We start from the raw sequence: 56,833 nt of genomic DNA on the forward strand, positions 1-56,833 counted from the left end.
CGAGCTTAGCGAGATAGTTGATTTTCTTAAAAATCCGCAAAAATATAGAAATTTTGGTATCAAAATGCCAAAAGGCGTGCTAATGATCGGCCCTCCAGGCGTTGGTAAGACGCTTGTGGCAAAGGCAGTCGCTGGCGAAGCAAACGTGCCGTTTTTTTACCAAAATGGTGCAAGCTTTGTGCAAATTTACGTCGGCATGGGCGCAAAAAGAGTTAGAGAGCTTTTTAGTAGAGCCAAATCCTACGCACCATCAATCATCTTTATCGACGAGATAGACGCCGTTGGCAAGAGTAGGGGTGGCACTAGAAACGACGAGCGAGAAGCCACGTTAAATCAGTTGCTAACCGAGATGGACGGCTTTGAAGATAACTCAGGCGTCATCGTCATAGCTGCAACAAACAGGATCGAGATGATCGACGAGGCACTGCTTAGATCAGGGCGCTTTGATAGGCGTATATTTTTGTCAATGCCTGATTTTAACGACAGGGTGGCTATCCTAAACACATATCTAAGAGATAAAAACTGCGAAGTGTCAGCTGAGGATATCGCTAGGATGAGCGTTGGCTTTTCTGGTGCGGCACTTAGCACGCTTGTAAATGAAGCAGCGATAAATGCCCTAAGAAACGGCGAAAGCGTGCTTAGGATGAGAGACTTTGAAGCTGTTTTAAACAAGGTCTTGCTCGGCAAGAAAAAGGTGCTAAGCTACAGCGAGAGCGAGAAGAAAATTCAAGCCATCTATCAAGGCGCAAAGGCGCTAAGTGCTTACTGGTTTGATGTGAAATTTGAAAAAATTTCGCTCATTGAAGACCGCTTTATGGCGACTGAGCAAGAGATCGAGTCAAAGTCGCAGATGCTCTCGCGCATAAAGGTTTTAATCTCTGGCATGTGCAAGCTTGAGATAGATGAGAACGATATCTTTTCAAACTCTAGCAACGATCTAAATTTAGCAAAAGAGATCGCTTCAAAGATGGTTTATGAGTATGGCATGGGAAATTCTTTCGTGCCAAATCCAAACGATGTGGAAGAAATTTTAAAGCAAGCAAAAGATGATATAATGTCCTTTTTAAAGGGCACTAACGAGCAGATCGCAAGGATAAGCTCATATCTGCTTGCTTACGAGAGCGTAGATAAAGAGACGCTTGCTAAAATTTTAAATGAAAACTACTAATAAAGGAGAAAAAATGAAAGCAAAAATAGGAATTCTAACTATGTCCGATCGCGCAAGTGAGGGCACATACGAGGACAAATCAGGCCCAGCGATCAAAGAGGTACTTGATAGCTGGATAGTAAGCGAGAGAGAGTATTTTTACGAGGTGATCCCTGATGAGCTTGATCTCATAAAAAAGAGGCTCGTACATATGATAGACGTGCTAGGATGCGACCTTGTGCTAACTACTGGAGGCACAGGACCAGCAGTGAGAGATGTCACCCCAGAGGCTACTGAGGCAGTTTGCGAGAAGATGATGCCAGGCTTTGGCGAGCTAATGAGAGCTGCGAGCTTGCAATACGTCCCAACAGCGATCCTATCACGCCAAACAGCAGGCATCAGAGGTCACGCACTCATTATAAATTTACCAGGTCAGCCAAAGGCGATAAAAGAGTGCTTAGAGCCGGTATTTCCAGCGGTGCCATACTGCATCGATCTTATAGAGGGTGCATTTATCGAGACTGATGAAAATGTGATGAAAGTTTTCCGCCCAAAACAAAAGAAAATCTCGTAAATGAGTTTGACAGATAGCCTAAATTTAAAAGCCACTGCCTTTGCAAATAGGTGGCGACTTGTTATTAAAATTTGGCTTGTTTTTTCTTTTTTATCATATGCGCTGGCCTACTATCTTTGGTTAGAGGTTTTTGGCTTTATCTCTGCCATTTCTATCTTTGGCTGTGTTTGCCTGCTAGCCTTTAGCTCACTTCTTTGGTTTATCGCTAGCCTTGTATTTTTGCAACCTTTGGTATTTTTACTACTTGAAAAATTTGATGAAAGCATTACTGTTTATGCTTTAGCCTGCTCAATTTGGCTGCTTGGCTGGATCACTTTGTCGCTTGTGGGTTATGATAAATTTGCAAGACCGGGAAATGACATCTTGCTAAAGATCACTCGTATAGTTCTTGTTGGCGAGTTTGCATTGATATATTTTTTTAACTACAACAGCAGCCTTGACATAGAGACTTTAATAAAGTCAAATTTGACAAAGTCGCTGTTTTTAGTGCTAAACTCCTATATGCTGCCATCGCTTGTGACGCTACTTATATTTGATATAAAAACATATATCGCTAGCAAAAATGAGTAAAATTTTATGTATTATTTTGTGTAATTTATACTAAATTTAGCCGTTTTTGCTCTTTACTATCTTTTTTATAAGCTCTATATCACCGTTCATTGCTAGGCTCATGAAGCAAATGCCGTTTGCGCCAGCTTTTATGGCCTCTTTATAGTTCCCGCTGTCTAGTCCGCCAAGTGCGTAAATTTCTTTATCAAAGCTTTTTAGCTCACTTATAAAATTTACTCCTTTTGGCTCTAAACCCGCCTTGCAAGAGGTGGCAAATATATGAGAAGCAACGAGTACGTCAGCGATAGTGGCTGAAATTTTAGCTTGCTCTAGGTCGTGAGCTGGGGCGCAAATTTTAGCTGTTTTTCTAAATTCATCCAAAAAAACGCCGTGATTTTTAAAAAAATCAAGCTGCGATGAAGTGAGCCAAAAGTCGCTCTTTAGCTTGCAAGCTACGTCAAAAAATTGATTAATGATAAATTTCTTGCGGTAGTTTTCACAAATTTGAGCCACAACCCTAGCAAGATCGTAAAAATGAGCCTCACTTAGCCCCTTTGCACGAAGCAAAATTTCATCCACGCCAGCCTTGCAAAGTAGCTGTATCCTTTTTAAAAAGTCATCGCCCTCATAGCTTTCAAAGTCAGCCACGCAGAGAATTTTAAACATAGACATACTCGCTCATCAAGGGCTCTAAGCCGTTTGCTTTTATCATTGCTTTTATCTCATCCACGCTTCTGTCGTCACTTATCTCAAACTGCTCGTCGCCCTTTTTCTCTTCGCCGTGAGCGCCGATGCTCACTTTTACGCCAGCGCTTATCTTGTTTGCGGCGATTTTTACGGCGTTATCGCGAAATTTCGCCTTTTCTCTGGTTGAAATGGTTATGCTAGCTGTTGGCATGAAAATTCTATAAGCGCAGATCACTTGCAAAAGCTCGCGCTCGCCCACGTCACGGGGATTGATGCGGTCGTTGTTGATGATAGGGCGAAGTCTTGGGCATGAAAATGCGATCTCAGCGTGCGGATACTTTTTTTGAACTAAACTTGCGTGAAGTGCCGTCGCAAAGGCATCAAGCCTAAAGTCATCTATGCCAAGAAGTGCGGCAAAGCCAACTCCTCTCATGCCTCCAAGAAGCGCTCGCTCTTGTGCATTTAAGCGGTATGGGAAAATTCTTTTATTGCCACCAAGGTGGATTTTTTCATATTTTGTGGGATTGTAGGTCTCTTGAAAGACGGTCACGTAGTCTGCGCCACTTTTGTGAAGCAGGGCGTAGCCCTCAGAGTTTAGCGGGTAAATTTCAACCCCAACGACTTTAAAAAATTTCTTAGCCAAAGCGCAGGCATTTGCGATGTAAGCGACACTTGAGTTGGTCTCACTCTCGCCAGTTAGGATCAAAATTTCTTCTAAGCCGCTCTTTGAAATTTCTCTTAACTCCCTTGTGATCTCCTCGTCACTTAGCTTTGCTCTTTTTATATTATTTTTAGCGTTAAAACCGCAATAAACGCAGAGATTATCGCAGTAGTTTGCTATGTAAAGCGGGGTAAAAAGCGTGATGTTTGAGCCAAAATTTGCCCTTGTTTTTGCTTGAGCGAGTTTGGCTATTGGCTCTAAAAATGGCGCTGCAGCAGGCGAGAGCAGGGCTTTTAAATTTTCAAGTGAGCAGTGCTTTGCATTAAGAGCTGCTTTTACGTCCGCTTCGCTGTAAATTTCAGGCTTGTAGCTTGCTCGCTCTTTTAAAATCTCATCCATAATGTCGCTACCAACATCCTGCATGTGAGGTAGTAGCTGCATGTGGTCGGTTCTTGTAAATTTCATCAGTCTAAAAATCCAGTGAGCGGAGATGAGGCATTTGCGCTTTTGCTCTTTGCGCCAAAGCCTGCTAGATAGGCGTTGCGACCAGCGATGATCGCCTCTTTGAAGGCTTTTGCCATGAGCGGGATATTCTTAGATGAGGCGATGGCGGTGTTTGCCATGATCGCAGCTGCTCCCATCTCCATCGCTTCGCACGCTTGTGATGGCCTGCCAATGCCAGCATCAACGATGATCTGCGTATCAAGCTCGTTTATCAAAATTTCAATAATATCTTTAAAAACTAGCCCTTGGTTTGAGCCAATGGGCGCAGCTAGAGGCATTATGCAGCTTGCCCCTGCGCTTAGCATCGCTCTTGCGGCATTTAGATCTGGAAACATATATGGCATTGGCACAAAGCCGTCATTTGCCAAGGCTTCGCACGCTTTTATCGTTTCAGCGTTGTCTGGAAAGAGAAATTTAGAGTCAGTTATGATCTCTATCTTTACAAGCTCGCCACACCCAAGCTCACGTGCGAGCTGGGCGATGCGAACGGCCTCTTTGGCGTTTCTAGCGCCACTTGTGTTTGGCAAAAGCGTCACACCTTTTGGGATAAAGTCAAGTATATTTCGCTCTTTGCTCTCGTTTATGCGCCTAAGAGCAAGGGTTAGTATCTGCGCGCCAGCCTCGTTTATGGCTGAGTCGATGAGCTCGTGCGAGTACTTGCCAGAGCCAAGGATAAAGCGGCTTTGAAACTCCTTGCCGCCAAGGATCAAACTATCGCTTTGCACTTACGCCTCCAAGCCCATAAGTAGTCTAATGGCTAAATTTGCCTCGTGGTTTGCGCAGATCGCAACGCGCGGTGCCATTAGTCCTTGACCGATCTTCGCCTCGTTTGTGAGGTCGCCGCAAAGATAGACATTTTTGGCAAATTTTATAGTTTTTATGAGATTTGAGCTAAAGTATCCCGCCATGCCAGAGGCGCTGATGATTTTTTTATCTTTTAGGCTGGCACCAGCTTCGTTTAGTATCATCGCCTTGCCAGCGACGTTGTCAAAGGCTTCGCATAAAATTTCGCACTCGCCAAAGACGCTAGCCACGTTTTTTTCATCTAAAAATATATCGTGAGTTTCGACCTCGACAAAGGGATTGACGTCGTTTATCAGCTCTTTAAGCGCCTGCGTCTTTTTTGAGCCGATGTGGCGGACGAAATACTGCTGGCGGTTTAAGTTGCTTGGCTCAACGACGTCAAAGTCGGCAAGTACTAGCTTTTTTACGCCAACTCTTGCAAGGCTTAGTGCGATATTTGAGCCAAGGCCACCAAGTCCAGCCACGCCGATCACGGCTTTACTTAGGGCTAAATTTAGCTCAGGACTATTTCTTGAAGCGATCATTGAGCGTAAAATTTCACGCTCAGGCATCGCTCCACGCCTTATAAATACGACATTTGAGCCATCTTTTAGCTCGCTATCTTCTTTTATGGCAAAGCCATCAACGATAAAAATATCTGGCTTGGTTGCGTTAAATTTCTCTAAAAATTTATAAATTTCACTCTCTTTATCGCCAAGAGCGAGCTCTTTTAGCTCGCTAAGGCTTTTTACTGACACCTTAAATTTTGTGCCATTTAAAACTATCTCTATCATTTTCTCCTCATCCACCGCCAACTAAAGTGACGATCTCATAAGCTTTGCCCTCGCTCATGAAGCGCTCACGCCAAAGCTTTTTTGGCAAAATTTCTCCGTCTCGCTCAAGGGCTATAAATTTAAGCTCATAGCCATTTTGAGCTAAAAAATCATAAACATTTATATCGTTTTCAAGCTCGAAAATTTTGCCATTTACTCTAAATTTGATCATTAAATTTTGTAGCTTTTTACAAAATTTGCGATCCTCTCGATCGCTCTTTTTATGCTCTCGATGTCTGTTGCAAAGGAAATTCTAAAGTATCCATCCATACCAAAGCCAACTCCTGGCACGGTCGCTACATTTACCTCTTCAAGCATTTTTTTGCAAAATCTAAGTGAGTCGCTATCTACATCTTTGCATTTTACAAATAGATAAAACGCGCCATCAGGCTTAACTACGCTTAGCCCAGGGATAGCATTTATCATCTCAACTGCCACGTCGCGTCTTTTTTCATACTCTTTTCTCATGTTTTCGATGTCTTCGTCAGTTTCGCCTAGAAGCGATGGGATAGCGCCTATTTGCACGATTGAGCTGATGTTGCTTGTGCTTTGGCTTTGAAGCTTTTTGATGCCAGCAATTAGCCAGTCCATCGGGCTTGCTATATAGCCAAATCTCCAGCCAGGCATCGCGCCACACTTGCTTAGTCCGTTTATCGTAACTGTTCTTTTAAAAAGATCATCACTTACAGAGGCTACGGCGTGAAATTCTTTGCCATAGATCACTTTTTCATAAATTTCATCGCTTGTGATGATGATGTCAGTGCCCTTTAAAACCTCGCCAAATGCCGCGATCTCCTCTTTTGTATATACGGCCCCAGTTGGATTTATCGGGTGATTTAGCGAAAAGACTTTCGTTTTTGGCGTGATCGCTTTTTTTAGCTGCTCGGCTGTGACTTTGAAATTTGTGCTCTCGTCTGCTTCGATAAAGACAGGCACGCCGCCACAAAATTTAACGATCTCAGGGTAGCTCACCCAGTATGGAGATGGGATGATGACCTCGTCACCTGGGTTGATAAGCGCTTGAAATACATTAAAAAGTGAGTGTTTTGCACCGATGTTTGTGACGATTTGATTTGCTTTGTAGTCAAGTCCGTTATCTCTTTTTAGCTTTGCTCTAATGGCATCAATGACCTCAGGCAAACCTGGTACTGGCGTGTATTTGCCGCTTTTGCTATCGTTATCAAGTGCGTTTTTTACAGTTTCTCTTATCTTTTTTGGAGTCATAAAGTCAGGCTCACCAGCTGAAAGTGAGATCACGTCGATGCCAGCAGCCTTCATCTCTTTGGCCTTTGTGCTGATCGCGATTGTGATTGACTCGCTCAATGTTTGCATTCTGTTTGCTAGTTGCATTTTCGTCCTTTTTAGTTGATTGTCTTTAAGTAGCTATTGTCATTTAAAAATAGATAAAGTTCGCCCAAAATTTGCTTCTTTTGTGTTTCGTTTATCAGAGTTGATTTCTCTAAGCGCTCATTTAGAGTGTCTTGGATCTCGTAGATATCGTAGTCCATGTCCTCCATGATATCAAGGATCGACTGGCTCTCTAGTAAATTTGTGATCTTGTAGCCATCGCTTGTTATCTCCACGGTAGCTTCTGTTGGATGAGTAAAGAGGTTGTGCTTCATGCCGATCACCTCTTGATATGCGCCAACTAGGAAAAATCCCAAGAAATAATCCTCCTTTTCCACATCCACGTCGTGCAAAAGTAGCGGATTTTTCTCGTCATCATAGCTGATCTCGCCGTCGCTATCGCATGTGATATCCCAGATCGAAGCTGGCAGAGTAGGGCGCTCATCTAGCCTGTCAAGCGGCATGATAGGGAAATTTTGCTTTAGACCCCAAAAGTCTGGCAAGCTTTGAAAGATCGAGAAATTTAGCAGGTATCTCTCTTGAACCTCTTTTTGAATTTTAGTTAGATCGCTTGAGTTGCTCTTGTTGCCAAGCATCACGACAGCTTTTTTGCTAATGAGCCTTAAAAGCACCTCTGCGTTTGATCTATCTTGCAAATCGACATAGCCTAGGTCAAAAAGCGTGAGGATGCTCTCGGTGTGGTGGATAGCGTCGTGCAGGTACTCTAGGGCGTTTGAAGGCTTGATTGACTTGTAAAGATCAACTAGCTCGGTTATTAAATTTGGATTGTTTTTCTTTAAATTTAGCTTCTCTTCGGTGTATTCTTGAGAAAATAGCTCAAGCACAGGAGCGACTAAAAGTGCGTGAGAAGCGGCGATATAGCGACCTGACTCTATGAAAATATCTGGCTCGATCTCCTTTTTTTGCTCGCTTATAGTTTTAAGCATATAAACAACGTCGTTTGCGTATTCGTTTAGCGTGTAGTTTCTGCTGCTCTCCTCTTTAAACTGCGAGTACTCGATCGCAAGGCCGCCACCTAAATTTATCGCTTTTAAATTTGTTGCGCCCATTTTTCTAAGCTCAGCGTAGATGTTGCCAGCCTCGATGAGTGCTTTTTTGAGCGGATGGATCTCGCTTATTTGAGAGCCGATGTGAAAGTGTATCATTGTGAAGTTTTCAAGTAAATTTGCCTTTTTTAGCATCTTTACAGCTTCTATTAGCTCGGTTGATGTTAGTCCAAATTTAGAGTGTATGCCTCCACTTTTTGCCCAGAGTCCTGAGCCTGTCGAGTGCAGTCTTACTCTAAGTCCGATCTTTGGTTTTGGTTTAAAGCGCTCTTTTGCGATGGCGATTATCGCTTCAAGCTCGTTTAAGCCCTCGATCGTTAGCGTGATGTTATGCCCCATTTCAGCAGCGATAAAGCCTATGTTTATCATCTCTTTATCTTTAAAGCCATTTACCGTTATAGGCGCTTTGTCGTTGTTATAAGCCATTGTTAAAAGTAGCTCAGCCTTGCTACCAGCCTCAAGGCCGTAGTTGTAGGGCTTGCCAAGGCGTACTAGGTTTTTTACAAAGCCTGGATATTGATTGACCTTGAGCGGAAAAACGGCGTTAAAGCTGCCTTTGTAGGCAAACTCTTTCTTTGCCTTTGCAAAGCTTGCGTGGATCTGCTCGATCTGTTTTTGAATAAGGTGCGGAAAGCGAAGTAGTAGCGGCCCTCTATAGCCATCGTCTCTTATCTCTTTAACGATGTCGATGATCGCTGGCTTGCTAGCTTCGTTTATGCAGACTTTGCCATCTTCTATCACAAAATTTGAATTGCCCCAAATGCTAAGTCCAAAATCATTCATCCCAGCTCCTTTTCAAGCTCATCTAAATTTATCGTTTTTTCATCTTTGGTCTCTAAATTTTTATACCAAATTTTATTCTCTTTCATCTCGTTTTCGCCCACACAAAGGAAAATTTTTGCATTTTTATTGTCGGCATTTTGCAGATGTTTTTGGAGTTTTTTAGCTTCATAAGAAATTTCAACCTGATATTTTTTGCGAAGTTTTGAGCCAAGATTATAGATAAAATCAACATTTGCCGCATCAAGCGCGCAAAGATAAACTCCGTCTCGCTCATCACCAGCTTCACCTAAAATTTCCATTATCCTCTCAACGCCCATCGCAAAGCCAACGCCATAACTTGCTCTACCGCCAAGATACTCAACGAGCCTGTCGTATCTGCCGCCACCTGCGACTGCACTTTGTGAGCCGATCTCGTTGCTGATAAACTCAAACGCCGTCTTGCAGTAGTAGTCTAGCCCACGAACGAGCTTAGTGTCTATCTCAAATTTAACGCCATTTGCCGTTAAAATTTCTTGCAGTTTTGTAAAATCAGCCTGCGCCTCGCAGCTTAAGCTATCAGTTATGACTGGAGCATTTTTGTAAATTTCTTGGCAGCTCTCAACCTTGCAGTCAAGCACGCGGATAGGGTTTAAAAGCTTGCGTCTTTTGCAGTCTTCGCAAATTTTTTCATCGTTTTCATCTAGAAATTTAACAAGTTTTTCTTTGTAAGACTTCATCGAGCTCTCGTCGCCAAGCGAGTTTATCTTTAGGGTTGTTTTTATATTTAGTCTGTTAAAAATTTCGCTCACCATTAAGATAATGCTCGCATCCTCATAGACGCTGCCCTCGCCAAAGCACTCACAGCCAAACTGGTGAAACTCCCTTAAACGGCCTTTTTGTGGGCGCTCGTAGCGAAACATCGAGCCGTGATAAAAGCAGCGTTTTGTCACATTTGCCCTGTCGAGTTTTGCCTCGATAAAGGCTCTAACCACGCCAGCCGTGCCCTCAGGACGCAAGCAAACGTCGTTGCCGCCTTTGTCTTCAAACTGATACATCTCTTTGCCCACGATGTCACTGCTCTCGCCGACACTTCTTTTAAAAAGCGCCGTCTCCTCGAGGTGTGGGGTCAAAATTTGCTCATATCCGTAGTTTTTTGCGACTTCCTCGCAAGTTTTGATTATCTGTGCGTAAAGTTTTGCGCGAGCTGGAAGCATATCTTTCATGCCACGAAGTGCCGTTATCATCGCATTATCCTTTTTGTTTTTTGTGATTTTACTTAAAATTTATAAAATTTTCTATCTCTTTTGAAATTAGCTCTATGCTTTTAGATGCGTCTATAAAAAGCGTTTCAAAGCCATTTTTGATAAGAATTTGCTTCATCAGGCTTTGCACTTTTAAAAGATACTCTAGCCCACGAGCCTCGATCTTATCGCTTGTGCCTCTATTTTTTAGACGAGAGCTTATAAGCTCATGACTTGCTTCAAAAAAGATGATCTTATCTGCAAATTTATCATTTAGTGCAAATTTATTAAGCTCTAAAAGCACGTTTTCGTTTAAGTTTTCATCATTTGCCAAAGCATAGGCGATGCCAGAGATAAAGCCTCTGTCACTTAAAATGAGCCTGCCTAAATTTGGAGCGACCAGCTTTTCAAAATGCTCAGCCCTGTCAGCTAAAAAGAGTAAAATTTCAGCCCTTTTGCCTATTTTTATGCTTGAGCTTAGTAAAATTTCACGTAAATTTTCACCAAGCTTTGTGCCGCCTGGCTCTTTTGTGACGATGGCATCGCTAAATTTAGAAGCTAAAATTTCTATCTGCGTGCTCTTACCAACGCCGTCAATGCCCTCAAACAAAACATACATTTTACGCCTTTAAATTTTTAAGAATTTTTGCTGGCACTAGGTTGCTTACGTCGCCGTCGTGGCGCAAGACTGAGCGGACGATCGAGCTTGAGATGAAGGCGTTATTTAAGCTTGGCATAAGATAAACCGTCTCAAATTCGTCCCAAAGTGCAGCGTTTGCGTAACCGATTTGTAGCTCGTATTCAAAGTCACTAACCGCGCGAAGCCCCCTGATGACGGTGTTTATGTCATGCGACTTAGCAAAATCAACAAGTAAGTTATCAAAACCAAGCACACTTACATTGCCAAGCTCGCAAACTGCCTCTTTTGCCATCTCTATGCGTTTTTCATGTGCGAACATAGGCTGTTTGCTGTCACTTTTTGCAACTGCGACGATTACCTTGTCAAAAATTTTCGTAGCCCTTATGATAACGTCTAAATGGCCGTTTGTTATAGGGTCAAAGGTCCCTGGATAGATGCAAGATTTTTTCAAATTTGCCACCTTTTGTAAAGATTATTTTCGATTTTTAAGGCATCAAGCCACTTACCGATGATGAAATTCTCCATATCAAGAAGGCTCTTTATACCTGCGTAGTAGCCTAAAACTGGCGGAGCGATGGTAGCTCCAAGAGATGAGAGCAGCTGCATCTGAGAGAGTGCGATCGTAGAAAATGGCATCTCTCTAACTCCCAAAACTAGGGTTTGTCTCTCTTTTAGCGCGACACTTGCAGCTCTTGTGATGAGTGTGTCGCTTATGCCATTTGCAACTTTTGCTAGCGTGTTGGTAGAGCAGGGCGCTATGATCATGGCATCCGTGCCAAACGAGCCAGAAGCTGGACCTGCGCTAAGGTCTTGATCATCATAAATTTTTACGCCAAGATCATCTAAATTTAGCTTCAAATTTTCTTCAGCTTCTAAGACCTTCATAGCATTTTTACTAACTATGACATGCGCCTCACAACTATCTTTGGCGGCATTTACTAGCTTTAGAAAAAGCCCAGCCCCGCTTGCTCCAGTGGCTGCAAAAACTACCTTTTTCATCTGATAATTGCCTCATCTTTGCCTGAAACTGTGGCCTGTAAAATTTTATTTTCTCTTGTTCTTATCTTTATCATATCGCCTAAATTTCCATCTTCAAGTGCCTTTACTTCAGCGATTATCTTGACGCCACCTTCGCTTAAAACTGCATTTAGCATTTGACCTTTTTTGACTAAACTAATGGCGTTAAACTGACGTTTGGTTAAAATTTCTCCGCTTCTTATCTGCACTTTTGTGACAAGAGTTGAGGCGCTAAGTCCAAAGAGTGCGTCACGCGGCCATTTGCTAAACTCGATCATCGTTGGTTGGTAGTCAAGCAAGCTTAAAATGTGGTTTGTGTTCATTGAGTTTATAGCGATGAAAACTGGCATTTTGGCGTTAAAGCTAAATTTAAAATAAAGGCTCTTTAAGCTTAGATCAACGTCCTCAAATGAGGCTCTAAAGACGCCTTTTTGGCTATTTTGATCGTTTAAAAATATATTTTTAAAAACTAAGTCTTTGAAATTTGCTGGGAGTTTGTTTTGCGGACTGATGCTAAGATCGCTCACGCTGATGCCTGGGTACTCGTTGCTGATCTCTCTTAGAAATTGCATCTGAATTTCATCCATGATAGAGCAGTTTTTCACAAAAGCCACGCTACCACCGCTTTTGTCATTATATGTTTTAAAATTTGCTGTTAGAATTTCATAGAGCTTTTTACTGTCTATCTTGGCAGCTCTTTTGCTCTCTAAGTTTAAAATTTCATTGTCTTCGCCTTCAAAGCCAAAAGTGCTGAGTGAAATTTGATCATTTACGACGCAATACATCGGATAGATGCTGACTTCATTTGCTAAAAGTTTTGTGGAAAATAAAAAAATGAGTATAAAAAAGATGGAGCGGGAAACGAGATTCGAACTCGCGACCCCAACCTTGGCAAGGTTGTGCTCTACCCCTGAGCTATTCCCGCAATCAAAATGAAGTCCGCATTTTATCAGATTGTTTTTCATTTGTCAAGGATTATGGAAGCTTTATAAGTGAAATTTCACTATTTTGTAAAATTTCACCTTGATCAGGGCTAGTTATCAACACAAAATCACTCTTTAATATATGGTTTATCATGCCTGAGCCATATTTTCCGCCGTCAGTTGCTACAAATTTGCCATCAGCTACATTGCCAAAAACCGCATTTGCTCTGCCTGATTTTACCTTTAAATTTTCGCTATTTATAGCTTTTTGCGTCACAAAACACTCGCTTTTTAGAAGTGGCAAAACAAGCATCATCGTGCAAAGATAAGCAGCCATAGGGTTGCCAGGCAAGATAAAAACAAGCCTGCCATCTTTTTCATAAGCCTTGCAAGGTCTGCCAGGTCTTATGTCAAGGTGCGAGAAAATTTCATCGTATCCAAGCTCGCTTAGGGCTATCTTCATAAAGTCAGCCTCACCAGCGCTCGCTCCACCAGAGCAGATAACGATGTCGTAGTTTGCAGCGTTTAAAAATGCCTGTTTTACAGCACTTAGCTCATCTTTTATGATGCCAAGATATGAGCTTTTTTGACCGATTGAGCTTAAAAGTGCTGTGATTCCAAGTGCGTTTGCGTTGTAAATTTCATCCTCGCTAGCTCTTTGCCAAGGCTCGATGATCTCATTTCCGCTTGAGTAAATTCCAACACTAGGCTGCTTTTTAACTTCTATAAAGCTTATGCCCTGAGCTGCAAGCATCATCACGCTTCTTGTGTTTAAAATTTCGCCACTTTTTAGTAAAATTTCACCAACTTTTGTCTCTTCGCCTTTAAATCGGTAAGCCTCGCCTTTTTTAAGCTTAGCTGGCGCTTTTACAAACTCGCCCTCAACCACGCAGTCTTCAAATCTCATGACCGTGTCAGAGCCTTTTGGCATCTTTGCGCCAGTCATTATCTTCACGCATTCGTTTTTGCCGATAGCTAGCTGCTCTTTATCGCCTGCAAAGGCACTTGCGATGATCTTATAAGGTTCATCTTTTTCATCAAATTTAACAGCAAATCCATCAAGCGCTGAGTTATCAAAGCAGGGCAGGTCTTTGACCGCTATCACGTCATTTGCTAAGGTTTTGCCAAGAGTCTCACTAATGGGTAAAATTTCGCTCTCATTTTTTGGTTTAAATTTAGCTTTTAAAGCCTCAAGTGCGTCATTTACTAGCATTTTTACTCCTCAAGCCTAACAATTTTTGCCCCAAGGCTTTTAAATTTCTCCTCCAGCCTCTCATAACCTCTATCAAGGTGGTAAATTCTATGCACCAAGCTCTCGCCATTTGCGATAAGAGCGGCTAGTATTAGCGCTGAGCTTGCTCTAAGATCAGTCGCCATGACATCAGCTGCATTTAAATTTGCAGGAGCATAAACGCTTGCGATGTGACCATTTAGGCGGATATCAGCGCCCATTCTAGCTAGCTCACTAACGTGCATAAATCGGTTTTCAAAAAGCCTCTCATCTATCGTGCTAACGCCATTTGCCGCAAGACAAAGCGCCATAAACTGAGCCTGCATATCGGTTGGAAAGCCTGGATACTCAGTCGTTCTTATCTCGATCGGTTTTATCTCATTTGTCGGCAAAATCGTGATCTTATCGCCGTCTATTTCGATGCCAAAGCCCATCTCTTCAAATTTATTTAAAATGGCTGTCATGTGCGCAGCATTTGCTCTTGTGACTGAAATTTTGCTATTTGTGATAGCTCCAGCGCAAAGGTATGTGCCAGCCTCGATCCTATCAGGGATGACCTCGATATCGCAAATTTCAAGCAGTTTTTGACCGCTGCCAGTGATCTTTAGCTCGCTCGTGCCGATGCCTTCGATCTTAACGCCACTTCTTGCTAAAATTTCACAAATTTGCACCACTTCAGGCTCAAGCGCGACGTTAAAAAGCTCTGTCGTGCCGTGAGCTAGAGCTGCTGCCATGATGATGTTTTCGCTGCCAGTTACGGTGATCTTGTCAAAAACTATCTTTGCGCCTTTTAGTCCATTTGGCGCGGTTGCAACAACGTAGCCTTGCTTTATCTCGATATTTGCGCCCATTTTCTCAAGTGCGCTTAGGTGCAGATCTATTGGTCTTTGTCCGATCGCACAGCCTCCAGGAAGGCTCACTTCGCAGTGTCCAAAGCGCGCTAGAAGCGGACCAAGCGTCAAGATAGAAGCGCGCATCTTTCTAACGATGTCGTAGTTTGCCGTGGTTGAATTTACGCTGCTCGTGTCGATACTTAGTGAGTTTTCATCTTTAAATTCGCACTTTGCTCCAAGATTAACAAGCAACTGGCAAAGCGTCTTTATGTCAGCGACATTTGGGATATTTGTTAAATTTATCTTATTTTTAGCAAGTAAGGTTAGGGCGATGATAGGTAGGGCGGCATTTTTGGCTCCGCTGATCTTTACTTCGCCGCTTAATTTGGCATTGCCTTCTATTTTTAGATAGTGCATCATTATTTTTTGCCTTAAGAAAATATATTTTTTGCCGATTATATTGTTTTTAAACTTAGAGTAAAGAAAACAGGGCGCTATTTTCGCTTTATTTACATTTAAGAGTTAAAATTACGAAAATTAATTATTTTGGATAAAAATATGTTAAGTTTAATAAATAAAAGAATATTTTTTGCACTTTGTATCGCACTTTTTACAGGTTGTTCTTTCACTTCAAACGAGCCTAAAATCCCACAAAATGACTACAATCAAACTGCTTCTACAAACGAAGACTTTAGCAGGCAAGCTTCTGGTGAGCTTTTCGACGAAGATGACGACAGAGCTGATAAAGAATTTGGTTCATTTTTTAAAAAATACTTAAATACTAGAGCAGGGGGCGACTGCTCAGGCTTCGTCTCTATCGTTAATGCAAAATATAAAAATATGTATTTTGATGAAAAAACTATCAATAACTACTACAGCAAGGGTGGCAGAAAGTCAAAAGCCATCTACAACTTCTATGAAAGCCAAAATTTGATCACTCATAAAAATCCAAAAAAAGGCGATCTTATCTTCTTTTCAAACACCCTTGGTAAAGGCATACAAAAAAATAAAGACAAGAAAAACGTCACTCACGTCGGCATCGTAACGGCCATACTCCCAGATGAGACGGTCAAATTTATCCACAACTCTGGCGGCAGGATCATCCACAGCTATATGAATTTAAAACAAAAAAATACGCATCTAAAGGGCGACAAAGAGATAAATAGCTACGTTGTAAGGTGCTCAAACGCTAGCTGCCTAGCGGCAAACAGATTTGCTGGATATGGCAAAGCTAAGTAGCACAGCTACATTTGCACTTATCCTTTTAAATTTAGCTGCATTTTTTGGTATCACCTTTTTGCACTCGCGTGAGCTATGGCTCGCGCTTGGTTTAAACATCTATTTTTTAGAAAAACTCTATTTATTTCAGCCCCTCACATCTATCTTTATGCACGCAGGCACAGGTCACTTGCTCATGAATATGATCTTTTTATATCAAGTTGGCACGATGAGTGAGCTATATCTTGGCACGAAAAAATTTATCATTTTTTATATTGTTGGCGGCGTTTTGACGCAAATTTTAAGCTTTATTTATATATATTTTGCATTTGAAAATGAGAAATTTATAAATTTAGTCGGTGCAAGCGGCGCTTTGTGTATGCTCTTTGGCATGCTGGCGACCTCGGTGCTTTACTCAGATAAAAAGGCGTGGTTTGGCTACTTTGCTATCGTTGTTGCCATGAGCTTTTTGCCGCTACTTATAGGCATAAATGTCGCATGGTACGCGCATTTTATAGGCTGGGGCATTGGCTGTTTGTATGCTAAATTTTACTTAAAGAGAGCAGATGAGATTTTTTGATGAGATCTGGGACATTTTAAACGAGGGCGACGTGGAGCTTAAATTTTTAAAATTTGAGCTGTTTTACGAGAAATTTAGATCAAATTTAGATATTTGTTTTGATGAAATTTCTGCGCCAAATGAGCTAACTACCCCATGCTACACTAAATTTTGCGACGTCGTTAGCATGAAAGAGCTAAACAAAAAGGTAAAACCAAAAGATAAAAACCTAAATTTTATTCACTCGGTCGCTCACATCGAGTTTAGCGCCATTGACATCGCGCTTGATGCTTGTTATAGATTTAGAGGGCTGCCAAGGGAGTTTTACGAGGACTGGTTGGAGGTGGCTGAGGATGAGATCAGGCACTTTTGCATGATAGAAAATTTACTCACAAAGCAGGGCGGCAGATACGGTGAGCTAAGCGTGCATGATGGCCTATTTATCGCACTTCAAAAGACTTCAGATAGGCTTACTAGCCGCATGGCGCTACTACCAAGATATATGGAGGCAAACGGGCTTGATGCAAACGCTCACATCATCAAAAGGCTAGAAGCTGAGGGCGGGCAAGAAGAGCTCATAGAGTGCCTAAAAGTCATCTTAAAAGAGGAAGTCTCTCACGTTTATAAGGGTGATAAGTGGTTTAAATTTGCCTGCAAAAAAGAGGGCGTCGATGAGAAAAGCTACTTTGACATCATCTTAAATTTATATCCAAATTCATTTAAAAGCATTAGAGATATCAACGAAAAGGACCGCTTAAAGGCTGGATTTAGCAAGGAAGAGCTTAGTTGGATAAAGAATTTCTCAAAGGAGAGATCATGAGCAAAATTTACTTCATAAGGCACGCAAAAGCAGTTGATGAGAACAAAGACGGCGCAAAAGATGCTTCAAGAGAGCTTAGCCAGAAAGGCAAAGAGGACGCTAAATTTATGGCCAGCAGGCTAAAAATGTATGATGTGATGCCAGGAGCTATCTTTTCAAGCAGTGCTAAAAGATGCGAGCAAACAGCAAAAATCATCGCTAAAACTTTAAAATTTAAAGAAAAATCCATAGAGATAAAAGATGAGCTTTACGACATAAGCTTTGAAGATCTGTTGGAATTTGTAAGAAATTTAGACAAAAATTTAGATGAAATTTTCATCATCACGCACAATCCAAGCATAACAGAAATTTGCGAATATCTAAGCGACTCATCGATCGATAATATCCCAACGTCAGGCATTTTTTGCATTGAGTTTGAGTCTGAATTTAAAGAGCTAAAAGAGGGCAGTGCAAAAGCTTTGTTTTTTGACCACCCAAAGAAACATCAAAGATAAGCTAAATAAAATTAGTTTTGTTTGCCAAAGATATTATTATAAGAGGCGAAAATTTGCTCGCTTAATTTTTCTATCTTTTTAAATTCTTCTACAAAATAGTTCAAATTTTGTTCATTATATCCTGTAGCTGATTTTTCAAGTAAATATTTAATTTCATTGTTTAGAGATGTTGTCAGCTCTTGTGATTTGATGAAATTTTTATCAAGCTTATGCTCTTTAATACTATCATTTTCATACCAATCTGCTAGACCTTGAGCTAAATTTTGTATCTCCTCATCATATCCTTGTTCATTTATAACATCGGAATATGCCCTAGTTTTATAAGCTATTTGAGAAATTTTTGCAATTATTGCAAAGGTTTTATTTTCAACATATTTTGATGTTTGTGCTGTATTTTGTGCATTTATATTGAATTCGCTTAATACCTTTTTGAAATTCTCAACATTTTGTGTAGTTAGCTTTGATATCTCATCTATTTTTTTAGAATTTTCATCGATGCCGTTTACTTCTTGTTGAAGTGTTTTTATGTTTACTTCGATATCACTTGCAGCTTTTTGCGTATTTTCAGCCAGTTTTCTAACCTCATCAGCAACGACTGCAAAGCCACGTCCGTGCTCTCCTGCACGTGCTGCTTCAATGGCTGCATTAAGCGCTAGTAGATTTGTTTGATCGGCAATATCTTTTATTAAATTTAAGACCGAGCTTATCTCAGAAGCTCTAGTGCTTAGCATACTTGTAGCATTTGTGCAGCTTTGTACTAAATCATCAAGCTGTCCCATATTTTGGCTAAGTATCGTAATGTTTGACATATTTTCTTTAGCAACCTGTGCTGTTTGGCCAGCATCTGCTGCTGTTAGGCTCAAATTTTTAATGCTTTCATTTAGGTCATTTCTAACATCATTTATGCCATTTATGCCGTTTCCAAGTTTATCAAGTTCACTCGAAAGTATGCCTCTAATTTTGCTTTTTTGTCCCTCTTTGATACCAATAACGCCATTGCTCATAGACACAGCATTTCGCTTAAATGCGCCCCTAAAACCTTCTGTAAATATATTTCTATACGTTTTTGACTCTTGGGCAGCTTGGATGGAGGTTGCGATCTCACGTTGAAGAGCTTCTACCTGATCTAATAGATCATTTATGCCAAGAGCGATTTCATACATCTCGTCTTTTTCGCCAACATTTACTATGCGAGGCTCTAGCACACCATTTCTTGCTGATTTAACAACGTCTAAAATTTCACTTATTGCATTTGATCTTTTCTTAAACATTTTTAAAACCTTTGCAAGTTATTTATAAATTCATCATAACTAGTTGATTTCTCTTCAAAGAAATTTAATAAGTACTTTTTAGATGCTTCAATACCACCATCGCGCTCTAATTCAAGCAATTTTGTATAAAGAGGCTTTATTACCTCTATAGCTTTTGGATTTGGTTTGCGTCTAACAGAATAATAACCAACTATATTGTCTTGTTGATCAAGCGATGCTGTTATGTTTCCAAAGACCCAGTAAAATCCTCCATTAAAACTTTTATTTTTTATAAAGGCAAAAATTTCTTCTTTATTTTGTACTCTATCCCAAAGCATTTTAAAAACAACTCTTGGCATATCAGGATGCCTTATGATATTGTGTGGTTTGCCTAAAAGATCACCTTGTTTAGCTCCTACTATATTTAAAAACGGCTCGTTACAATAAGTGATCCTTCCTTTTGGGTCAGTTTTTGAAACTAAAAATGCGTTTTCATCAACACTAAATTCTTTTTCTATAGACATTTTACTCCTTTGTCGTCTAAAATTAATTTTTAACAGCTTTTGCCATATCCCACATCGGCATAAATATACCAAGGGCTAGCAAAAGCACCATTGCAGCTATAAACACTAGCAAAATTGGCTCGATATAATTTGAAATATTGTCGATTATATCATTAAATTTCATCCTGTAATAATCAGTAACTTTTCCAGTCATATCATCTAAACTACCACTTTGCTCTCCTGCGCTTATCATCTGTATTAGCATACCTTCATAAAGTCCAGTCTGTCTAAAAGCTTCTGTTAAGCTTACACCACGCCCAACTAATACTTTAACTCCAGTAAGCTTGTTTCTTATGTCTTGGTTTGACACAGTTACAACAGCAGTATCTAATGCGTCGGCGATAGGAAGGCCAGCGCGCACAAGCTCTGTAAATATTAGATTAAATCTACTCATATTTGCAAAAAATATTATTTTACCTATTAGATAAACTTTTAGTAGATATTTATCAATCCTATCTCTAAAATTTTCATCACTTACATAGTATTTTCTTAATAAGATTGCAAAAATGATAAGAACTGCGATGATATATATGCCATAATGACTCATAGCATATTCGATATTTAATAAAATTTTAGTTGGAAGTGGCAGTTCGGCATTTAGCTGCTCAAAAATTTCACGAAATTGCGGTACAACTGATGTCATTAATATAATAAAAGCTAGCACAATAGCACAAATAACAGTTATAGGATAACGAATCGCTTTTTTAAATTTTTGCTGATTGTCCCAAACTTCTTGCAAGATAGAGGCAAGCTTTGTAAGCGCGTCAGCCATATTACCAGTACTCTCACCAAGTCTTATCATAGCTACAGTGACATCACCAAGCTCTTCTTGAAAATTTTCTATACTTTGAGTTAGGCTTGCTCCTTGGTTTAGATCTTCATCTATTGTTTGAAATATCTCTTTTAGTCTTTTATCTTCGGTGGCACTTGCTGTCTCTTTGATACTATCATGTATTGAGATACCAGCATTTGTCATAACGCTAAGCTGCCTTATGGTGGCAACTAAGGCAGGAATTTTTACTTTTGCAGATGAAAAAAGCTTAGTAAATTTTTCTTGTAGATCTAAAAAACCATCATTTATAGTTGAAGTTTGAGTCTCTTTAATCTTTACGATCATACCAGCAACTTTTGCACGATCTTTTATGTCGTTTTTGCTATTTGCTTTTAAACTCATCTTCTGACGTTTGCCGTCTTTTATGTATTCTATCTCGTAAAATTTCATATCTTAGCAACCCTATAAACTTCTTCAAGCGTGGTTATGCCATTTGCTGCTCTTATGACGCCATCATGAAACATATCTATAAAGCCCTCTTCGTAAGCAACGCTTTTAAGCTCATCTTTAGAAGCACCATTTGCAACCATACTTGCTATATGGTCACTAATAGGCAAAATTTCACTTATCATCTCACGTCCTAGATACCCTGTTTGTGAGCATTGCGGACATCCGACGCTTTTGTAAAACTGGTAGTTTTCAGGGACAAATTTCTTAACCTCGTCAAACGCCTTTTGAGATAGTGTGATCTTTTGTTTGCAGTGTGGGCAGAGCTTTCTAACAAGCCTTTGAGCCTCTATGCAAACGAGTGCACCGCTTACTAGATATGGCTCGATACCCATGTCGATCATACGAGGAAGTGCGCTAATGGCGTCGTTTGTGTGAAGGGTAGAAAAGACAAGGTGGCCAGTAAGTGCCGCTTGTATCGCTATGCGAAGCGTCTCTTGATCCCTGATCTCACCTATCATTATGACGTCAGGGTCTTGCCTCAAAATAGAGCGGAGCGCTGAAACAAAGGTAAGTCCAGACTTCTCATTTACATGCACCTGCTGGATCATATTTAGCTGATACTCAACCGGGTCTTCAACGGTGATGATCTTAGTTTTTATGCTCTTTATATCATTTAGCGCACCATAAAGCGTCGTCGTCTTTCCTGATCCCGTTGGGCCAGTGACTAGGATGATGCCATAAGGCGCTTTCATACTCTTTTTAAATTTAGCAAAGTTGTCTGGGTGCATGCCTAGGTCTTCGAGGTTTATGATAACCTTTGACTTATCCAAAATTCTTAAAACTATACTTTCGCCATTTAAGATAGGTAGCGTCGAGATACGAAAATCATACTCTTTGTCTAAAATTTGAGCTGAAAATCTACCATCTTGTGGGCGACGGCGTTCTGCAATGTCCATATTTGAAAGTAGCTTCATACGGCTAACCATCGGCGGATAGATATCTTTATCAAATATAAATGTTTCGCTTAGCATACCATCGATCCTGCTTCTTACGATGCAGTTTGTCTCGGTTGGCTCGATGTGGATGTCGCTGGCTCTGCTTTGGATAGATGTTTTTAAGATGATCTCTATTAGCTTTAAAATTCCAGAGTTTTCAGTGTTTTGACCTTGACTAGCCGAGCTTGAAAGCTCTCTTCTGATCTCTGCAACGACATCTTTTATGCTCTCATTAAGAGCTACTTTATTTATATATTTTTCTATTTGTGCTGGATCGGCACATGCAACTTTTAATAGCTTCCTATTGAATAAATTTTGCACTTTGTCTTGAGCGATAACATCAAATGGATTTTTAAAAGCAACATATACACTTATCTCGTCTTCTTTTACTGGGATCGCGCTATATGTTTTTAGCTGAGCAGTACTTAGTTTTTCACTGATGCGGTAGTCGATGTCGATATCATCAAGATCAAAAAAAGTTATCTTAAATTTTTTACAAACATGCTCTATAAAGCGTTTTTGATCTACTTGAAGATCAGTAGAGATATCATCTATATCAGCATTTCCTCTTCTATAAATATCAGATAATACGTCAAAAAAAGTCTCTTCATCAACTATATGTTCATTTATCAAGATGCTTAATAGACTTTTTGAGTTAGCTTCTTTTATCTCAACGAGATTTGAAATTTGCTCGCTATTAAGTTTATTAAGTTGTTCTAATGCTTTTAATATTAAATTTTCCAAGTTGTTCATTTGCTATCTACCTATACTCAATCTGCAAAGTAAGATCGTCATTTTTGAAAATTTTTAAAATCATTTTTGGAGAATTTGCACCAAAAGATGTATTAAGCTCATATCTTGTATCTGAGTTTGGCTCTTCAAAAATAAACGTACCAAGTTCTTCAACGTACTCTTTTTTCACAAATTTATCAAATATAAATGAGAGTATATAATCGCTCTTTGGAAGTCTAATATAGCTTATATCAGTTCCGTCTAAAAGAGCATGCAGTAGTAGCTTTTTTTTAAACAAGATATCTGCAAAATACGCTGCATTTTCCCTTGATGTTTGTGTTCTAGATAGTTTGCTTGCTGGTAGTGCAAGTCTATCTATATCGTTAATTTTTAAACAAGATATGCCAAATATATTAAGAAGTTCTTCGTTTTGTGAGTCTTTTAGAAAGTCTTGCACTTTTTGATTGCAAATTTTAGTGTATTCACCTTTTTCAAAATAACCTTTTATCTCGACACTGCCAAGAGCAAAGGCGTTGGTTGCTAAAAATATTAGTATTAAAAATTTCACAGCGTGTCACTTTTTATCTTTTTTATAAGCTCATTTATGACTGGTTTGTTTATCTTTTTGTTATACTCCATTAGTGCGCGTAGCGCATCATCTTTTTGTTTTAACATATATTTTGCTTTTGCGAATATAATCCATGATTCTTCAGAGCTACTATCTATATCATTTGCCGTTAAAGCCCATTTTATAGCATCACTATATCTTTTTTCTTCGTAACATTTTTTTGCTATATCGAGTGCATTTTTGACATTTTTATTTTTGTTAAATTTATCTTTTAATATTGAAATTTCATCATTTGCATTTGAAATTTGAATGTCAATCTTAGGTTTTGTCTTTGGTTCTAGTTCTATTGTCTCTTCGCTTGGTAGAGGCTGCGCATAAGACTGCTCATTTTGAACATTTTCATCATCGCTTGGCATATTTAGTTTTAGCCAGCCACCGCCAGCTCTTTGTTTTTTGGTAGATTCTTGTTCTTTATTGTCTTCGTTTAGTTTTATTGATTGTTCTAATTTTTTGGCTATTTTTTCAGCTAGCTCATCTTGCTTTTTTTCAGCCTCAAATCTCTCTTTGGCTTGTTCGCTTTTTTGTTTTCCATTTTCTAAAGCATTTTTGCTTGTATTTATTTCTAGTATAGTTAAATTTTGCTCTTTTGTTTTTGGTGGAGCTACTGTTAAATTTTTCTCTATTACTGCTGAAGTAGGGCTTTGCTTGTTTTCTTTTTTGCTGCTTAAAAATATCAAAATTATAAGCAACACAATGATTGCAAAAATTTCAATAACCAAAAATTTGGAATTTTTACCAGTTATAAGAAATTTTAAAGGATTAGGTTTGTTCTTTTTTTCATACTCTTCGTAGAGTTTTTCTAGTCTTTGAATTTCTTGTATTTCAAGCATTTATCAGTCCTGCGTCAAGTGCCGACATGGTTAAAATTCTGATATTTGCATTTTCATCACTTAGTTTTGATGGCTGGTTTTGCTCGTAAAACTCACAAATCTCATAGAATTTATACATGATCTTATTTAGCGTACGTAAATTTCCAGAGCAAAGCTCATAGGCTTTGTCGTAGTCTTTTTTTTGAAATTTTAGATATTTTTCATATCCTTTTTGTTCTAGTTTTCTTTGCAAGTAGACGATGATCTCGTTTGTATTTGCACTTCCAAGCTCAATGCTTTCCCAAATCCTTGTTTGAAAATAGTCCTTTGCCAACACATCTTCATTTTCGGTTTTATGTATCGTAAAAAGAAACTTAAACATCCTGGTGTCAGCCATAAGTCTTATTTTTTCAATAAGTTCAGTTGGATAAAGCTGTGCCTCGTCCAATATAACTACTGTTTGATTTTGTAAGATTTCATCTTTATTGTTAAAATTTCTAGAATAGTGTGTGATGAAGTTCTCAAAATTATCTATATTATCTAATGTACTACCATAAATTTCTTTACTAATTGCTTCTATAAAAGAAGTTTCGCTAAAAAATGGATGTGGGAAAAAGATTAACCTTTTATCTTCTTTTAGATCAGATGCTATTTTGTTTAGTAAAAATGTTTTTCCGCTTCCTGGTTTGCCATAAAACAAAATAAGCTTTAGCGGTTTTTTTAAAGCTGAAACTATTTTATTATAGCAAGCTATTGAATTGTCTAAATTTACAAAGTCGCTCACTTCGTCTTCGTTTATAAAGAGATCTTTTATATGAGTATAAATGTTTTCGTTACTCATAGATAGATTTAGAAAAACCTAAGTCTTTTAGTGATTGGCCTATTGGCTTTTTATCTTCAAGATCAACTACATGTGGCGTAATAACAAAGATAAGCTCAGTTGTTTTTACGCTATCTCTTGTGCTTTTAAAAGCATTGCCTATAAGAGGAATATCTGAAAGAATAGGCACAGATGTATTATTTTTACCTTTTGTTTGGCCTATTAGACCGCCAAGTATTATTGTATCTCCACTATCGACTTGAACAACAGTTGAGAGCTTTTTCTGTACTGTATCAGGAGCTATCTCTCTTAATGCGTTTTGTCTTGTGTCGTCTTCGCTGTATTTAAAGTTGCTAAGTGATGGGTTGATGCGAAGCATGATTTTGTTATTGTCAGATACTTCTGGTAGTAGATTTAACAAGATGCCGATAAATACTGAGTATTGTTTATATGTAGTTGTTAGCCTATCGCTATTGCTGTTACCACTATCTGTTTGCTCTTGAACTCTGTAGTTGATATTATCACCAACTGAAATAAGAGCTTGTTGGTTATTTAGTGTAGTTACTTTTGGACTTGAGATGACCTTTGTTTTACCATTTGTCTCAAGAAAATTTATCATACCATCAAGACTAAAATTTAAATTTGCAGCAATATTTAACGTGCGGCCAAAGCCATCACTTAGGCTATTGCCCTTGTTTGTCCAATTTGCACCAGAGCTTCCATTACTACTTGAATTGCCTATATATGTATTAAATCCAAGCTCAAATTTGCTCCAGTCAACCCCTTGTTTATACTCATTGTTTAGCTCCACTGATATTATAGAAACGTCGATAATGACTTGTTTTTTAAGTCTTTTTTGCATTTCAGCTATGTACTTTTCTACACGTTTAAGTTGAGAAGGTGTAGCTGTTACTGTAATAAGGCCAGCGTTTTGATTTATTATAGGATCAGGCGCTGTGATATGTTCGCTGCTATTATTTAAAATAGCTTTTAATTCAGCGTCAAGTTTTTCCCAGAAATCAAATCTTTCAGTTGTTTTTATGAGGTTACTTGAGCCTTGTGACGAGCTATCGCTTTGAGCATTAGATGAACTGCTACTTGAGCTTGTAGAGACCTCAGATGGAGTAGCATCAACAGATGCTTGAGTTACAGCAGTTCCTTCCCTTATTGAAGTTATATAATCAAGTTTGAAAATTTGAGTTTTTAATGAAGATATTTTTAGGACATTGTTTGAAAATTCATAGCTTAAATTTTTTTCACTCAAAAGTAGGTCAAAAACTTCACTTAAGTTCATATTTCTAATGTTTACGCCAAAGACCTTATCATTTAGCTCTGTTTTACTATATGCATCTTTGGCTACTATACTAAAGTCACACATTTCAGAAAGTTGATTTAGTACGTCTCCAAGGGCAACATCATCTGAAATTTTCATACTAAAGTTTTTACTTAAACAACTGCTTGGTCTTGCATCTGCAAAATTTATACTTAAGCATGCCAGTGCAGCAACTATAAATAATTTATTTAATTTTGATCCCAACATTTTTACTTCCATTTTTTAAAGTTAGCTCTTGTTTCTCGTCGCCTTTTATTAAAACAACACTATTTCTTGTAACAGCGGTTAGTTTATACTCATCAACGATGTCTCCAACACTATACCACTTTGAATTAATATTTGCCTTATTAAGTAATATTGCTTTTAGACTAAGACCTCTTGAAGATTGGTACTCGTTTGATCTATTTTGATCAACTTTTGGTTTTAAAGATTCTTGTTTAAAAGGATCTTTAACGCTTGCAAGCTCAATAGCATTTAGACCACTTCTTTTTTCTTTTATCTTTTCAAAAATTTTATCATAAGAACTTGTTTCGTTTTGAAACTGATTAGCACATATTACACTAAATGATAAAAATGCTAACAAAATACCTCTTTTCATTAGTATTTCATCCCCCAAACAGATATTGATATCTTAGCTCCAAGATCTTTTTGTGTAGAGTTTACATCCATCTTGTGAAGATCTACTACGAGTTTCGACTCTTCTAGGCTATTTATATATGAAAGCATATCTTTAAAACCACCCAAAAATGTTAAGTCAATATTTAAAATTTGTTCGATCTTTTGCAAATTTGGCTCTTTAATATCACTTTTAAGCTCTAAAATTTTTATATTATTTTGCTTTGCCAAAAGAACAATATTATCTAGAAAATTTGCCCAATTTTGATCATTAAAAAGCAAAAATGATAACTCTTTTAACTTGGCATCAAAATATCCATTAAATTTTAGAACATTAGCATATCTGTTTTTTAGAACTTCTAAGTTTTTTGTTTCTTCGTTTATTTTAAAATTTCTATCACCATCTGGCGAGCTAACTGATGTCAAATAATCTCTTGTTTTAGAAAGCTCACTACTTACTCTTGTGTGGGCATCAAGCTTTTCATCATAGAAATTTTGTGATGGGTCAAAGCAAAGCATGTAAACAATATATACAATAACCAAAGCTGATCCAAAGAAGATTATGCTTACTTCGCTTTGCTTTTTTGTATCAAAATAATTATCTAATTTACTTAAAATATCTTGTCTCATTGTCTTATCTCTATACTTATATTGCTTTCGTATTCGTTATTTCGTTTATCTTCTTTGATTTTTTTAGTATTTACCGAATATTTTGGCATTTTACTGATGTCTTTTATCAACTGAGTTATCCTCTTCTCATTATCGCTTACGGTAGTTATGGTTAAATTTCTATCATTATTTGCAATATTTGTTATAAAAACGCCATTGTCATTTATCATATCGGTAATTTCAAAAAGATTTAAACCTTTCATTGCGTAATTATCTTTTTTATTTTCAATTTCTTGCAATAAACCTTTTCTAAAATTTAGTCTTTCCTCTTCTTTTACGGTTAGTGTTTTGACTTCATCTTGCTCTTTTTTTAATCTTGCAAGAGTATTTTTTATTTGAGTTGCTTGTGCATTAAGCACACTAAGCTCATCGTTTAGTCTTTGCGAATCTTTATCTAAAATCTCACCAGCAATATAATTATATAATGGATAAAGCATGCTTAAACAAAAAGCTGCAGCACATGTCAGAATAAATTTTCCACTTTTTCTTTTTGTAAATGGGTCTGGCCTAAGCATATTTGAAAAATTGAAATCAGCATTAAAGCCTTCTTTTTCATAAAATCTTGCATATAAAGCCATTATATTGTGTCGTTCGGTAATTTTTAAATTCTTAGAATTTATAGTAGTATTTGTGTTTAACTTTACAACATTAATGTCAAGTTTTGTATTTATAAATTTCTCAAGATGTTCGATCTTGTAGTCACAGTCAATAAAAATATTTTTTGTATTAACATTATAAATTCTATTGATGATATTGATTGTATCATTAACATAAAAAATACAGTCTTCAAAAATAGTATTTAAATCATAATTAAAACCTTCTTCTTCTTTGTCGACAAGTCCTTTTGTTTTTAAAATATCTGCAAACTTATCACTGCTTATTCTTTCACCACTTTGCTCTACAAATTTATCTCTTAGGTAATTTAATGTATATCTTATGCTTCTTGAAGTTAGATATTCTCCATTCACATATATGCTCACGAAAGCTTCATCGGCTCTAATTGTTAAAAAGCAGTCGGTTTGTGTACTTGGAAGCAAGCCTTTTTTGTAAATAGCACCATATAAAAGTGGTTCTACGGCGACATAATCGATAAAACTAACTCTTTTAGAAATATTTTTAAATATTTTGTTTATCGTTTCATTAGCTATAATAAATACATTAAAAATTCTCTCTTCAGTATTTACTTTGCTTTCAAAATATACTATTTTGTAGTCAATTGCTGGGTCAAGAGAAAGTTCTTCATAAATTTTAACAGATATAATATTTTCAAGGTCATCATCGTCTGTTGTTCTTGATATATTAAAGGTAGCTGTTATGATATCTTTGTATTCGATATAAGATATAAAAAAATCATGTTTAGAAACATTTTTTGAGAGGCTTAGTGCATCAACAGCACTGTTATAAAATCTAAAACCTTCGTATTCGTAAGGATTTAGGGTAACAATTGGAGTATCGTTAGTTTTTCCAAGTTTTAACATAAATTTAACCTCTATAAGACTCTAGTTGGGTTATATTTTAATATCTTTAAAATAAAAAATCAATAGCCGATTATCTGATTTAGGCTCTTTTCTTCTTTACTCCAGCCTTTTTTAACGACTACATCGAGCTTTAGAAAGACCTTTGTGTTGGTTAAATTTTGTATTAACTTTCTTGCAAAAATTCCTATTCTTTTAATAGTTTCGCCATTTTTCCCGATGATCATGCTTTTGTGGATGTCACGCTCCGTGATGATGCTAGCATAAATTTCAGTTATGCCTGTTTTTTCTTTTACACTTTTTATGATCGCATCACTAAGATATGGTATTTCATCGCTTAAATTTTCATAGATCGCTTCAAGTATAAATTCTCTAAAAATTTCTTTTTCATTTGTCGGCGTGAGAAATTCTGGATCATAAAAGTACTCATGCTCTGGCAAAAGCTTGCAAATTTCATCAAGAAGTGGCTTTTTATATGTAGGCTGTTTGGTGCTAAAAGTAAGCAAAGCTGCAAATTTATCTTGAAATTTTTGATACTGAGTGATCTTTTCTAAGACTTTAGCATTTGAGCTCTCATCGACTTTTGTTAGCACTAAGATGTGTGGTTTTTCAGGATTTAGAGCTAGAAATTTCTCGTAGTCACTTGTATCATCATGGATAGGCGCTAAAAATACGATGAGATCACAGTCCCCCATCGATTTTATAGCTTGGCTAATTAGCAGTTGATTTATCGCCTTGTTACTCTCGTGAAGCCCTGGCGTGTCGGTGAAGATGATCTGATCTTCACCGTTCATAACTATGCCATTTATCTTTCTGCGAGTTGCGTTTTGTTTGTGCGAGACAATGGCGATCTTTTCGTTTAATAAGGCATTTAAAAACGAGCTTTTGCCAGCATTTGTGCGTCCTATGATGCTAACAAAGCCTGATTTCAAAGTATATACCTCGCTAGATCTTGATCCTCAACCACATCTTTTAGGCGCTCTTTTACAAGCTCTTTTGTCACATTTATCTTCTCGCCGCTCTTTTCGCTAGCCTCATAGCTGATATCTTCTATCACGCGCTCGATCACCGTGTGAAGGCGTCTAGCACCGATATCCTCCATCTTTTCATTTGCTGCGTGAGCGATCCTTGCTATCTCTTTTATCGCTTCATCGTCAAATTCTAGCTCGACATTTTCAGTTGAAAGAAGTGCGATATATTGTTTTAAAAGCGAATTTTTTGGCTGAGTTAAAATTTGATAAAGCGCGTCCTCATCAAGGCTATCAAGCTCGACCCTTAGTGGGAAACGGCCTTGAAGCTCTGGGATGAGATCGCTTGGCTTGCTTATATGAAAGGCGCCAGCTGCGATAAATAAAATGTGATCTGTCTTTAAATTTCCAAATTTGGTATTTACATTAGAGCCCTCAACGATAGGTAGCAAGTCTCTTTGCACGCCTTCTTTGCTAGGATCTTGCCTGTTTGAGCTACCTGAGCCAACGGCTACCTTATCGATCTCATCTATAAAGATGATGCCTTCGTTTTCAGCTCTTCTTAAAGCCTCTGTTTTTACACTCTCAAGGTCTAAAATTTTATCATTTGCCTCGCTTTGAAGGGCTTTTTTGGCGTCTTTTACCTTCATCTCTTTTTTGATATTTTTGCCGCCGATGCCAATTATCTTTATAAAGCTCTCTTGCATCTGTGCCATGTCAGGTGGCACGTTTGAGCCAGCTTCAAGTGGGTTTTGCTGCACCTCTATCTCTATACTTAGCTCATCAAGCTCGCCATTTCTTAATCTATTTAGCATCTTGTCATAGCTCTTAGCGTACTCTGCTTGCTTCTCTTCGCTAGCACCTTTTGGAAGTGGCGGAAGTAGCTTTGAGACGATCTTTTCTTCGATGTAGGCATTTATCTTGTCTTGATTTTTCTCGCTTTGCTCGTTTTTTACGAGATTATATGAGGCCATTGCAAGGTCTCTCACCATGCTCTCAACGTCACGACCAACAAAGCCAACCTCAGTATATTTGCTAGCCTCGACCTTGATAAATGGCAGACCCATCATTTTTGAAAGGCGCCTTGCGATCTCGGTTTTACCAACGCCAGTTGAGCCGATCATCAAGATATTTTTTGGCATGATGTCATCTTGCAGGCTCTTTTCAAGCTTCATACGGCGGTAGCGGTTGCGAAGTGCGATCGCTATGATCTTTTTGGCGTCCTTTTGACCGATCACATAGTCATCTAAAAATTTAACAATTTCTCTTGGTGTTAAGTTCATTTTCTCTCTTATTCTAAAACATAAGTTTTGATGTTTGTATTTGTATAGATGCAAATTTCGCCAGCGATCTTGAGGCTCTCTTTGACTAGCTCCTCTTCGTCGATATCAGCAAATTTATCTAGAGCACGAGCCGCTGAAAGTGCGTAATTGCCGCCGCTTCCGATAGCTGCTATCTTGCCATCTTCTGGCTCAACAACATCTCCTGTGCCACTAAGTAAGAAAATTTTATCCCTATCAAGCACAAGCATCATCGCTTCAAGCTTTCTTAAATACTTGTCTTTGCGCCACTCTTTGCTAAATTCTATCACCGCCTTTAGCAAATCGCCCTTTGTATGCTCTAAATTTTTCTCAAACATATCAAAGAGATTAAACGCGTCAGCAGTGCTACCAGCAAAGCCAGCTAGGACTTTGCCGTTGTGAATTTTGCGAATTTTTACGGCGTTGCCTTTTAAGACAGTGTTGCCAAAACTCACCTGTCCATCGCCGCCGATGACCGCCTTATTTTTGCCTTTGTAGGCTAAGATGGTTGTCGCATGAAACATCTACTCTCCTTGCACATCAACCTTTAAGGTCGCATTTATCGAGTGTCCAAGCTTTATAGAAACATCATAAAGACCAACTGCTTTTAGGTGAGTGTCCAGATCGATAGCCTTTTTCTCAACTACCAAATGATGTGTCTTTTCAAGCTCTGCTGCGATCTCCTCTTTTGAAACTGAGCCAAAAAGCGAGCCATTTGCACCAAGAGTTTTCTTGACGACGACTGTCACTTTTGCAAGCTCTTCTTTAAGTTTTTCTAAATTTGCGATCTCATATTTTAGCTCTTCAGCCTTTCTCTTTTGAGCTGCTTCATATTGACGAAGGACATCTGGAGTGGCTGCTTTTGCAAAGCCTTTGCCGATTAAGAAGTTGTTGCCGTAGCCGTCTTTTACCTCTTTTATCTCGCCAGCTTTTCCAAGTCCTTTTATATCTTTTATTAATAATACTTTCATTTTTATCCTTTTAAATTTTATTTTTAGTCAAATTTTCGCCCATTTTTGCGTGCGATGATGAAACGAAGCGCATTTAGTTTGATAAAACCAGCTGCATCTTTTTGATCATAAACACTATCTTCTTCAAATGTGCAGTATGCCTCGCTAAATAGATTATCATTTTTACTGCTTCTGCCAAGGATAGTCACATTGCCCTTATAAAGCTCAACTTTTACAGAGCCATTTACGTGTTCTTGGCTCTTGTCGATGAGAGCTTGGAGCATATTTCGCTCAGGTGACCACCAGTAGCCGTTGTAGATTAGCTCGGCATATTTTGGCATGATCTCATCTTTTAAGTGAGCTGCACCGCGGTCAAGTGTGATGCTCTCTATAGCTCTGTGAGCTTTTAGCATTATCGTGCCGCCAGGAGTTTCGTAGCAGCCGCGGCTCTTCATGCCAACTGAGCGGTTTTCTACGATGTCAAGTCTGCCGATGCCGTGTTTTGCGCCAAGGCGGTTTAGCTCGGTTAAAATTTCAGCTGGGCTCATTTTTTTGCCGTTTATGCTCACTGGATCGCCTTTTTCATAGCCGATCTCTATGATCTCGCTCTTATCTGGAGCATCTTTTGGGCTTACTGTCCATCTCCACATATCATCTTCTGGTGCGTGACTTGGGTCTTCAAGCACTAGACCCTCATAGCTTATGTGAAGTAAATTTGCGTCCATTGAGTATGGGCTCTTGCCTGGTTTTTTGGTGATGTCTATGCCGTTTTTCTCAGCGTATGCCAAAAGTTTTTCACGGCTGTTTAGATCCCACTCGCGCCATGGAGCGATGATAGTTAGGTTGTCACCAAGTGCGTAGTAGCCAAGCTCAAAGCGAACTTGGTCATTGCCTTTGCCTGTTGCTCCGTGGCTCACGCCATCAGCACCAACAAGTCTTGCGATCTCGCTTTGGCGTTTTGCGATTAGTGGGCGTGCGATTGATGTGCCAAGTAGATATTCGCCCTCATAGATTGCGTTTGCTCTAAACATTGGAAACACATAATCACGTACAAATTCTTCTCTTAAGTCTTCTATAAAAATATTTTCAGGTTTTACGCCAAGTGCTAGGGCTTTTTTGCGTGCAGGCTCTAGCTCTTCGCCTTGTCCGATGTCAGCTGTAAATGTGACTACTTCGCATTTGTATTCGTCTTGAAGCCACTTTAAAATAATACTTGTGTCAAGTCCGCCTGAGTATGCTAAAACAACTTTTTTTACATCTTTTTTCATAGCTGTCCTTTTGTTGAAATGGTCGTATTTTAGCCTAAATTGATTAATCTTTAATAAATTAATCTAATTTCTAATGTAAGCATTATTTTAAAAACTCCCTAGCTATTTTATAAAAATTTATCATTTAAAATTATGATAATTAATATTGTTTTTATGCTTGCTTTGTTAAATTTGCGTTTCGCTTTCATTATCAAAGATTAAATTTAACAAAAGGATATCCGTGAATAGATCAAAATTTATCGCCATTTGCCTTAGCGCTTGTGTGGCAAATTCTCTCTATGCAGTAGAGAAAGAGAACAACGAAACTAAGCTAGATGGCGTCGTAGTAAGCGCGAGTGGCTTCTCGCAGCAGATAAAAGAAGCCCCTGCAAGCATCAGCGTGATAGGTGGCGATGAGCTTACAAAAGATAGCTTTACCTCACTTCACTCAATCGCGCAAAAAGTGCCAGGTGTAAATGTAGTTGGTGGCGAGGACGGGGCAGCTAGTGGCATCTCGATACGCGGCATGGAGAAGTCTCAAACGCTAGTTTTGATAGATGGCAAAAGAGTAAATTCAAGCAGTGCAAACCCAAAGGGCGGAGCAGGGGATATGAACTCAAATTTCATCCCGCCAGCTGAAGCGATCGAGCGTATAGAGGTCATCCGTGGCCCTATGAGTTCGCTTTATGGTAGCGACGCGGTTGGAGGCGTTATAAATATCATTACCAAAAAGGACTTTTCAAAATTTAGTGGCAACGTCGGCATCTCAACTACGATAAATGCGCATAAAGGCATAGGCGATGGCAGACAGGGCGACTTTTATCTAAATTTGCCTCTTTATAAAGATCTTTTTGCGCTTCAGCTTTGGGGATACAAAAAGCTAAGAGATGAGGATAATTACAAAGGCGGCTATCAAAAGAGTGATAAGAGAAATTTAAGCGCAAAACTTTGGATCACTCCAGATGAGCACAATAAATTTTTCATCCTTGGCTCAAATGAAAAACACGACTACTCGCGCACCGTCGGCAAAACAGCCACTATAAAGACAAATAAGGTTTTAAACGCCTATGACTACGAGAAAAAGAGCTATGGCGTGGGCTATCTTGGCGAATTTGATAGTCTAAATGCCGATATCAGCTATATTTATGACCAGACGCAAAGAACGAGCCTTTTTGACAGCCTCATACCTGCAAAAGCCAAAAATCACAACTTTAATTCTAAATTTACAACCTTTCTTGGCGCTCACTCACTAACTTTTGGCTATGACTTTAGCAAGCAAAATGTCGGCACGACCTTCATCGTCTCAAACGCTTCAAGAAACGGCTTAAAAGATCCAAAGACCTACTCGATGAGCGAGCATGCGGGATTTATCGAGGATGAGTGGCAAATTTTAGATGAGAAGCTATTTTTAACGCTTGGCTCAAGGCTCACGCACAATGAATTTTTTGGCAACCACCTCTCGCCAAGAGCCTACCTAGTCTATAACGCCACAGATACACTAAGCCTAAAAGGTGGCGTGGCGACTGGCTATAAAACGCCAAATATCAATCAAATCTCCCCAGAAGTAGGCACTATCCAAGGCGGCTGGAGGATAGTCGATTTTGGTAATAAAGACCTAAAGCCAGAAAAGAGCACGACTTATGAAGTTGGGGCATATTATGACAATCAGGCTGATTTTAGAGGCTCTGTGACGCTTTTTAGAAATGAATTTAAAGATAAGATCCTAGACACCGACGGCAGTAATGTAAATAAAATTCCAGCCTTTGGTCCTTGCCCGCCAAGCGCAAAAATCCCAAGTGTGGGTTGCCCTGGCTGGGGAACTTACTTTAACATAGAAGGTGCGACCGTTTGGGGCGTGGAGCTAAGTGGCGACTATGACATCCTTTCAAATCTAAATTTAAGCTCAAACTACACCTATAATAAGTCAAAGATAAAAACTGGCAACCCAACGATAAATACGCCAAGAGGTCCTATGAAATTTAGCGAGACAGACCTAGCTAGACTTGATGGTAAAAGCCTAACAGCAACGCCAGAGCACACACTTCACGCCACGCTTACATATAAGCCTATAAAAAGCGTCAAGACATTTTTTGGCGCAAACTACGAGAGTAAGCTAACAAGCGTAAATTTTGGTGCTGGCAACAGAGTAAGAGAGAACACAAAAGACCTACTCACCTTCGATACAGGCGTCAGCTGGGACGCAAACAAGCATCTAACGCTTAGCCTAAATGCCTACAACATCTTTGATAAAGTAAGATACGATGAGGCGTTAGCAGACGACGGCAACTACTACTGGTATCCGCAAGAGGGCAGGAGATTTTGGTTTAAGGTCGCTGCAAAATGGTAAGAGCCTTTAAAATTTTGCTTTTTACGCTTGGCGTGACGCAGACTTTGCACGCAGGACCTAGCCAAACGCCTGAGCCACTTAGCCAAAAAGCTGCTAGTAAATTTGAAATTTCAACCTTTAAAATGAGCACAAATGATGAAATTTATAAAATTTTCACAGCCAAGCTAAAGGGGCAAAATGAGTTTAAAAATGTGCTTTTCTTGCTTGACGCAAACGCCCAGTTTAACATGCTTTTAAATGAATTTGATGGCAAGGCTGCCCCGCTAATAATAGGCATAGGATATGACAGCAACAAAAGCTATGAGGTAGAAAAACGCACAAGAGATCTCACGCCAAAGGCAGAGGGTGAGGAATTTAGCAAGGGTGGTGGCGCTGATGCGTTTTACCACTTTTTAACTAAAAATTTAGTGCCACTAATTGATGAGAAATTTAACGTGCAAAATAGCCAAAAAAGCCTTTATGGACACTCTTTTGGCGGGCTTTTTACACTTTATGCTTTGCTTAAAAATGAGGGCGTATTTTCAAATTTCTTTATCGCTTCGCCATCTCTTTGGTGGGGTGAGTCTGAAATTTTAAAGCAAAATGTGAGCGAGGGTAAATTTAAAGAGAAAATAAGAGCTAAATTTGTCTTTCTTAGCGTTGGCGAGCTTGAAAAGAGAAAGGGCAAAACGGACAAAGCTGGCATTTTAAAGGCGAGCGATTTGGCTTTGATTTTAAAGCAAAGTGGCGTAAATTCTCACTTTGAGCTTTTTAAAAATGAAACCCATGGCAGCGTCATACCTCTAAATTTAAAAGAGCTTTTAAAATATCTGAAGGATTAAAAATTTAAGGCTATTTTTGTTAAAATCCGCCGCATGAGAGTAGATAAATTTTTAAACGTAGTAAATATCACCAAAAGGCGTGCCGTTAGCGAAGATATGTGCAAAAGCGGCGTTGTGAGCATCAACGGCGTGCAGGCAAAAGCAGCAAAAGATGTAAAGATCGGCGATGTTATCACTATCAAATTTCTAGCTCGAGAGGCGAGATACGAGGTGCTAGCGATCCCAACTACAAAAAGCATACCAAAAAGCGCTCAAAGCGAATATGTAAAAGAGCTTTGATGGTTTTTGAGCTTTTAGAAAATGAGCTTAACGAGCTTGTGCGGGTGCTGCCAAAAAGTGGCGTGGTGCTACTAAGTGGCGATCTAGCAAGTGGCAAAACGACGCTTGTAAAGGCGATCATCAAGGCTCATGGCATAGATGAGAGCGTGACGTCGCCTACTTTTTCTTTGATGCAAATTTATGGTAAAGATATCTACCACTACGACATTTACCAGATCGGTTTTGATGGGATGGCAAAAAATGGCCTTTTTGAAAATTTATTTGAAGAGGGGCTTCATCTAGTAGAGTGGGGCGATGAAAATTTAGAAAAAGCTCTAAAGAAAAACGGCGAGAGCTATACATTAGTAAAAATTTCTCCTAGCAAAAATGGCAGAAAATACGAGGTTATAAGTGCATAAACTAGAAGTAAAAGATCTAAAAAAGACGATTAAAAAAAGTGAGATCATAAAAGGTATATCTTTAGAGGTAAATAGCGGCGAAGTCGTGGGGCTTCTTGGGCCAAATGGCGCTGGAAAGACGACCACTTTTTATATGATCTGCGGGCTCATCTCGCCAACTAGCGGAGATGTCTTTTTAAACGACGAAAAGATCACAAATGTCCCGCTTCACAAAAGAGCGCACCTTGGTATTGGCTATTTGCCGCAAGAGTCAAGCATATTTAAAGAGCTAAGCGTTGAAGAAAATTTGCTCCTTGGGGCTGAAATTTTAAATCAAAGCAAAGAAGAGATCTCTAAAAGAGTAAATGAGATGCTAAATATGCTAAATATAGAGCCTATCCGCCTAAGAAAGGGCGTTAGCCTAAGTGGCGGCGAGCGCAGACGCTGTGAGATCGCTAGAAGCCTCATCATAAAGCCAAAATTTTTGCTGCTTGATGAGCCATTTGCAGGCGTCGATCCTATCGCAGTTAGCGACATCCAAAGTATCGTTAGAGACCTTAAAAAGCTAGGCATCGGCGTTTTGATAACTGACCACAACGTCCGTGAGACACTAGCCATTTGCGACAGAGCCTACGTCATCAAAGATGGCTCGCTGCTAGCAAGCGGCAGTGCGAGCGAAGTGGCAAACAACAAGCTTGTTAGAACGCACTATCTTGGCGAAGAATTTAAGCTACTTGAGTAGATGATGCTAAGGCAAAAGCAAACTTTAGCGCCAAAGATCAAACTAAACCAAACGCTAAGAAGCTGGCTTCCTATACTTCAAAGCGGGCTTGATGAGCTAAAAGAGACGCTTGAGCCTTTTATAAAAGAAAACCCATTTGCTACGATCGAACACAAAAATTTAGAAAAAAGCGAAAAAAAGCGAAATTTTTTCGAGCAGGTTAGCAAAAACTCGGTTAGCGAGAGCATCGAGGCTTTAAGCATCTATAAAGAAAGCCTCTACGAAAAGCTCGTTTGCCAGATAAATCCACCACTTTTCCCCACGCAAAAGTCCCAAGATATCGCATATAAGATCATTGAGTGTTTAGATGATGAGGGCTATTTTTCTTATGATGATGAAATTTTTGCGGGTTTTAATGAGAATGAAGTGGAGCAAGTTAGGGCGAGATTTGCCTACCTTGAGCCATGTGGCGTGGGTGCAAAGGATCTCAAAGAGAGCTTTTTATTTCAGCTTGGCGAGGCAGAGGCGAGTAATGAGATCATAGAATGCGCAAAAAAGATCATCTTAAATTTTGAAAATATAGAGAAGCTTAGAAAGCTTAAATTTTACGACGACGCGCTAAAGATCATAAAGAAATTTAAAAATCCCCCAGCCATTGAGTATCTTGAAGATGAAAAAGAGGCGGTGCCTGACATCTTCGTGCTAAGCACAAGTAGTGGCATAAGCGTGCAGATAAATGACGACTATTATCCTGAAATTTCTATCGACACCGAGGGACTAGATGAGAAAGAGGCCTTTGTAAGCTCGCGCGTAAAAGAGGCAAGCGAACTCATAGACGCCCTTGAGATGAGAAAGGCGACACTTTATAAGATAGGGCTCATGATAGTTGAGTATCAGTATGATTACTTTTTGGGCGGCGACATAAAGCCTATGAAGCTAAAAGACCTAGCTGACGAGCTTGGACGCAACCCTTCAACCATCTCAAGAGCGATCGCGAACAAATATCTAAGCTCCCCAAGAGGCACGGTTTCACTTAAAAATTTCTTCGCAACTGGCTTTGACGAGGAGACTTCAAACGCCGCGATAAAGGAATTTTTGCTAGAGCTTATAAAAAACGAAGATCATAAAAAGCCACTTTCTGATCTAAAAATCCAAGAGCTTATCCAAGCTAAATTTAACATCCAAATCGTTCGCCGAACTATCACCAAATACCGCAAAATCCTAAACATCGGCAGCTCAAGCCAACGAAAAAAGATCTATCAGATAAACGGCTAGCTACCACTCATTTATGGCAAAAAGCGTGGCTTTTCGCATCTGCGTAAAAAGCTCACTACTAAGCTCATCATACTCTTTAGTGCGTTTTTTATGCTGTGCAAAGCCTGCCGCGTCGTCGTTCCATGAGCCCATACCACCAAAGACATCAGCCGCACTTGCTGCAGTAAAAAGGGCTAAATTTAGCTTTGGCATAAGTGGCGCATTTAGGACATTTTGCTCTATATTTTCTGGCTCGTTTAGCGCTTTTAGCCCTTTTCTGAAGCAGTCGCCAAAGTTCTCACACTCTATCTCATCTGCAAATTTAGAGGTCCTTGTTAGGATATCTTTAAACTCCAAAGTGTTGTCACTAAATTTTTGAATTTCTGGTGTGCCATCTAGGCTAAATTCTTTATAGACTATGTCCCAACCCTTTTTATCTTCTTCAAAGCTCCAGTGCGGCACGAAGTAGCTCATCTTATCTTTATAGATGCAAAGGATTGACTTGTGGCTTACATTTGAAAAGCCTTGCAGCGAGCGCTCCTTTGATGAAACCGTCAAATTTGTAGCAAATCTCACGTCGCTTAGCCCAAGCTTTTTAGCATGCTTAAACCACACATTTATGCTAGCTTGCTCTCTTTTTTCTTGCTCATCCTCCAAAATATAGTCAAAAACTAGGCTTTTTATATATTTTTCGCCTTTGTAGTTTAACTCTAAATTTGACCTTAGAGCTTGCTTTATGGAGGCTATGATAATGCAAGCATTAAAAACTTCACCATTCATTTTTGCTCCAAAAATTTAACCAACCATTACAAAATTTTCTTGATTTTTAAAATACGGTTTTAAGCTTTCATAAGCAGATTGAATATTTTTAAATTTCTTCGCGTATTCTTCTTGTATAGCGATGCTTTTATTTGAATGTCTATCCGGATGGTAAATATTTGCAAGTGAGAGGTAGTTCTGTCTAACGGTAGCAAAGTCGTCATTTTTACTACATCCTAAAATCTCAAAATTTTCTTCAAGCAAATTTGCAAGTGCAGAAAATCTACTCATAAATTTTGCTGAACTTTTTATTTTTATGTTGTGTTTAAAAATTTTATACTCTTTTTCGTCATAAACAAAATTTATACTAAATTTTGGATAGTTCTTTTTTGCTAGAAGTTTATTTAACATTGATATATCATTGTCATTTGAAATAATAATGTTTAAGAAATCATCATTTTTATTAAAATCAATACCACTTTTTACTAGACTTTCACTGATATAGTCGGCAAAGTTTTTGCAAAGTGTATCTTTTAGCTCAAATTTTGCTTCATTTTTTATAAAGCTAATCCTTAAATTTATAACTGGCGCTAGTGTATTTTTTTGAATTAAACCAAGCTTTATGGTTTTATAGTTTGCAAGGCGAACGTCTAGTTGGTCTTGACTCTGTTTTTCATAAAGTTTTTTTATAAATTTTAAGAAGCATTTGCGTTGTGGCATCTCATTTTCTTCATAAAATGAGATGACTTTATTTTTATTTGATAAAATTTTAGTGAAATTTTTGTTTATTAAGTCTCTAAGCTCGCAAAATAATATATCATTATCAGTTAGTATACTTAATGACTCTAGTGTTTGTTTTACCTGCATTGCTTACTCCAAATAAAATATGATTATGTTGTAGCAATTAGTATTCCAAATTTATATTTTTCTAATATCTTGACCTTTGATATACTCAGCAAATTCATTTTTTAGCTTGTTTTTTTTGTGCAATATTATCTCTTCTTTTGTGTAAGAAATAGCTTCTTTTTGTGGTTTTTTAGCGTTTGTTTGCTCTTTTGTAAGCTCTTTTTTTATCTCTTTTAAGCTATCAAAAAAATCGTTCATATTTACTCCTTTTTATTATGTTGATTTTACTAAAAAGGTTATAAATTTAAAATGAATACAATCTTTTTTTAAGGAAACTTTGGTTAATATCACAATTCTATTTTTTATGCGCGCTCGTAGCTCAGCTGGATAGAGCATTTGATTGCGGTTCAAAAGGTCAGAGATTCGAATTCTCTCGGGCGCACCATCTTTTTTATCACTCCAAGACAAAACTTCAGTTTTTTATAGTAGAATAAACAAAAAATTTAAAAGAGGGAAAATGGATTTCCAAAGCATTCAAAAACAAATTTCAGCATTAAAAGAAGGTCTTGCGGTTTTAGAACAAGGCGATGAGAACGAGATTGAACCAATTATTGGAGTTGTTGAGTTTAATAAAAGTGCCGAAGAGCTCAAAAAAAAACTTACAAACTTAAAAGACGAAAGCGTTTTTTTTAAAAATGTTTTTAATACAGATGACTATTATGAAAACATTAGCTCTTATTTGGATCAAACAAAAAGAAGTCTGTATTTTAAAATAGAAAAAGCTGGTGTTAGCTTTAAAGCAAACGAAAATTTGCAAGAGAGTTATGCTGCTGTTTCAAATATAATGGAAATTTTAGTAGCCGAGTATCAAATCCAAAATAAAAAAAAGAAAAAAAATATTTTTTCAAGAACAACCGATACGGCTCAGATTAGATTGTTGCTTGGGGATTTGATGGCATTGCAAGATCGTATGTTTAAGATATTACATAACCATTCTCAAATAGTTTCAAATGTAGTTTTGCAAAATTTTAAGACAATATATACATTTTTTTATAATTGTATCAAAGTGGCAAAACAACGACAAGATGAATTATTGTTAGTTGAAATAGCTGGCATAACAGACAAGATCATTTCTATGATAAGTCCCGTTTTTAGTGCAAAGAGCCTAAAGACAAATGAGCTTATCTATCACTACCTCATTTACGAGCTACGAGAGCTAAAAGCCTATGCCATAGGCGAGGATCTAGCTTAAAATTTTATCCACTATCTCTTTTGCTCCGTTTGGCAAAAGGATATCTTTTAGAGCTTTGCTGCTTTTGCTTAGATCAAAGCTCTCGATCATTTTTATGACTTCATCTTTGTCTAAATTTTCGCCATTTTGCAGGCAAATTTCAGCGATGCCTTTATCTTTTAGAAATTTAGCGTTATAAAACTGGTGATTACCAGCGGCATAAGGAAATGGCACAAAGATAGATGGTAGGGCGTTTGCGCAAAGCTCCCAAAGCGAGCTAGCTCCAGCTCTTGATATGGCAAGATCAGCCTCACTCATCTTCTTTTCTATCTCTTTGCTAAAGTCAAAAATTTCTAAATTTGCTTCGCTAAAGCCAAGCTCATCATATCTTTTTTTAAGCTCATCAAGGGCGTTTTTTCCGCATTGATGAATGATCTTTATACCCTTTTCTTTAAGATATGGGGCTAAATTTATAGCTAGCTCATTTATAGCTTTTGCACCTTGTGAACCACCTAAAAATAGTATCGTTTTTAGCTCGCTTCTAACTCTTTGGCTTTCAAAAAATTTATTTGCCACAGGGTAAGGGCAGGGCGAGAGCTCATCATAAGAGCTAAAAAAGCCCTTTGCGTATGGCTTTAAAATTTTATTTAGCTTGCCAGTTACGGCATTTTGCTCGTGGATGAAAAGTGGTGTTTTTGAGATGATGGCTGCAATGGCTGCTGGCGCTGCTGAGTAGCCTCCCACGCTGATGACTGCTTTAACGCCATTTTCTTTAAAAATTTGCCTGCATTTTAGAGCTAGGCTTATGATGTTTGTTAGTGATTTTAGCTTGGCAAGACCTCTTTTATTTACGACGCCACTGCTTGGTAAGAAGAATTTTTTTGCAAATTTATCATCATTTTCAAACCAAAATTTATCCTGACCGCTAGTTGAGCCGATGAAAATTGGCTTTATGCCTCGTCTATTTAGCTCCTCACAAAAGCTTCTAGCGATCGCTAAATGCCCGCCAGTACCGCCACCACAAATAACTATCATAGTTTTGCCTTTTTACTAACCATCAAGACCATGCCGATGCCGATGCATATAGCAAGCACGGAGCTGCCGCCGTAGCTAAGAAATGGCACAGCGATACCTTTTATCGGCGTGATCGATGTGATGCCGTAGCTATTCATCAAAAATGAAAATGACAAGATAAGCCCGATACCAAGTGAGAATAGGTGATAGACCTTGTTTTCGCTCCTAGCTGAAATTCTAAATATCCTATAAAGTAGCGTGATAAAGATCGCTGTGATGCACAAAATGCCAAAAACTCCGACCTCTTCAGCTATGCCAGCTAGCACGAAGTCTGTATGCACCTCGCTTAAAAAGCCAAGCTTAAATATCCCAGCTCCAAGCCCCTCGCCAAAAAACTCGCCGTGTTTAATTGCATTTAGTGAGTGAGAAATTTGATATGGCTCTGGCGCGTCTGCCACTCTAAGCACGTTTGCCACGCTATCTGGCAAGAAAGAGAGAACCATGTTTTGTATCGTGCCCCACCATGATTTTATACGCAAAATTCTGTGCTCAGAGCTAACTATCGCCACCGTCATGACAAAGGCAGCACCCAAGATACCGATACCAAAGAGCCTAACGCTAGCCCCTGCAAAAAGCGCCATCGTCACAAAGGTAAGCGCCAAAACTACAACCTGACCAAGGTCGTTTTGCATAACGGCGATAAGAAAGATAGCGATACCAAAAAGAATGATATAAGGCAAAAGTATCTTTAGCTCAGCCATCAAAGTCCTCTTGCCGTCGCTAAATTTTCTAGTAAAACTCCACGCCAAAAAATAGACAAAACCGACTTTGAAAAACTCAACAGGCGCAAGTGAGAGGCCAGGCAGCCTGATCCAGCGTCTAGCGCCTCCAGAGTCAGTCACCATCGAAGCTGGCAAGGCGTGCATGAGCCCCATAGCGATACCACACGAGATAAGCAGTCCAAAGCCTATCCAAACGAGCGCTTTGTCGGGATTTAGCCTAGATAGCCACCACATGATGAAGATGCCGATGCAGCCAACTACAAACTGGCGGATGAAAAAGTGAAATTCGTCGTAGTTAAAAAATAAAACTGTAAAAACTGGCAAGGATAGTGAAAAAATGATGCTTATGGCGATCAAAGTCGCGCAAAGATAGAAAATAACCTTATCAACTGCCAAATTTAGCTCCAACTTTAAAATGAGCCAAAGTATAATAAAAAACGGCTTACAAAGATATTATTTGCTATAATTGCAGGCTTTAAGGATGGGCATGAAGATAGGTATATTTGACTCGGGGCTTGGCGGACTTAGCGTCTTAAACGAAGCTTTAAGCAAGCTTAGCGAGCATGAATTTTTATATTACGCAGACGTGAAAAATGTCCCATACGGACAAAAGAGCAGAGATGAAATTTTAAAATTTAGCTTTGATGCGGTTAAATTTCTTGTCAAAAATGGCGCAGAAGCTGTCGTTGTGGCGTGCAACACCGCAACAAGCGTGGCGATAAAAGAGCTTAGAGCAAATTTAAGCGTGCCGATCATAGGCATGGAGCCAGCTGTAAAAAAAGCTCACGACCTAAGCCATGATAATGCCCTAAAAACGCTTGTCATCGCCACTCCAGTCACCGTAAATGGCGCAAAGCTAAAAGAGCTAATCACAAATTTAAACGCAAAAGATAAAACCGAGCTACTTGCTCTGCCTCGCCTTGTAAATTTTGCTGAAAAGGCTGAATTTGAGAGTGAAAACGTGAAGTCATATCTAAAAGAAGAGCTAGCTAAATTTGATCTAAGCAAATTTGACTTTTTGGTGCTTGGCTGCACGCATTTTAACTATTTTAAAGATAGCTTAAGAGAAATTTTGCCTCCAAATGTAAGTATAATAGACGGCAACGAAGGGACGATAAAGCGCCTTATAAGCGAGCTTGGACTTAAAATTTCAAGTGTAAATTTAACTCCAAATGTGAAATTTTTCTACTCAGGTGAGGAGGTTTGCGAGCAAAACGAGCTAGAGAAAATTTCAAGAAATTTAGCTAGATTAGAAAAGATGAGAGCGATTAGCTAGGCTAAATTTAGCTAGAAATTTGAGCCAAATTTAGCAAAATACGCTAAATTTTATGTATTTTTATGTGTATTATTTATTTCTTTGCTTTATTATATAGATAGCACTTATTATCGCAACCACTGCCAAAAGAGCGATCGTGATCGTTAGAAGTGTCTGTTTGTCAGGATTTGAGCCTAGAAAGTAGCCAACTCCAAGCAAAACCGCGCACCAAACCCCAGCACCAAGTGTGGTAAATAGGCAAAATCTAAAAATGTTCATCTTAGCAAGCCCAGCTGGTAGGCTGATATACTGACGAATTCCTGGAATTAGGCGTGAGTTAAAGGTTGAAATTTCGCCGTGTTTATTAAAAAATGCTTCAAATTTATCCATCTTTTCGTGAGTGATACCGACAAATTTGCCGTATTTTAAGATGATCTCGCGTCCAAAAAAGTAGCAAAGATAGTAGTTAAAAATAGCCCCAAACAAGCTGCCAAGCGTGCCTGAGATAAAAGCAAGCGCTAGGCTCATCTCGCCTTTGTGAGCTAGATATCCAGCTGGTATCATCGCCACTTCGCTTGGAAATGGGAAAAACGAGCTCTCTAAAAACATCATCACAAATATGCCAGCATATCCCCAGCTGCTCACGCTTGAAACGATAAAATCAATAATGTCATGTAGCATTTTTACTCCGAAATTTATCTTAAGTGAGGCATTTTAGCAAAGCTTTATTTACTAATAGTAACTAACAAAAGCGATAAATTTTAAAAAAGATAGTTAAAACGAAAAGATATAAGGTTTAAAATTTAAAGGTAAAAGCAGGGCGAAAGCTCGCCCCGTTTTTAAAATGCAGGTATGACCTCGCCTTTGTAGCGAGTGATGATGAAATTTTTAGTATCAGGGCTAAGCACCGCATCGACTAAAGCTTTGATCTTAGGATTGTTCTCGTTGCCAGCTCTTGTGACGATGATGTTGGCGTAAGGGCTGTTGGCATCTTCAAGCAAAAGTGCGTCTTTTGCTACGCTCATGCCAAGATCAAGGACGAAATTTGTGCTAATAGCAGCGATATCGACATCATCAAGCGTTCTTGGGATCTGAGCGCCTTCTAGCTCGACAAACTGCAAATTCTTAGGATTTTTAGTTATGTCATTTACAGTTGCAACTTTTACGTTTTTATCGATCTCTATAAGGCCAGCTTTTTCTAAAATTCTAAGCGCTCTGTTGCCATTTGACGGATCGTAAGCGATCGCCACTTTTGCGCCATCTTTTAGATCTTTTATGTTTTTTATCTTTTTAGAGTAAAAGCCAAGTGGCTCGACATGGACATTTGCAACGCTTACAAGATGCAGGCCTCTAGCCTTGTTTTGCTCCTCAAGATATGGCAAATGCTGAAAGAAATTTGCGTCTAAGCTGCCATCTTCTGTGGCGACATTTGGTATCGAATAGTCTGAAATTTCAGAGATAACAAGGTCGTAGCCCTTATCTTTTAGCTTTGGTTTTACAAATTCTAAAATTTCAGCGTGTGGCACTGGTGAGACGCCAACAATGATAGTGTGGTCCTTGTCGGCTGCGTGAAGGCTTAGAGCAACTAAAGATGCGGTTAAAAGTTTGATAAATTTCATTGTTTTTCCTTTTTTGTTTTGGTAAAGCGACGCTAAAAAGGTAAAAGCTTTTACGTCGCTTATAAATTTAATTAAAACGCTGGGATGATAGCGCCGTTATATTTTGTCTCGATAAATTTCTTAACTTCTGGTGAGTTGATCGCTTTATCAAGTGCTTTAGTTTTAGGGCTGTTCTCGTTGCCAGCTTTTACAACTACGTAGTTTACGTATGGGCTATCTTTGCTCTCGATCACAAGTGCGTCTTTTGTTGGATTGAGATTTGCATTTAGCGCGTAGTTTGTATTGATAACTGCGATAGTAACGTCATCAAGCGTTCTTGGCACTTGAGCAGTCTCGATCTCTTCAAATTTAAGTTTTTTAGGGTTATCAACTATATCAAGCGGAGTTTTTAGTGGGTTGTTGTTTAGCTTGATAAGACCAGCGCTGGCTATGATGTCAAGTGCGCGGCTCTCGTTTGTTGGGTCATTTGGGATAGAGACAACTGCGCCATCTTTTAGCTCTTTTATATCTTTGATCTTTTTAGAGTAAACGCCCATTGGCTCGAGGTGCACGCCAACTGTTTTTACAAGGTGAGTGCCTTTGTTTTTGTTAAATTCTTCAAGATATGGGATGTGCTGAAAGAAGTTTGCGTCAAGGTCGCCGTCCTCTGTCGCAAGGTTTGGTGTGGTGTAGTCGTTAAATTCTTTAATCTCAAGTGTGTAGCCATCTTTTGCTAAAATAGGCTTTACAACCTCTAAAATTTCAGCATGTGGGATAGGTGTAGCACCGACGATTATTGTTTTTGACTTGTCAGCAGCATTTGCGCTAACGCTAAGGCCTAGGGCAACTAAAGAGGTAAGAAGTAGTTTTTTCATTTATTATCCTTTTTTAAAATTTGCCAAGCACCAAAAAAGGATAAATTTAAGCTAGAAGGTTAAATTTCTTTTTAAGCGCTTAAGCTAGTTCTAAGCACTTAAAAAGAAATTCTGTGCTTAGAGATTAGTCTTTCGACGACGCATTTTTTAGTAGGCGGCACATCTGGCACATATCTGATTTCATCTTTTGTCCTTTCAGCTAAAATTAATTTGGCAATTTTAAGGAAAAAAGCTTAAAATCAGATAAAAAATGTGGCCTTATTTTTTTGAAATTTTATAGAGATAGTTGCCTAAAACTTGAAAAATTTGAACCATAATGATAAGAATAACTACGGTATAGAGCATGATATCTGGGCGAAATCTCTGATATCCGTAGTTTATAGCAACAGATCCTAGTCCGCCACCGCCAACTGCACCAGCCATCGCTGAAAAGCCGATATTTACGATAAGCGTTAGCGTAAATGCCGAGATGATGCCAGGAAGCGCCTCTACAAACATCACGCGAAAGATGATCTGAAATTTCGAGCTACCAAAGCTTTGAGCAGCTTCGATGATGCCTTTATCAACCTCTTTTAGTGCATTTTCAATGAGCCTTGCCACAAACGGAGCCGCTCCGATAGTTAATGGAACGATCGCAGCTGTGGTGCCGATACTCGTGCCTACGATCATTTTTGTGACCGGAAAGAGCACGATGATCAAAATGATAAATGGAAAGCTTCTAAGCACGTTTATAACGATATCAAGCACAAAATAAAGCTGCTTGTTTGGCTTTAGTCCGTCTTTGTCTGAAAGGATGAGCAAAACCGCAGGTATGAGGCCTATGGCAAAGGCGAGCAGGGTAGAGACTATGCTCATATATAGCGTCTCGCCGATAGCTGGCAAAAGTATCCTAGAAAAAACATCTGGAAATTTAGAAAAATCAATACCAAACATCAAGCAACCTCCCACAAAACGCCACTTTGCTTGATATAGTTAAGCACGTTTTCTTTATCTTTTTCATCTATGTTTATGACAAGCGAGCCAAGGACGTTGTCGTTTAGCTTTTCAAGCTTGCCCCAGACTATGTTAAAGTCGATATTTAGGCTTCTTGCCATGTGCGTGATCACGCTGTTTTGAGCCACTTCTTTTGGGAAAAATAGCCTGATATTTGTGCCAGTGCTTGGCAAAATTTCAACTTCGCCCAAAAACTCTTTCATCTTCTCATCTGGCTTTAAAAATAGCTCTTCGATGCTTCCAGAGCCTATGATCTTACCGCCTTCTAGCAAAATCGCTCGTTTTGCGATCGATTTTACAACCTCCATCTCGTGCGTGACGATGACGACGCTGATGTCTAGCTCTTTGTTTATCTTTTCAAGCAGCTCTAAAATTTGATTTGTCGTATTTGGATCAAGAGCCGAAGTCGCCTCGTCGCTTAGTAAAATTTTAGGATTTAAAGCAAGTGCTCTGGCGATCGCCACACGCTGTTTTTGACCGCCACTTAGCTCGCTTGGATAGCTTTTTGCCTTGCTTTCAAGACCGACTAAATTTAAAAGCTCTCTCACTCTTTTCTCGGCTTCATCGCTTTTGTAACCCCAAAATTTAAGCGGAGTAGCGACATTTTCAAAGACGTTTTTTCTAGCCATCAAGGCAAAATGCTGAAATATCATCCCAACATCTCGCCTTAAATGTCTCTGTTGCGTCTCATCTAAATTTTTTATCTCTTTATCAAAGACTTTTAGGCTGCCACCTTGATAGCTCTCAAGCCCATTTATGCACCTTAAAAGCGTTGATTTACCAGCACCGCTGTGTCCCACGATAGCAAAAATTTCGCCCTTTTTAACCTCTAAATTTATATCAAAAAGGATCTGCGTATCACCATAAAATTTGCTTAATTTCTCTATTTTTATCACTATTTTTCTCCAAGAGCTTCTAGCTCTTCGCATACTTTTTTAAATTTAGCCTCAGCGCTCTGCAAAGCCTCTTTGTTCGTATCTATGACCTCTTTTGGTGCGTTTGCTACGAAATTTTGGTTATTTAGCATGCCTGAGAGTTTAGCTATCTCTTTTTCAAGCTTTGTCTTTTGAGATCTTAGTCTTGTAATGATACCACTCATATCAAGCCCTTCAAGTGGGACAAATGCCTCTAAATTTTCGCTCACATCTCTTATTGAATTTTCGATTTTCTCATCTATAAAGCCGATCTCTTCGCATTTTGCAAGCAGCTTGATATACTCTTTAACCTCGTCAAGATCGATTTTTTCGTTAAATTTAACAAAGGCTTTTGCGATCTTTGAGTTGCCAAGATCGATGGTCGCTTTTGCACGGCGAATAGCCACGATCGCTTCGATAACTAGCTCAAATTTCTTCTCAACATCTAAATTTCGCTCTTTTACCTCTGGATAGCTCATCACCATTATTGATTTTGCATTTTCAAGCTGTGTGCCGCTAAGCTCTTGAAATAGATACTCTGAAAGAAATGGCATGAAAGGATTTAGCAGTTTCATCGCCTCTTTGAATATACTTCCAAGCTCTTTTACGCTCGCTTTGTCAGCCTTGCTAAGCTCGATGCCCCAGTCACAAAACTCATCCCAAAGGAATTTATAAAGTGTGTTTGCAGCGTCGTTAAAGCGGTAGGCGTCGATGTTTTCACGCACCTCTCTCACGCACTCGTTAAAGCGGCTATTCATATAAATGCCAAGCTTTGTTTGAAGTTTGATATCCTCTAAATTTGCAAATTTGCTCTCATTTAGCATGAGATATTTGCTCGCGTTATAAAGCTTGTTGGTGAAATTTCTTACCTGCTTCATCTTAGCGTCGCTTAGCTTGATGTCGCGTCCTTGAACAGCTAAAAGAGTTAGCGTAAAGCGCAAGATATCAGCGCTATACTCATTTATGCTATCAAGTGGGTCGATGACATTGCCAAGACTTTTGCTCATCTTTCTGCCAAATTCATCTTTTACAAGCGCGTGCAGGTAGATGTCGTCAAATGGCAGCTTGCCAAGGGCATTTTCACCCTGAAACATCATCCTGGCAACCCAGAAAAACAAAATATCAAAACCAGTTATAAGAAGGTTATTTGGATAAAATTCAGCCAAGTCGCCTTCAAACCATTTTACATTTTTTAGCTCATTTTCATTGCCCCAGCCAAGCGTGCTAAATGGCCAAAGACCAGAGCTAAACCACGTATCTAGCACGTCTGGGTCTTGGTGGATGTTTTTACTTTTGCACTTTTTGCACTCGCACGGCTCTCCCTCGTCAGCCCACATATAGCCGCACTCGTCGCAGTAAAATACTGGAATTTGATGTCCCCACCAAAGCTGGCGTGAGATACACCAGTCTCTTAGCTCTCTCATCCACGCGTTAAAGCTGTTTATCCAGTGCGGCGGGTAAAATTTAGCAAGGCCCTCTGAGACCTTTTGTATCGCTTCGTCTGCGATCTCTTTTTTGACAAACCACTGCTTTGAGATGTATGGCTCGACGACGTTTTTGCAGCGGTAGCAGTAGCCTACTTGGTTTTCGTAGTCTTCTATCTTTTCAACATTGCCAAGTTTTTCAAGCTCGGCCACGACGATATCTCTAGCCTCAAGCCTCTCAAGTCCTGCAAATTTATCGCACTTGTCGTTTAAGATGCCCTTTTCGTCAAACACGGTAATAAACTCAAGGTTGTGTTTTTTGCCAACCTCGTAGTCGTTTTGATCGTGCGCAGGTGTGACCTTAACAAGGCCTGTTCCAAACTCCATATCAACGTGCTCGTCTGCGATGATCTCGATCTCTCTGTTTATGATAGGTAGCACCACTTTTTTGCCGATTAAATTTTTATAGCGCTCGTCGTTTGGATTTACCATTACCGCCGTATCACCAAAATATGTTTCAGGTCTGGTGGTCGCAACAACAACAAATTCGCTTGGCTTATCTGCGAAGTAGTATCTCAAATGATAAAGCTTGCCTTTGTTTTCTTTATGTTCGACCTCGATGTCAGAGAGTGCGCCATCATGCGTACACCAGTTTATCATGTAGTTTTTCTGGACTATTAGCCCTTTGTCGTATAAATTTACAAAGGCTTTTTTCACAGCTTTTCTTAAACCCTCATCCATAGTAAATCTCTGGCGCGACCAAGCTGGAGTGATGCCAAGCTTTCGCATCTGATGGACGATCATGCCACCGCTTTTTTCCTTCCACTCCCACACTTTTTCTACAAATTTCTCACGTCCAAGCTCTTCTTTTTTGATCCCTTGTGCTAAAAGCTGCTTTTCAACGACGTTTTGAGTAGCGATACCAGCGTGGTCAAGTCCTGGCTGCCAAAGTGTCTTGTAGCCGTCCATCCTCTTATAGCGAGTCATGATATCTTGAAGCGTGAAGGTTAGGGCGTGTCCGATGTGAAGCGAGCCAGTCACGTTTGGAGGTGGCATCATAATGCAAAATTTACGTCCATCTTTTTGGATATCTTTGTTTGCGTCTATCTCGAAGTATCCGCGTTCTTCCCAAATTTTATAAAATTTATCTTCTATTTCTTTTGCATTGTAAAATTCTGCCACTTTTGTATCCTCTTTCGTTTAAAAAATGCTTAATGTTATCTAAAATTTGTTTAAAAAAATCTTTGCAAAAGTAGGGAAATATGGGCTTGGGGCGGTTAAACGCCCCGAAGTTTAAATGGCTATTTGACGTTAAAGCTTCGCTGGGCTAGGTCGTAGTCGTTTTGTCTTTCGTTATACATATTTTCAGTTGTGACTGCACCAAGCGAGCATTTACCGCCAAGTCTTACGCGATAAGGTGTGTAAAGTACGGCGTCTTTTTCGTCGCTATTTAGCGTGTAAAAGCTTAGCACGCGGTCATCTTTTATGCTTTTATACTCAACTTGCAAGCTGTTTTTTAAGCTCTTGCTAAAGTTGCTTAAATTTTCATTTATCGGCTCAAAGCAGCTACTTACGATCTCGTTTATAACGCCGTTTCTAACCATTGTTTTTGAGTTTATCACTACTTTTGAGTAGATGACGTCATTTACTTTTAGGCTGTCAAGACCCAGCTCTTTGCCTTTTTCATCGACAAAAACGCGGTAGATGTCAAGCTCTTTTGGCTCGATTTTATGTTTGATCTCAAGTGGCAAGTAAGCGTAGCTTAAGATAGTTGCATAAAGCTTATTTGAGCCTAGTGGAGTGATGCTAAATTCGCCATTTTTTGTAGTAAATGAGGTGCTTAAAAGACCGTCAAATTCTTTACTTTCACCATTGTAGCTAAGCTTAAATTTGTTATTTTTCTCGCCGCTATCTTTGCCAAAGTAGGCGTTTAGCGCTCTTAGCGTAAATGCACGCTCCTGCGTTGAGCTAAGCTCATTTAAATTTACTATCAAGAAATTTGCAAGGTCGTCTGAGTAGTCGTTTTTCTCAAAGTATTTTGCGTGCAAGTATAGGATAAAGGCGTTATCTCTTACTTTTGAGCTAAAATCAGATGCATTTTCTTCGCTTGTTTTAGCATTTTTGATATCTTTTAGCGCGACTTTTGCCTCGTCATCTAGTCCGTTTAGCTTTAGAGCTGCTGCCATTAGATATTTACTTAGTGCTGTTTTATTGTAGGCTTTGTCGTCGTAAATTTTATTTAAGATTGACCTATCAGCCATATTTGCACGTGAGCTTACATAAAGGGCGTAAAGTGCCTCAAGGTCGTTGTTTGCGTATTTTAAGAGCGAATTTAGCGCATTTTGTTTGACGCCTTTGCTTACCTCATATCCAGCCTCGCTAAGATCAAGTAAAACATCAGTTGCAAAGATACTTGCAAATGCATTTGTCTCGCCTAGATCGCTCCAGTAGCCAAAACTGCCGTCTGGCTTTTGCATCTTGACTAGCTCATCTATGCCGCTTGCGATAAATCTCTTTTGATCGCTTTTTTCAAGCTCATCTTTTGGTTTTAAATTTAAAAGTGCAAGCAGTCTTGAGCTCCTTTGCTCCGCGCATCCGTAAGGATACTCTACTAAATTTTTAGAAGCTGCTAAAAGCACGCTTGAGACCGAGCTTGACGCATCAATGCTCACATCGTGGTAGCCTTTTGGTAGTGAAATTTTACTCTCTTTGTCAAAGACGCTGCTCTTTGCGTAGGTGCTGATCGTATAAGGGCTAACGACGTCTAGTAAATTTTGAAGCGTTTTTGAGCTATTTTTGTCGCTTATTGTGACATTGTATTCGCCAGCACCTGTTTCAAGGGCTGAAATTTTAAGCACAAATGCCTTGTTTTCAAACGGCTTTAGGTTAGCATTTTCTTGCGTTTTGATGTTTAAATTTTTACTTGATGCTACATTTATAGTAAGGTTTTTGTCCGTATTTGTCGTATTTATAAGCCTTAAGTTTGCGCTTAATTCATCACCTTTTAAAAGATAAACTAAAGCACTTGGCTTAATGATCACATCATCTTTTACTTTTATCTCGCTATTTACGGCGTTCATTGCAGTTGCGTCATTTGCCACAGCATCTACTCTAATGGCGCCGTTAAAGCCATTTGGCGTTTTAAACTCGTATGAAATTTCGCCTTTGTCGTCTGCTTGAAGGCTCACTAAATTTGCAAAAGTTTTTACATTTTTGCTATCAACTGGGCTTGCGTGCTTTGCCATTTTTGCAGCCACAGCCATCGCTGCAGCATCACCGCCAAAGCTTAATGTTTTACCCTCGACCTTGTAGTTTGTAAGCATATTATAGATATCGTAGTCAAAGACGCCATCAGGTAAAATTTTGTCAAAAAACTTAAGCGGATCGGCTGGTTTTTGCGAAGTGATATCAAGCACGCCAACATCTGTGATAAATAAATTTAGATAAGCTTTTGGCTTTGTTTTTAGTGAAATTTTGATATTTTCATCGCTCTTTGCCGCTTTTGGCGCTTCTAGGCTAAGCTCTATCTTCCTTGAAGATTTATCGCCGTTTGCATAGACCTTGCCGTAGGTTCTAAACGGAGTTAGTCCAGCGTCAGTCATGCGGTAGATATTTGCACTCACATAAAGGCCGTTAAAGTCAAAGTCAAGTTTAAATTTAACATTTGCCGAGTTGTTTTTGATCTTGACGACCTTGTAGGCTTTGACACCTGCGTCCTCAAGCGTGACAAGCGCGATGCCTTCTTTTATCGCTGAGCTTATATCTGCGCTTAGCTCGTCGCCTTTTTTATAGACGCTTTTGTTTAGCTTTATCTGAGACTTGCTAAGCTCTTTTGTAGGGGCTAGGGTTGAGTAGTTGTAGCCGCTTACATCGATGTCTAAGCTCGTGCTTGCACCACTTACTAAATTTGTAGCAGTGATGACGTATGAGCCACTTTGCGTAAATTTATAGCTAAACTCGCCACTATTTTTATAAAAACTATCCACATCTTCAAGCGTTCGTATCCACTTTATATAGCCGTTTGCGTCCCTTTGATACTGCCATGAGACGCGTTTTATATCAAATTTTAAATTTGACTTCACTGCCTTTTGGCTTGGCATATCAACGACGACTGTTCTTATCTTTACATCTTCGTTTGGATCTGCAAATGCCGTGCTAGCAGCGATGCCAACCATATCTTTATAAGGATAGAGCGTAAAGCTTTTTGCGTCACTTACGTTTTTGCCATCATCATTTACGTTGAAATTTATGACGCCTTTTATTATTGAAGGTGCGTTTTTGGTGTTAAAACTAAGATCTATCATCTGGCTTGATTTGCCATCTTTTGAAAGAGTTAGATCATTTTCTATGCTTGGATAAGCAGCTGCTTTTAGGGTGTCATTTTTAAATTTATACTCTTTAAATTCGCTATTTTTATACTCATCATCAAAGAAGCTAACCTGCATACTGCCAGCTAGGTCGCTAGCTGCTCCGCCAAAGAGATAGCTGCTTGTCAAATTTACCTTTACTAGCTCGTTTGCAAAGAATTTATCCGCGTCTATGGCTATGTCATTTTTTATCTTGTTTGGCACGAAGCTCTCGACATAAAATGGCACGCTTGCTATCACCTTGCTAGCGTAGATTATCTGCATGTTAAATCTACCGCTTAGATCGCTTAAAATTTCTTTTTCAAAATTTATCATGCCGACATCATTTGTATTTTGTGTGATCTGGGCGCTACTTTTGCCTTGTGGATCGATAAATTTGATCTTAACTGGCATATTTTTAAGCGGGTTAAAGTCTCTATCTCTTAGATAGATAGCCCCTTTTAGGCTCTCGTTTGGTCTTATGATATTTGAGGCAAAATGCGTGTAAGCATCGATGCTCTCGCTTGGATTTTGGCTGATGAGCTTTGCCTCATTTAGCGCTTCGCCATCTTTTATGATGAGGAAATTCTGCTCCTTGCCAAGTGAGACAACGATCGATGAGATCTCTTTGTAGATATCTTTTTTGTTAAATTTAAAGACGCCGACGTCATTTGTCGCGCCAACTGCGATCTCTTCGTTTCTTTTGCCATAAATTTTTACATTTGCGTTTGGTAGCATTGTGTTTTCGCCAAGGCGGTTTGCAAAGACGAAAATTTCATCCTTGCCAAGCTTTGCATTTATGGCGATGTCGCTTAGATAGACGACCTTTGAGACGCTCTTATCCTTGCCATAGTTTAAATTTATCTTATATACGCCATCTCCAGCTCCTGCAAAGTCAAGCTTGATCTTGTTTAGTGAAATTTCGTTTAACGCACCCTCTAGCTTGTAGTTTTTGCTTGCTACTTTTGAGCTAAAATTGCTTAGATCTTCGCTATTGTCGTTGAAATTTAAAAAGTATCTAAAATTTTGATCGCTTAACTTTTCAACGCTCACATTTAGCTCAGGTAAATTTGCACTTCTAATGCCGATCTCGCCCACGCTTGAGATGTAAGGCTCTTCGTTTGTGAAATTTGCAAATGGAGTGAAGTTACTAGCGACCACCTCGTAGGTTTTGGCCTCTCTTACGACATTTCTATCATCTCCAAAACCCGGTTTTATCGTGATCTCGTAGCTATTTTGTGGCTTAAACTCATCGCTTGTGATATCGATGTAATAATCATACTCATCAAGTTCAGAATTTGGCGCGCTATTTTCATCGTCATTTTTATATGCCACGTCGCTTATGCTAAAGCTTTTTACGCCTTTTATCTTGATAAATTTCTTTAGATTATTATCATCGCTTAGCCACTCTTTTAGATAAATTCTAAATGCCAAGATGCCGTTATCAAGGCTTGTTGGATAAATTTTGGCTATCTCAAAGCTCTTTGCTTCAGCGTTTATGCTTGCGCTCTCTTCGCTTGCTTGCTCACT

The 56,833-nt window shown here is 39.0% G+C and carries 57 protein-coding genes and 2 tRNA genes (2 of these 59 running past the window's edge); 16 read left to right on the plus strand and 43 right to left on the minus strand.

Going from position 1 to position 56,833, the window contains the following annotated elements:
- The 3 genes in view from CVS89_RS05015 to CVS89_RS05025 are tightly spaced (at most 13 nt apart) and all read left to right on the plus strand, a layout consistent with a single transcriptional unit that may run on beyond the window.
- A protein-coding gene (locus tag CVS89_RS05015) for an ATP-dependent metallopeptidase FtsH/Yme1/Tma family protein (RefSeq protein WP_107847917.1) crosses the window boundary here: on the plus strand, positions 1-1,168 show its 3' portion. It extends 485 nt beyond the left edge of the window; only the last 1,168 of its 1,653 coding nucleotides appear in the window; the start codon falls outside the window, past its left edge; it ends in the stop codon at positions 1,166-1,168.
- 13 nt (positions 1,169-1,181) lie between these two features.
- On the plus strand, positions 1,182-1,721 hold the full coding sequence (gene mog / locus CVS89_RS05020; RefSeq protein ID WP_107847874.1) for a molybdopterin adenylyltransferase: 540 nt from the start codon (positions 1,182-1,184) through the stop codon (positions 1,719-1,721).
- Positions 1,722-2,291, plus strand: a complete 570-nt coding sequence (locus tag CVS89_RS05025) for a nitrogen fixation protein NifR (RefSeq protein WP_107847875.1) — start codon at positions 1,722-1,724, stop codon at positions 2,289-2,291. It abuts the gene before it with no gap.
- A 36-nt stretch (positions 2,292-2,327) separates the two neighbouring features.
- Here the strand turns inward: CVS89_RS05025 and CVS89_RS05030 are convergent, their stop codons facing one another.
- The 15 genes from CVS89_RS05030 to murA form a co-directional block, all read right to left on the minus strand.
- Positions 2,328-2,936, minus strand: coding sequence for a thiamine phosphate synthase (locus tag CVS89_RS05030; protein ID WP_107847876.1), 609 nt, complete (start codon positions 2,934-2,936; stop codon positions 2,328-2,330).
- A complete protein-coding gene (thiH, locus tag CVS89_RS05035) occupies positions 2,929-4,083 on the minus strand; it encodes a 2-iminoacetate synthase ThiH (RefSeq protein ID WP_021089135.1) in 1,155 nt (384 codons plus the stop codon). Before thiH ends, CVS89_RS05030 begins: the two co-directional genes overlap by 8 nt.
- On the minus strand, positions 4,083-4,847 hold the full coding sequence (locus CVS89_RS05040) for a thiazole synthase (protein ID WP_107847877.1): 765 nt from the start codon (positions 4,845-4,847) through the stop codon (positions 4,083-4,085). The genes thiH and CVS89_RS05040 overlap by 1 nt, the downstream gene beginning before the upstream one ends.
- Positions 4,848-5,699: a sulfur carrier protein ThiS adenylyltransferase ThiF gene (gene thiF / locus CVS89_RS05045; protein WP_107847878.1), complete on the minus strand. Its 852-nt coding sequence runs from the start codon at positions 5,697-5,699 to the stop codon at positions 4,848-4,850.
- A 7-nt stretch (positions 5,700-5,706) separates the two neighbouring features.
- A complete protein-coding gene (thiS, locus tag CVS89_RS05050) occupies positions 5,707-5,910 on the minus strand; it encodes a sulfur carrier protein ThiS (protein ID WP_021092363.1) in 204 nt (67 codons plus the stop codon).
- Positions 5,910-7,088, minus strand: coding sequence for a pyridoxal phosphate-dependent aminotransferase (locus CVS89_RS05055; protein WP_107847879.1), 1,179 nt, complete (start codon positions 7,086-7,088; stop codon positions 5,910-5,912). Before CVS89_RS05055 ends, thiS begins: the two co-directional genes overlap by 1 nt.
- Before the next feature lie 11 nt (positions 7,089-7,099).
- Positions 7,100-8,935 (minus strand): biosynthetic arginine decarboxylase, encoded by a 1,836-nt coding sequence (gene speA, locus CVS89_RS05060; RefSeq protein WP_103558040.1) that lies wholly within the window; start codon positions 8,933-8,935, stop codon positions 7,100-7,102.
- On the minus strand, positions 8,932-10,158 hold the full coding sequence (gene hisS / locus CVS89_RS05065) for a histidine--tRNA ligase (RefSeq protein WP_107847880.1): 1,227 nt from the start codon (positions 10,156-10,158) through the stop codon (positions 8,932-8,934). The genes speA and hisS overlap by 4 nt, the downstream gene beginning before the upstream one ends.
- 28 nt (positions 10,159-10,186) lie before the next feature.
- The gene (gene tmk, locus CVS89_RS05070; protein ID WP_107847881.1) at positions 10,187-10,774 is read right to left on the minus strand and encodes a dTMP kinase; all 588 of its coding nucleotides are present in this window, start codon (positions 10,772-10,774) and stop codon (positions 10,187-10,189) included.
- A gap of 1 nt (position 10,775) precedes the next feature.
- Positions 10,776-11,246: a pantetheine-phosphate adenylyltransferase gene (coaD, locus tag CVS89_RS05075; protein WP_107847882.1), complete on the minus strand. Its 471-nt coding sequence runs from the start codon at positions 11,244-11,246 to the stop codon at positions 10,776-10,778.
- A complete protein-coding gene (locus CVS89_RS05080; protein WP_103614000.1) occupies positions 11,243-11,794 on the minus strand; it encodes a UbiX family flavin prenyltransferase in 552 nt (183 codons plus the stop codon). Before CVS89_RS05080 ends, coaD begins: the two co-directional genes overlap by 4 nt.
- Entirely contained in the window at positions 11,791-12,597 is an 807-nt protein-coding gene (flgA, locus tag CVS89_RS05085; protein ID WP_107847883.1) for a flagellar basal body P-ring formation chaperone FlgA, read from the minus strand. Before flgA ends, CVS89_RS05080 begins: the two co-directional genes overlap by 4 nt.
- Before the next feature lie 65 nt (positions 12,598-12,662).
- Positions 12,663-12,737, minus strand: a tRNA-Gly gene (locus CVS89_RS05090).
- Positions 12,738-12,787: 50 nt separating this feature from the next.
- Positions 12,788-13,948 carry a molybdopterin molybdotransferase MoeA gene (locus CVS89_RS05095; RefSeq protein ID WP_107790665.1) on the minus strand — a complete coding sequence of 387 codons (1,161 nt, stop codon included), beginning with the start codon at positions 13,946-13,948 and terminating at the stop codon, positions 12,788-12,790.
- Between the two features lie 2 nt (positions 13,949-13,950).
- Positions 13,951-15,219, minus strand: a complete 1,269-nt coding sequence (murA, locus tag CVS89_RS05100) for a UDP-N-acetylglucosamine 1-carboxyvinyltransferase (protein ID WP_103642061.1) — start codon at positions 15,217-15,219, stop codon at positions 13,951-13,953.
- A 138-nt stretch (positions 15,220-15,357) separates the two neighbouring features.
- Between murA and CVS89_RS05105 the strand changes: the two genes are divergently transcribed.
- Genes CVS89_RS05105 through CVS89_RS05120 form a run of 4 tightly spaced genes read left to right on the plus strand, consistent with a single transcriptional unit; the run spans position 15,358 to position 17,890 of the window.
- Positions 15,358-16,038, plus strand: coding sequence for an NlpC/P60 family protein (locus tag CVS89_RS05105; protein ID WP_107847884.1), 681 nt, complete (start codon positions 15,358-15,360; stop codon positions 16,036-16,038).
- Positions 16,022-16,597, plus strand: a complete 576-nt coding sequence (locus tag CVS89_RS05110) for a rhomboid family intramembrane serine protease (RefSeq protein ID WP_107847885.1) — start codon at positions 16,022-16,024, stop codon at positions 16,595-16,597. Before CVS89_RS05105 ends, CVS89_RS05110 begins: the two co-directional genes overlap by 17 nt.
- Positions 16,584-17,396, plus strand: a complete 813-nt coding sequence (locus CVS89_RS05115; protein ID WP_103613045.1) for a ferritin-like domain-containing protein — start codon at positions 16,584-16,586, stop codon at positions 17,394-17,396. The genes CVS89_RS05110 and CVS89_RS05115 overlap by 14 nt, the downstream gene beginning before the upstream one ends.
- Positions 17,393-17,890 (plus strand): SixA phosphatase family protein, encoded by a 498-nt coding sequence (locus CVS89_RS05120; RefSeq protein ID WP_107847886.1) that lies wholly within the window; start codon positions 17,393-17,395, stop codon positions 17,888-17,890. The genes CVS89_RS05115 and CVS89_RS05120 overlap by 4 nt, the downstream gene beginning before the upstream one ends.
- A gap of 11 nt (positions 17,891-17,901) precedes the next feature.
- On the opposite strand, the gene CVS89_RS05125 is transcribed toward CVS89_RS05120, so the two are convergent.
- The 16 genes from CVS89_RS05125 to CVS89_RS05200 are packed head-to-tail and all read right to left on the minus strand — an operon-like array spanning position 17,902 to position 33,488.
- Entirely contained in the window at positions 17,902-19,161 is a 1,260-nt protein-coding gene (locus tag CVS89_RS05125) for a methyl-accepting chemotaxis protein (protein ID WP_107847887.1), read from the minus strand.
- A 2-nt stretch (positions 19,162-19,163) separates the two neighbouring features.
- Positions 19,164-19,664 carry a PAS domain-containing protein gene (locus tag CVS89_RS05130; RefSeq protein ID WP_021086181.1) on the minus strand — a complete coding sequence of 167 codons (501 nt, stop codon included), beginning with the start codon at positions 19,662-19,664 and terminating at the stop codon, positions 19,164-19,166.
- Positions 19,665-19,686: 22 nt separating this feature from the next.
- Positions 19,687-20,925, minus strand: a complete 1,239-nt coding sequence (locus tag CVS89_RS05135; protein WP_103605647.1) for a type II secretion system F family protein — start codon at positions 20,923-20,925, stop codon at positions 19,687-19,689.
- A complete protein-coding gene (locus CVS89_RS05140; RefSeq protein ID WP_107847888.1) occupies positions 20,922-22,673 on the minus strand; it encodes a GspE/PulE family protein in 1,752 nt (583 codons plus the stop codon). The genes CVS89_RS05135 and CVS89_RS05140 overlap by 4 nt, the downstream gene beginning before the upstream one ends.
- Before the next feature lie 7 nt (positions 22,674-22,680).
- Entirely contained in the window at positions 22,681-23,220 is a 540-nt protein-coding gene (locus CVS89_RS05145) for a hypothetical protein (RefSeq protein WP_107847889.1), read from the minus strand.
- Positions 23,217-24,110 (minus strand): transformation system protein, encoded by an 894-nt coding sequence (locus CVS89_RS05150; RefSeq protein ID WP_107847890.1) that lies wholly within the window; start codon positions 24,108-24,110, stop codon positions 23,217-23,219. Before CVS89_RS05150 ends, CVS89_RS05145 begins: the two co-directional genes overlap by 4 nt.
- A complete protein-coding gene (locus CVS89_RS05155; RefSeq protein ID WP_107847891.1) occupies positions 24,103-24,930 on the minus strand; it encodes an ATP-binding protein in 828 nt (275 codons plus the stop codon). The genes CVS89_RS05150 and CVS89_RS05155 overlap by 8 nt, the downstream gene beginning before the upstream one ends.
- Positions 24,923-26,449 (minus strand): pilus (MSHA type) biogenesis protein MshL, encoded by a 1,527-nt coding sequence (gene mshL, locus CVS89_RS05160; RefSeq protein ID WP_107847892.1) that lies wholly within the window; start codon positions 26,447-26,449, stop codon positions 24,923-24,925. The genes CVS89_RS05155 and mshL overlap by 8 nt, the downstream gene beginning before the upstream one ends.
- A complete protein-coding gene (locus tag CVS89_RS05165; RefSeq protein WP_103589670.1) occupies positions 26,427-26,840 on the minus strand; it encodes a hypothetical protein in 414 nt (137 codons plus the stop codon). The genes mshL and CVS89_RS05165 overlap by 23 nt, the downstream gene beginning before the upstream one ends.
- The gene (locus CVS89_RS05170) at positions 26,840-27,487 is read right to left on the minus strand and encodes a hypothetical protein (RefSeq protein WP_021086212.1); all 648 of its coding nucleotides are present in this window, start codon (positions 27,485-27,487) and stop codon (positions 26,840-26,842) included. Before CVS89_RS05170 ends, CVS89_RS05165 begins: the two co-directional genes overlap by 1 nt.
- Positions 27,484-29,004, minus strand: a complete 1,521-nt coding sequence (locus CVS89_RS05175; protein ID WP_107847893.1) for a C4-dicarboxylate ABC transporter — start codon at positions 29,002-29,004, stop codon at positions 27,484-27,486. The genes CVS89_RS05170 and CVS89_RS05175 overlap by 4 nt, the downstream gene beginning before the upstream one ends.
- A gap of 59 nt (positions 29,005-29,063) precedes the next feature.
- The gene (era, locus tag CVS89_RS05180; RefSeq protein ID WP_021086219.1) at positions 29,064-29,933 is read right to left on the minus strand and encodes a GTPase Era; all 870 of its coding nucleotides are present in this window, start codon (positions 29,931-29,933) and stop codon (positions 29,064-29,066) included.
- Complete coding sequence (gene hslU, locus CVS89_RS05185) at positions 29,930-31,252, minus strand: HslU--HslV peptidase ATPase subunit (protein WP_103613055.1); 1,323 nt, start codon at positions 31,250-31,252, stop codon at positions 29,930-29,932. The genes era and hslU overlap by 4 nt, the downstream gene beginning before the upstream one ends.
- An 8-nt stretch (positions 31,253-31,260) precedes the next feature.
- On the minus strand, positions 31,261-31,794 hold the full coding sequence (gene hslV, locus CVS89_RS05190; RefSeq protein WP_002940451.1) for an ATP-dependent protease subunit HslV: 534 nt from the start codon (positions 31,792-31,794) through the stop codon (positions 31,261-31,263).
- Entirely contained in the window at positions 31,795-32,241 is a 447-nt protein-coding gene (gene rplI, locus CVS89_RS05195; RefSeq protein WP_107847894.1) for a 50S ribosomal protein L9, read from the minus strand.
- Between the two features lie 23 nt (positions 32,242-32,264).
- Complete coding sequence (locus CVS89_RS05200; RefSeq protein WP_103595350.1) at positions 32,265-33,488, minus strand: argininosuccinate synthase; 1,224 nt, start codon at positions 33,486-33,488, stop codon at positions 32,265-32,267.
- Between the two features lie 220 nt (positions 33,489-33,708).
- Here CVS89_RS05200 and CVS89_RS05205 point away from each other — a divergent pair, with 220 nt between their 5' ends.
- The 6 genes from CVS89_RS05205 to CVS89_RS05230 are packed head-to-tail and all read left to right on the plus strand — an operon-like array spanning position 33,709 to position 39,287.
- A complete protein-coding gene (locus CVS89_RS05205; protein WP_107847895.1) occupies positions 33,709-35,814 on the plus strand; it encodes a TonB-dependent receptor domain-containing protein in 2,106 nt (701 codons plus the stop codon).
- Positions 35,808-36,635 carry an alpha/beta hydrolase gene (locus tag CVS89_RS05210; RefSeq protein WP_107847896.1) on the plus strand — a complete coding sequence of 276 codons (828 nt, stop codon included), beginning with the start codon at positions 35,808-35,810 and terminating at the stop codon, positions 36,633-36,635. Before CVS89_RS05205 ends, CVS89_RS05210 begins: the two co-directional genes overlap by 7 nt.
- Before the next feature lie 33 nt (positions 36,636-36,668).
- Positions 36,669-36,914, plus strand: a complete 246-nt coding sequence (locus CVS89_RS05215) for an RNA-binding S4 domain-containing protein (protein WP_002940508.1) — start codon at positions 36,669-36,671, stop codon at positions 36,912-36,914.
- Positions 36,914-37,312, plus strand: coding sequence for a tRNA (adenosine(37)-N6)-threonylcarbamoyltransferase complex ATPase subunit type 1 TsaE (gene tsaE / locus CVS89_RS05220; RefSeq protein WP_103595874.1), 399 nt, complete (start codon positions 36,914-36,916; stop codon positions 37,310-37,312). The genes CVS89_RS05215 and tsaE overlap by 1 nt, the downstream gene beginning before the upstream one ends.
- Complete coding sequence (gene lptB / locus CVS89_RS05225) at positions 37,305-38,033, plus strand: LPS export ABC transporter ATP-binding protein (RefSeq protein WP_009293825.1); 729 nt, start codon at positions 37,305-37,307, stop codon at positions 38,031-38,033. Before tsaE ends, lptB begins: the two co-directional genes overlap by 8 nt.
- Before the next feature lie 3 nt (positions 38,034-38,036).
- Positions 38,037-39,287 (plus strand): RNA polymerase factor sigma-54, encoded by a 1,251-nt coding sequence (locus CVS89_RS05230; RefSeq protein WP_233091270.1) that lies wholly within the window; start codon positions 38,037-38,039, stop codon positions 39,285-39,287.
- On the opposite strand, the gene CVS89_RS05235 is transcribed toward CVS89_RS05230, so the two are convergent.
- From CVS89_RS05235 to CVS89_RS05245, 3 genes are read right to left on the minus strand one after another with little or no spacing between them, the layout of a single operon-like run.
- Positions 39,288-40,046, minus strand: coding sequence for a hypothetical protein (locus CVS89_RS05235; protein WP_107847898.1), 759 nt, complete (start codon positions 40,044-40,046; stop codon positions 39,288-39,290).
- Positions 40,047-40,061: 15 nt separating this feature from the next.
- Positions 40,062-40,892 carry an adenylosuccinate lyase gene (locus tag CVS89_RS05240; protein WP_107847899.1) on the minus strand — a complete coding sequence of 277 codons (831 nt, stop codon included), beginning with the start codon at positions 40,890-40,892 and terminating at the stop codon, positions 40,062-40,064.
- A gap of 51 nt (positions 40,893-40,943) precedes the next feature.
- Positions 40,944-41,129, minus strand: a complete 186-nt coding sequence (locus CVS89_RS05245) for a hypothetical protein (RefSeq protein WP_103581861.1) — start codon at positions 41,127-41,129, stop codon at positions 40,944-40,946.
- A 110-nt stretch (positions 41,130-41,239) separates the two neighbouring features.
- Between CVS89_RS05245 and CVS89_RS05250 the strand changes: the two genes are divergently transcribed.
- Positions 41,240-41,316, plus strand: a tRNA-Arg gene (locus CVS89_RS05250).
- A 72-nt stretch (positions 41,317-41,388) separates the two neighbouring features.
- Positions 41,389-42,123 carry an imidazole glycerol phosphate synthase gene (locus tag CVS89_RS05255; RefSeq protein WP_103571985.1) on the plus strand — a complete coding sequence of 245 codons (735 nt, stop codon included), beginning with the start codon at positions 41,389-41,391 and terminating at the stop codon, positions 42,121-42,123.
- On the opposite strand, the gene murG is transcribed toward CVS89_RS05255, so the two are convergent.
- Together murG and CVS89_RS05265 are read right to left on the minus strand one after the other, a co-directional pair.
- Positions 42,115-43,137 (minus strand): undecaprenyldiphospho-muramoylpentapeptide beta-N-acetylglucosaminyltransferase, encoded by a 1,023-nt coding sequence (gene murG / locus CVS89_RS05260; protein ID WP_107847900.1) that lies wholly within the window; start codon positions 43,135-43,137, stop codon positions 42,115-42,117. The genes CVS89_RS05255 and murG overlap by 9 nt on opposite strands.
- Positions 43,134-44,294 (minus strand): FtsW/RodA/SpoVE family cell cycle protein, encoded by a 1,161-nt coding sequence (locus CVS89_RS05265; RefSeq protein ID WP_103636418.1) that lies wholly within the window; start codon positions 44,292-44,294, stop codon positions 43,134-43,136. The genes murG and CVS89_RS05265 overlap by 4 nt, the downstream gene beginning before the upstream one ends.
- A gap of 91 nt (positions 44,295-44,385) precedes the next feature.
- On the opposite strand from CVS89_RS05265, the gene murI reads away from it, so the two are divergent.
- Positions 44,386-45,174: a glutamate racemase gene (murI, locus tag CVS89_RS05270; protein ID WP_107847901.1), complete on the plus strand. Its 789-nt coding sequence runs from the start codon at positions 44,386-44,388 to the stop codon at positions 45,172-45,174.
- A gap of 69 nt (positions 45,175-45,243) precedes the next feature.
- Here the strand turns inward: murI and CVS89_RS05275 are convergent, their stop codons facing one another.
- From CVS89_RS05275 to CVS89_RS05305, 7 genes are all read right to left on the minus strand, one after another.
- Positions 45,244-45,834: a DedA family protein gene (locus CVS89_RS05275; protein ID WP_107847902.1), complete on the minus strand. Its 591-nt coding sequence runs from the start codon at positions 45,832-45,834 to the stop codon at positions 45,244-45,246.
- 158 nt (positions 45,835-45,992) lie between these two features.
- On the minus strand, positions 45,993-46,772 hold the full coding sequence (locus CVS89_RS05280) for a MetQ/NlpA family ABC transporter substrate-binding protein (protein WP_021089150.1): 780 nt from the start codon (positions 46,770-46,772) through the stop codon (positions 45,993-45,995).
- A gap of 71 nt (positions 46,773-46,843) precedes the next feature.
- Positions 46,844-47,626, minus strand: a complete 783-nt coding sequence (locus CVS89_RS05285; RefSeq protein WP_087581668.1) for a MetQ/NlpA family ABC transporter substrate-binding protein — start codon at positions 47,624-47,626, stop codon at positions 46,844-46,846.
- Between the two features lie 258 nt (positions 47,627-47,884).
- A complete protein-coding gene (locus CVS89_RS05290; RefSeq protein WP_021086223.1) occupies positions 47,885-48,559 on the minus strand; it encodes a methionine ABC transporter permease in 675 nt (224 codons plus the stop codon).
- Entirely contained in the window at positions 48,559-49,515 is a 957-nt protein-coding gene (locus CVS89_RS05295; RefSeq protein WP_107847903.1) for a methionine ABC transporter ATP-binding protein, read from the minus strand. Before CVS89_RS05295 ends, CVS89_RS05290 begins: the two co-directional genes overlap by 1 nt.
- Positions 49,515-52,139 (minus strand): valine--tRNA ligase, encoded by a 2,625-nt coding sequence (locus tag CVS89_RS05300; RefSeq protein ID WP_107847904.1) that lies wholly within the window; start codon positions 52,137-52,139, stop codon positions 49,515-49,517. The genes CVS89_RS05295 and CVS89_RS05300 overlap by 1 nt, the downstream gene beginning before the upstream one ends.
- 119 nt (positions 52,140-52,258) lie before the next feature.
- Positions 52,259-56,833, minus strand: partial view of an alpha-2-macroglobulin family protein gene (locus CVS89_RS05305; RefSeq protein WP_107847905.1) — the 3' portion only. The gene runs 549 nt beyond the window's last position; 4,575 of the gene's 5,124 nt are visible here — the last part of the coding sequence; the start codon falls outside the window, past its right edge; it ends in the stop codon at positions 52,259-52,261.

Origin of the sequence: Campylobacter concisus, from assembly GCF_003048615.2 — a bacterium.
Classification (GTDB): Bacteria; Campylobacterota; Campylobacteria; order Campylobacterales; family Campylobacteraceae; genus Campylobacter_A; species Campylobacter_A concisus_C.

What these genes read in the sequence shown, in the direction of transcription:
- tmk (WP_107847881.1), bottom strand. Translation starts at nt 10,774, where the DNA reads ATGTATGTTTTGTTTGAGGGCATTGACGGCGTTGGTAAGAGCACGCAG.
- CVS89_RS05200 (WP_103595350.1), bottom strand. Translation starts at nt 33,488, where the DNA reads ATGAAAAAAGATGTAAAAAAAGTTGTTTTAGCATACTCAGGCGGACTT.
- CVS89_RS05230 (WP_233091270.1), top strand. Translation starts at nt 38,037, where the DNA reads ATGCTAAGGCAAAAGCAAACTTTAGCGCCAAAGATCAAACTAAACCAA.
- CVS89_RS05135 (WP_103605647.1), bottom strand. Translation starts at nt 20,925, where the DNA reads ATGAAATTTTACGAGATAGAATACATAAAAGACGGCAAACGTCAGAAG.
- CVS89_RS05240 (WP_107847899.1), bottom strand. Translation starts at nt 40,892, where the DNA reads ATGCAGGTAAAACAAACACTAGAGTCATTAAGTATACTAACTGATAAT.
- CVS89_RS05245 (WP_103581861.1), bottom strand. Translation starts at nt 41,129, where the DNA reads ATGAACGATTTTTTTGATAGCTTAAAAGAGATAAAAAAAGAGCTTACA.
- CVS89_RS05130 (WP_021086181.1), bottom strand. Translation starts at nt 19,664, where the DNA reads ATGTCTATAGAAAAAGAATTTAGTGTTGATGAAAACGCATTTTTAGTT.
- rplI (WP_107847894.1), bottom strand. Translation starts at nt 32,241, where the DNA reads ATGAAAGTATTATTAATAAAAGATATAAAAGGACTTGGAAAAGCTGGC.
- CVS89_RS05155 (WP_107847891.1), bottom strand. Translation starts at nt 24,930, where the DNA reads ATGAGTAACGAAAACATTTATACTCATATAAAAGATCTCTTTATAAAC.
- thiS (WP_021092363.1), bottom strand. Translation starts at nt 5,910, where the DNA reads ATGATCAAATTTAGAGTAAATGGCAAAATTTTCGAGCTTGAAAACGAT.
- CVS89_RS05170 (WP_021086212.1), bottom strand. Translation starts at nt 27,487, where the DNA reads ATGAGACAAGATATTTTAAGTAAATTAGATAATTATTTTGATACAAAA.
- CVS89_RS05125 (WP_107847887.1), bottom strand. Translation starts at nt 19,161, where the DNA reads ATGTTTAAGAAAAGATCAAATGCAATAAGTGAAATTTTAGACGTTGTT.
- CVS89_RS05080 (WP_103614000.1), bottom strand. Translation starts at nt 11,794, where the DNA reads ATGAAAAAGGTAGTTTTTGCAGCCACTGGAGCAAGCGGGGCTGGGCTT.
- thiF (WP_107847878.1), bottom strand. Translation starts at nt 5,699, where the DNA reads ATGATAGAGATAGTTTTAAATGGCACAAAATTTAAGGTGTCAGTAAAA.
- CVS89_RS05120 (WP_107847886.1), top strand. Translation starts at nt 17,393, where the DNA reads ATGAGCAAAATTTACTTCATAAGGCACGCAAAAGCAGTTGATGAGAAC.
- CVS89_RS05175 (WP_107847893.1), bottom strand. Translation starts at nt 29,004, where the DNA reads ATGTTAAAACTTGGAAAAACTAACGATACTCCAATTGTTACCCTAAAT.
- CVS89_RS05275 (WP_107847902.1), bottom strand. Translation starts at nt 45,834, where the DNA reads ATGCTACATGACATTATTGATTTTATCGTTTCAAGCGTGAGCAGCTGG.
- CVS89_RS05105 (WP_107847884.1), top strand. Translation starts at nt 15,358, where the DNA reads ATGTTAAGTTTAATAAATAAAAGAATATTTTTTGCACTTTGTATCGCA.
- hisS (WP_107847880.1), bottom strand. Translation starts at nt 10,158, where the DNA reads ATGATAACGGCACTTCGTGGCATGAAAGATATGCTTCCAGCTCGCGCA.
- CVS89_RS05095 (WP_107790665.1), bottom strand. Translation starts at nt 13,948, where the DNA reads ATGCTAGTAAATGACGCACTTGAGGCTTTAAAAGCTAAATTTAAACCA.
- murI (WP_107847901.1), top strand. Translation starts at nt 44,386, where the DNA reads ATGAAGATAGGTATATTTGACTCGGGGCTTGGCGGACTTAGCGTCTTA.
- flgA (WP_107847883.1), bottom strand. Translation starts at nt 12,597, where the DNA reads ATGTATTGCGTCGTAAATGATCAAATTTCACTCAGCACTTTTGGCTTT.
- CVS89_RS05110 (WP_107847885.1), top strand. Translation starts at nt 16,022, where the DNA reads ATGGCAAAGCTAAGTAGCACAGCTACATTTGCACTTATCCTTTTAAAT.
- CVS89_RS05235 (WP_107847898.1), bottom strand. Translation starts at nt 40,046, where the DNA reads ATGAATGGTGAAGTTTTTAATGCTTGCATTATCATAGCCTCCATAAAG.
- CVS89_RS05215 (WP_002940508.1), top strand. Translation starts at nt 36,669, where the DNA reads ATGAGAGTAGATAAATTTTTAAACGTAGTAAATATCACCAAAAGGCGT.
- hslU (WP_103613055.1), bottom strand. Translation starts at nt 31,252, where the DNA reads ATGAACTTAACACCAAGAGAAATTGTTAAATTTTTAGATGACTATGTG.
- murA (WP_103642061.1), bottom strand. Translation starts at nt 15,219, where the DNA reads ATGATGCACTATCTAAAAATAGAAGGCAATGCCAAATTAAGCGGCGAA.
- murG (WP_107847900.1), bottom strand. Translation starts at nt 43,137, where the DNA reads ATGATAGTTATTTGTGGTGGCGGTACTGGCGGGCATTTAGCGATCGCT.
- mog (WP_107847874.1), top strand. Translation starts at nt 1,182, where the DNA reads ATGAAAGCAAAAATAGGAATTCTAACTATGTCCGATCGCGCAAGTGAG.
- CVS89_RS05025 (WP_107847875.1), top strand. Translation starts at nt 1,722, where the DNA reads ATGAGTTTGACAGATAGCCTAAATTTAAAAGCCACTGCCTTTGCAAAT.
- speA (WP_103558040.1), bottom strand. Translation starts at nt 8,935, where the DNA reads ATGAATGATTTTGGACTTAGCATTTGGGGCAATTCAAATTTTGTGATA.
- CVS89_RS05210 (WP_107847896.1), top strand. Translation starts at nt 35,808, where the DNA reads ATGGTAAGAGCCTTTAAAATTTTGCTTTTTACGCTTGGCGTGACGCAG.
- CVS89_RS05115 (WP_103613045.1), top strand. Translation starts at nt 16,584, where the DNA reads ATGAGATTTTTTGATGAGATCTGGGACATTTTAAACGAGGGCGACGTG.
- CVS89_RS05150 (WP_107847890.1), bottom strand. Translation starts at nt 24,110, where the DNA reads ATGCTTGAAATACAAGAAATTCAAAGACTAGAAAAACTCTACGAAGAG.
- CVS89_RS05055 (WP_107847879.1), bottom strand. Translation starts at nt 7,088, where the DNA reads ATGCAACTAGCAAACAGAATGCAAACATTGAGCGAGTCAATCACAATC.
- CVS89_RS05285 (WP_087581668.1), bottom strand. Translation starts at nt 47,626, where the DNA reads ATGAAAAAACTACTTCTTACCTCTTTAGTTGCCCTAGGCCTTAGCGTT.
- hslV (WP_002940451.1), bottom strand. Translation starts at nt 31,794, where the DNA reads ATGTTTCATGCGACAACCATCTTAGCCTACAAAGGCAAAAATAAGGCG.
- CVS89_RS05030 (WP_107847876.1), bottom strand. Translation starts at nt 2,936, where the DNA reads ATGTTTAAAATTCTCTGCGTGGCTGACTTTGAAAGCTATGAGGGCGAT.
- tsaE (WP_103595874.1), top strand. Translation starts at nt 36,914, where the DNA reads ATGGTTTTTGAGCTTTTAGAAAATGAGCTTAACGAGCTTGTGCGGGTG.
- CVS89_RS05165 (WP_103589670.1), bottom strand. Translation starts at nt 26,840, where the DNA reads ATGAAAAGAGGTATTTTGTTAGCATTTTTATCATTTAGTGTAATATGT.
- CVS89_RS05255 (WP_103571985.1), top strand. Translation starts at nt 41,389, where the DNA reads ATGGATTTCCAAAGCATTCAAAAACAAATTTCAGCATTAAAAGAAGGT.
- thiH (WP_021089135.1), bottom strand. Translation starts at nt 4,083, where the DNA reads ATGAAATTTACAAGAACCGACCACATGCAGCTACTACCTCACATGCAG.
- mshL (WP_107847892.1), bottom strand. Translation starts at nt 26,449, where the DNA reads ATGTTGGGATCAAAATTAAATAAATTATTTATAGTTGCTGCACTGGCA.
- CVS89_RS05290 (WP_021086223.1), bottom strand. Translation starts at nt 48,559, where the DNA reads ATGTTTGGTATTGATTTTTCTAAATTTCCAGATGTTTTTTCTAGGATA.
- CVS89_RS05280 (WP_021089150.1), bottom strand. Translation starts at nt 46,772, where the DNA reads ATGAAATTTATCAAACTTTTAACCGCATCTTTAGTTGCTCTAAGCCTT.
- CVS89_RS05140 (WP_107847888.1), bottom strand. Translation starts at nt 22,673, where the DNA reads ATGAACAACTTGGAAAATTTAATATTAAAAGCATTAGAACAACTTAAT.